Here is a 57,671-nt window from a genome sequence, read left to right on the forward strand (position 1 = left end):
CACCTTCGCCCTCCGCACCGTCTTTTCACTCTTCAAGAAGGAGGCAGCACGATGAGCACCCTCACTCCTGCCGAACCCCGCAAGCCGGGACTCGCCCGTTCAACACCGCCCACCGTCCCGAACACCGGGTCCGGCCGCCGCGGATTCGGAAGATCCGGCCGGGGCAAGTCCCGGATGGATCCCACGCGCAACAACACCGCCGCCGGCATCGCCGCTTGGCTGCTGGCCCTGCTGTTCGTGGCCCCGGTCCTCTGGATGATCCTGACCTCCTTCCACTCCGAAACGGATGCCGCCACCAACCCGCCGTCCATCGGCGCACCCCTGACCCTCGATGCCTACGCGGAATTCTTCGGCGCCAGCTCCGGGGTCAGCCCCTGGCCGCCGCTGATCAACTCGGCCACCGCTTCCGTCCTGTCCACCGTCCTGGTGCTGGTCCTGGCCATCCCGGCCGCCTACGCCCTCTCGATCAGGCCGATCAAGAAGTGGACGGACGTAATGTTCTTCTTCCTTTCCACCAAGATGCTGCCCATCGTCGCCGCGGTCCTGCCGCTGTTCCTGTTCGCCAAAACCATCGGCGGGCTGGACAACATCTGGTTCCTGGTCCTGATGTACACCTCCATGAACCTGCCCATCGCTGTCTGGATGATGCGGTCCTTCCTCGCCGAAGTCCCGGTGGAAATGCTCGAAGCCTCCCAGATCGACGGAGCCGGCCTGCTCCTGACCCTCCGCGCCGTCGTCGCCCCGGTCGCGATGCCGGGGATCGCCGCCACCGCCCTGATCTGCTTCATCTTCAGCTGGAACGAACTGCTCCTCGCCCGGGTCCTCACCGGCGTCATGGCCGGAACAGCCCCGGTCTTCCTCACCGGCTTCGTCTCCAGCCAGGGCCTCTTCCTCGCCAAGGTGTGCGCGGCCGCCGTCGTCATCTCCCTGCCCGTGCTTTTTGCGGGGTTCGCCGCCCAGGACAAGCTCGTCCAGGGACTCTCCCTCGGCGCCGTGAAATAACAGGCCGTGAGATAAACCAGCCCGCCCAACACTCAGAAGGATCACTCCGATGACCACAACAACCACCCAGTCCCCGGCCACCGGCTCCGGCCTGCCGGCCACCATGCGCGCGTCCATCCTCAAGCGCCAGGGCGAGATGGCCATGGAAACCCTGCCCCTCCCGCAGCTCGACGCCGACCAGGTCCTGGTCCAGGTCGCCGCCGTCGGCGTCTGCGGCAGCGACGTCCACTACTACGAGCACGGCCGGATCGGCCCCTACGTGGTGGACCACCCGCTCATCCTCGGCCACGAACTCTCCGGCCGGATCGCCGCCGTCGGATCCGCCGTTGACCCCGCCCGCATCGGCAAGCGCGTCGCCGTCGAGCCCCAGCGCCCCTGCCGCACGTGCAAGCAGTGCAAGGCCGGCCGCTACAACCTCTGCCCGGACATCGAGTTCTACGCCACCCCGCCCGTTGACGGCGCCTTCGCCGAATACGTCACCATCCAGTCCGACTTCGCCTACGACATCCCGGACAGCGTCAGCGACGAGGCTGCCGCCCTCATCGAGCCGCTCTCCGTAGGGCTCTGGGCCTGCGAACGCGCACAAATCAAGCCCGGCAGCCGGGTCCTGATCGCCGGCGCCGGGCCCATCGGCATCATCGCCGCCCAGGCCGCCCGCGCGTACGGCGCCACCGAGATCTACATCTCCGACATCGCCGAGGACCGGCTCGCCTTCGCCCTCGAACACGGCGCCACCCACGCGCTCAACGCAAAGACGGACAGCGTGGAAGGGCTCGACGTCGACGCGTTCATTGACGCGTCCGGCGCACCGCAGGCGGTCCGCGCCGGGATCAAGGCCGTGGCCCCTGCAGGCAGAGTCATCCTGGTCGGCCTGGGCGCGGACGACGTCGAACTCCCCGTCTCCTACATCCAGAACCGCGAGATCTGGCTCTCCGGCGTGTTCCGCTACACCAACACCTGGCCGCTGGCCATCCAGCTGATCGCGGACGGCAAGGTGGACCTGGACATCCTGGTCACCGGCAGGTTTCCACTCGCGGACTCCGAGAACGCGCTCAAGGCGGGCAAGCAGCCCGGCCAGCTCAAAGCCGTTGTCTACCCGGGCCGCTGACCATGATCACCGTCATCGGCGAGTCGCTCGTTGACATCATTGAGGCCCCCGGCCGGGGCTCCGCGCAGCAGGTGCACCCGGGCGGGAGCCCGCTCAACGTCGCGGTAGGGTGCGCGCGGCTGGGCCTGGGGACCAGGCTGGTCACGCACTATGGCGACGACGCGCACGGGAAGCTGATCGCTGACCACCTGCGCACCAACAATGTTGAACCGATCGTGGGAGGTTCCCTGCCGACGTCGTCCGCGCTGGCGTCCCTGGACGCTACCGGCGCAGCCGAGTACACGTTCAACATCAGCTGGGACGTCAACGGGGCCTCCATCCCGGCCCTTGCCGCGGTGCAGGGTTCGCTGCATGTCCACACCGGATCCATCGCCACGGTCCTGCCACCCGGCAACAAGGCCGTCCGGGGCCTGGCCGAAGCGGCACGCCCGCACGCGACGGTGAGTTTCGATCCCAACTGCCGGCCGGCCATCAGCGGGAATGTTGAAGCCACACGCCGTGAAGCCGAGGACTTTGTGGCCGCCAGTGACATCGTCAAAGCCAGCGACGAGGACCTGCGCTGGCTCTACCCCGGCAGGACCTTGGACGAGTCCCTTGCCGCGTGGCTGGCGCTGGGACCGGCACTGGTTGCGCTGACGCGCGGCGCGGACGGACCGGTGGTCCTGACCCGGCAGGGGCGCGTGGAGATGCCCGGCGAAACGGTCGCCGTGGCGGACACCGTGGGGGCGGGCGACTCCTTCATGGCCGCCCTGATCGCCGGCCTGGCGCAACGGGACGCGCTCGGTGCCGCCAACAGGCCGCGCCTGCGGAGCCTCTCCCCCGAAGACCTGGATGCCCTGGCGGCCTACGCGAACAGGGCCGCCGCCATCACGTGTTCCCGGCCGGGGGCCAACCCGCCCACGTCAGCCGAGCTGGGTTCCCTGTCCGGAAAGCCGGCCGGAACACCGCCCGGCCTGCCCGCCCCTGCGGAAGGTTAGCCCCATGACTGCACTTCAAACCCGGGCCCTTACCGGACTGCCTGCATCCTTGGCCGTCCCCGCCTACGACCGGGCCTCTCTGACGGCGGGAATCGTCCACTTCGGCGTGGGCGGCTTCCACCGCGCCCACCAGGCCATGTACCTGGACCGGCTGATGAACGACGGCAAGTCCCTCGACTGGGCCATCTGCGGCGTGGGGGTCCTGCCCGGTGATGCCCGCATGAAACAGGTCATGGACAGCCAGGACTGCCTCTACACCCTGGTGGTCAAGAACCCGGACGGGACCCGGGAAGGGCGGGTCATCGGCTCGATCATCGAGTACCTGTTCGCCCCTGACGATCCCGAGGCCGTCATCGAGAAGATGGCGTCCGGCGCCGTCCGGATCGTTTCGCTCACCGTCACCGAGGGCGGGTACAACTTCCACCACGTCACCGGCGAGTTCGACGCCGGCAACCCCGACGTGGTCCATGACCTCCAGCCGGGGGCAGCACCCCGGACGACCTTCGGCCTCATCACCGAAGCCCTGGCCCGCCGTCGTGCCCGCGGCCTGGTCCCCTTCACGGTGATGTCCTGCGACAACATCCAGGGCAACGGCGACGTGGCGCGGAAGATGTTCACTGCCTTCGCCGTGCTCAAGGACCCGGACCTCGGCGCCTGGATCACCGCGAACGTTCCCTTCCCCAACAGCATGGTGGACCGGATCACGCCCGTCACCGCCGACGCTGACCGCGCCGCCGTTTCGGCGGAGTTCGGCATCGAGGATGCGTGGCCCGTGGTGTGCGAGCCGTTTGAGCAGTGGGTCCTCGAGGACACGTTCAGCCTTGGACGTCCCCCGTTTGAGGACGCCGGGGTCCAGCTCGTGGCGGATGTTGAACCGTACGAACTGATGAAACTCCGCCTCCTCAACGCCAGCCACCAGGGCATGTGCTACTTCGGCCACCTGGCCGGCTACCGCTACGCCCACGAAGCTGCCCAGGACCCGCTGTTCGCAAAGTTCCTGCTCGACTACATGGACAAGGAGGCCACCCCCACCCTGGAGCCGGTGCCCGGCGTGGACCTCGCCCACTACAAAGACACCCTCATCGAACGCTTCACCAACGAACACGTCCGGGACACCCTTGCCCGCCTCTGTGCGGAAAGCTCGGACCGGATCCCCAAATGGCTGCTGCCGGTCATCCGCATCAACCTTGATCGGGGCGGGGAAATCCGCCGGTCCGCCGCCATCGTTGCCAGCTGGGCCCGCTATGCCGAAGGCGCCGACGAGCAGGGCAACCCGATTGACGTCGTCGACCGCCTCAGGGACAAGCTGATGGCCTCAGCCGCCCGGCAGCGGCAGGAACCGCTGGCCTTCATCTCGGACCGGGAGGTCTTTGGCGACCTGGCCGGCAACCAGGAATTCATCGCCGCGTATACCCGGGCGCTGACAAGCCTCCACAACGCCGGTTCACGGGCCACGCTTGAAGCATTGGCAGGCCAGTAGGGCAGGGGGCAAGCCTCGGTGGACCTGTTATGCCGTCATCGAACTTCCTGAACGCGGCGGCCGGGGACGGTCAGCCCGCAGCGTCCACCGGCTCCTGAACGTCCTGTACAACCTCATTCCGCCGCAGGAACCACGGCTTGAACGGCGGATCGAAGCGGGCAAACCGCGGCGGCCCCACCGGCGTCAGGCCGGCAAGGGTCAGTGCCGCCTGCAGGCCGCTGTTGCGCCGTTCGAACGCGGCGGCTGACCCGCTGCCGGAGAAGCGCAGCACTGCGGCAAGGGAACCGGGCACGGCCCGCACCGTCACGGCGGGGTCGGCGGGAACGGGCGCGGTTTCAGCTGTCACGCCGGCAGGAAGCACAAAAGCCACCACATACTCGGCAGGTCCGCCCCTTCCCGCCAGGGAACCGGACTGAAGCACCGGGGCGGTCATAGCCAGCTTCTGCGGCGATCCGGGCTCTCGGATAACCGGGGCGGTCATGGCCAGCTTCCCGCGGGTTGAATTGCTCCCGCTGATGTAGTTGAACAAGCGCCGGAAGGCCATGTTTCCGGCACGGTCAAAGGTGGCGGCCACCTTGGTTTCGGCCACGACGTACCCGGGATAGCGGCGCAGTTCGAAGTGCGGATAGCGCCGGACCAGCTCGTAGGGTTGCCGTTCTGTCATGGTCCACCAGAGCCTACGCCAGCCCTGGCGGAAGCCGCCATACCCGGCGACGGCTTGCCGCCTCTTCCAAATGGGAGCATACTTATTAGCAGGACTAATTAGCATTGCTAAGCATTTTTGGGAGGCTCACGGACGTGACCACAGCCAAGAACGAGAGCATTACCGGGGAGACCGGCCCGGACACCCTGGCCATTGACCTCCGGACCGCCGTGATGCGCACCTCGCGGCGGCTCCGCGTCGAGGCAACCGGCGACGTCATCACGCCGGGCCAGTACACGGTGCTGGCATTACTCAACGGCAGCGGACCCAGCACCCTCCGCGAACTGGCCACCAGCGAGCACGTGCAGGCCCCGTCCATGACCCGGATCGTCAACGCCCTCGCCGAACTGGGCTTCGTCTCCAGGGCGGCAAACCCCGACGACGGCCGCCAGGTTCACATCGACATCACCGACGCCGGCCGGGCCGTCCTTGAAGAGGCCCGGAACCAGCGGACCGCGTGGCTCGCGCAACGCGTGGCCGGGCTCAGCGAGGAAGACCGGCTGGTCCTGAGCCGGGCCGCACGCATCATGCAGGAGATGAGCGGCAAATGAGCGCCATGTTCCGTGCACTGGAAAACCGCAACTACCGGATCTGGGCGAGCGGCGCGCTGGTGTCCAACATCGGGACCTGGATGCAGCGGGTGGCGCAGGACTGGCTGGTCCTGACCGTCCTCACCGACTACTCCGGCGCCGCCGTCGGCATCACCACCGGCCTGCAGTTCCTCCCCATGCTGCTGCTCGGCCCGTACGGCGGAGTGCTGGCGGACCGCTACCGAAAGAGGGCGATCCTGCTGTGGACGCAGGTGGCCATGGGCCTGACCGGGCTGGTGCTCGGGCTCCTGGTGGTGACCGGCGCCGCGGAGCTGTGGCACGCCTATCTGGCCGCCCTGTGCCTGGGAATAGCCAGCGCCATCGATGCGCCGTCACGCCAGTCCTTCGTGTCAGAACTCGTGGGGCGGGACAACATTTCCAACGCCGTTGCACTGAACTCCGCGTCCTTCAACACAGCCCGGCTGACCGGCCCTGCCATTGCCGGGGTACTCATTGCCTGGATGGGCACGGGACCGGTCTTCCTCCTGAACGCAGCCAGCTTCGCCGCCGTCATTGTTTCCCTCTTCCGGATCCGGACCGCAGAACTCGTGCCCGCCGCCCCGGCAACACGGAGCAGGCACCAGGTGGCGGAAGGCGTCCGCTACGTGCGCAACCGCCCGGACCTGGTGCTGATCATGGTCCTGGTGGGCATCCTGGGGGCGTTCGGAATGAACTTTCCCATCATCAACGCGCTGATGGCCACAACTGAGTTCGGCGCCGGCCCGGGCGAATTCGGGCTTCTTGGTTCGATCATGGCGGTGGGTACGCTGGGCGGCGCGCTGCTTGCGGCACGCCGGGCCGGGCCGCGGCTGCGGTTCCTGCTGGGCGGTGCGCTGGGGCTCGGCGCGTTTACCCTCCTGGGGAGTGTGTCGCCGTCGTTCTGGCTGTATGCGGCCGTCCTGGTTCCGATCGGGCTGGCGTCCATCACGTTCCTGAACAGCTGCAACACCAGCATCCAGCTCTCCGTGGAGCCCCGCTTCCGTGGGCGCGTGCTGGCGCTCTACCTGGCGGTCCTGCAGGGCGGCACCGCCGTGGGCGCGCCCCTGATGGGCTGGATCGGCACGGAGTTCGGCGCGCGCTGGTCCGTGGCCGCCGGCGGTGTCATCGTGCTGCTGGCCGCGGCCTCCGGCGTGATCGTGGCCAGCCGGAGGAGCAGCCTGGGCGTGCGCGACCACCTGCGGATGGTGTTCCGGAGGAAGCGCCAGCACGCTGCATAGAGCACGCTGTATGGAAACCGCACAGGTCACGCAGTAACGGCACAGTAACGCCTGGAGCGTTTAATGCCGGTGTACGCAACTACCCTGCGAGGTTGGGCCTCCCCGCCGGAGATCCCGGCACCCAACCCAAGGCTGGAAGTTCGGCATACAGAGACAGTGATGGTGCGAGATGCACTCCTACAGCCGCCGCCACCCTATCGCCTTTGTCTGGGCGCTGGTCCTGTCGCTGCTTCTGTCCGCCTGCATGTCGACAGAGGACAGGAGTGGCCCGGCAGCCAGCAGCCCTGCCGCCTCGTCCAGCGAAAGCAGTCAGGATGCATCGCCGTCGGATCGCCCCGCCGAAGAAACGGCCGGCGGCGGCGCCAGCCGGGGACCGGACGGATCCGGCGGTTCAGGCTCTGATAATTCAAGCCCTGATGCTTCAGGCTCCGGTCCTGACAGCGGGCAAAGCCTTCCGCAAGGCCAGGATCCGGCACCGGCCCCGCAGCCGCCGCCCGTGCCACGACAGCCGCAGGGGCCCGGTCCGGCGCAGCCACCCGGTCCACCCGCCCCTGCCCAGCCCCCGGCACCGGCACCCGCTCCGCAGGCTCCCGGCCAACCGCCCGCGCCGCCGCCCGGTCCGCCCGCCGCTGCCCAGCCGCCAGCCCCCGAGACCGTGGTGCTCGACTGGCTGCCGATAGGCCCGGTCGGCAGGGGGGATCCAATTTGGTATGTGCGTTTGAAGGACTTGAATTGTGAGTCGGTTCCTGGCTTCTCCGAACCCTTCAATACCGTGGAAGAGGCAGCACGGACGCTTTGCTTCGGCCTGAAGGGTGACCAGGCTGCCTGGGATGCGGGCGTTCCTGCCCTGTCGACGTCCCCGCCTGACTGCTGGTCTGAAGCCGCGCAGCAGATCCTCAGCAATATCGCTGCCGTCCGGACACAAAAGCCGGATGCCGTCATTGAGCTTGCCCCCCGCCCCGGAACCGCCTGCGTTCCGGAACTCAAAGCCGTGCAGGATGATGCGGGCGACAGCCAGCCCTTCCAGGTCTGTGCAGGGGACGTGCTCATCCTGGACGGAAGCGTCACCGGCCTCCCCGCCGGCACCGTCCGTTCGGTCAACGTTGGCACCACCACGGCACTGGTCAGCCAGCGCCAGAGCTTCACGGACACCAACTTCCCGTTGGATTTCTACTTCCTGGCACCGCCACTGGCTGAAGGGCAACCCACCACGGCCGAAGTGAGTATTGCCGACGCCGACTGGCAGGTCCAGGGATCCGCTTCCTTCGAGTACGCCGCGGACCAGAGTACGTGCCCGGCGCCGGGCTCCGCACCGTGACGGAGGGCGACGGAGAGGGGCGTTCCTCATGGTCCCGCGCCGTCGGAGTTATCTCTGCCATCGGCCCGCCGGTCACGGTTGCCACGGCGCTGCTGTTCTACTTCGGCTGGGCACGCGCCGACGCGCAGGCGGCCTACATGGGCCTCAACGTCAGCCTCTTCGGATACACAGTGCAGGACTACCTGCTCATCAGCATCAACGCGCTCTTCCTGCCGCTGGTCTGCATCCTTGCCGCCAGCGTTGCCTGGCTGGCGCTTGACCGCTTGCTTCGCCGGCGGATCGAGGAGGACCGCGGACGCGCCGTCATCCTGCGGGCCGCAGGCATCGGCGCCCTGATCAGTGGGCTTGTGGTCGGAGTCAGCCTGGTGCTGGCGGTGGTTGATCGCACCCGGACGGCGCTCTTCTCGCCGTATTTGATGGCCCTGGGCGTACTGGTAGCCACCTGGTGCGTCCACCTCCGCCGCCTGGGCCGGAACACCCAGGTGCCGGCCCTGAGCGCCGAGCAGCGGGCGGTGGAAACCACGCTGATCCTGAGCATCGTGACGCTGCTGCTTTTCTGGGGCACGGCCGACTATGCGCAGGCGCTGGGCCGGCGGCTGGCCGTGGACTACGAGCAGGGCGTCCAGTTCATGCCCCGGGCGGAGGTGTATTCGCCCAAGCCGCTGGGCATCGGCTCCGGCGCGGTCACCGAAGTGAAGGTGGGCAACGGCGAAGCTCCGCTCTACCGGTACGACGGGCTGCGCCTGCTGGTGCTGAGCGGCGGACGTTTCTTTTTCCTGCACGACGGCTGGGCGCCGCGGGACGGAACGGTCATCGTCCTGCCGGACGACAACTCGGTCCGCATCGAATTCCGGAGATAGCCCCACCAACAAGCCCGCGGCCGCCCCTCAACAGGCAACACGGGGTCGCTTTTGGCCTAATAACGGTCAATTATTCGGCTGGGAGTGACCCCGCGTTGCAGTAAACCGCAAAACCTAGCTCCGGGACGGGCCGCCCAGCACCACATTGACCGGCTCCTTGCCCTCCAGCATCAGCCCGATCTGCTGCTTGATCAGCCGGACCATCCGCGGGAACATCGCCGAGCTGGCCCCGCCGACATGCGGGGTAATCAGCACGCCGGGCGAGGTCCAGAGGGGATGGTCAGCGGGCAGCGGCTCGGGGTCCGTCACGTCCAGCGCAGCACGCAAACGGCCCGAGGACGTCTCCGCCAGCAGCGCGTCCGTGTCCGCCACCGGCCCGCGGGCCACGTTCACCAGCAGCGCCCCGTCAGGCATTGCTGCCAGGAACTTTGCGTCCACCAGCTGCTTTGTCTGCTCGCTGAGGGGCACACTGACCACCACGATGTCGTGCAGGGGCAGCTGCTCATACAGTGAGTCGATCCCGAAGATCTTTCCGCCGGCGTCCTCGCGTTCACGGCTCGCCATCCGGGTCACCTGCGTTTCGAAGGGCAGGAGCCGGGCCTCGATGGCCTTGCCCACTCCCCCGTAGCCCACCAGCAGCACCCGGCGGTCAGCCAGGCTGGGCCGCTGCCTGTTGTCCCAGGTCCCGGTGGCCTGGTTCCGTGCAAAGTCGGCCATGCCGCGCTGGCTGGCAATCATCATGCCCAGGGCAAGTTCCGCCGTCGACGTTTCATGCACGCCTGCCGCGTTGGCGAAAAGGCAACCCGCGGGCAGGACGTCCGCCACGCCGTCGTAACCGATGGACTGGCTCTGGACCAGGCCGATCTCCACGGACTCCAGCGCAGCCAGCACCTCCGGCCCGCGCATGTACGGCGGCACCACGATGTCCAAACGCCCGGCGGGGGCAGGGCCGGAAAAGTCCCATACGAAGAATTCGACGCCGGCAGCCGGCCCCAGTGCGTCCACCAGTTTCTGGTCGGGCAGGGCAATCCGCAGCGGCGCGGTCATGCCGCCACCACGAGCTTGACGTTCGCCGCACGCAGCGCCGATTCGATTTCCCGCGGCGGGGGCGCGTCCGTCACCAGGACATCCGCGGCGTCGAAGGCCGCCAGCCGGGCCAGCGCGTACCGCAGCATCTTCTGGTGTGTTGCCACCACTACCACCTGTTCCGCAGAGTTCATGAGTGCGATCTTAGTGGCGCGTTCCACGTCACGCTCAATGTAAAACGCCTCGTCGTGGATTCCGCTGACGCCAATGAACGCGGTCCTGGCGCGCAGCCCGGCCGCAGCGCTGACGGTCATGGGGCCGTTGAATGCCTGGCTGTCCAGCAGCAGTTCCCCGCCGAGGCAGATGGTCCGTGCCGAGGTCAGCTGCAGGCACCGCTGGATGGCCGGGGCCGAGTGGGTAATGATTGTCCCCTTGAACGCGGCGGGCAGCTCCTGCGCAATCTGGTACGTGGTGGTGCCGGCGTCCAGGATGATCGCGTCCCGCTCCCCGATCATGGATACGCAGGCGCGGGCCACGCGAAGCTTGGCTTCGGCATCCTCACGGACCCGGGCAGCGAAGTCCGCGTTCTGGCCCTGCCCATGGATGGCGCTCACACCGCCGTGCACCACCCGGACCAGGCCCAGTTTGGACAACACCCGCGTGTCCCGGCGCACCGTCATGTCCGAGACCGCGAAGGTCTCGGCCAGATCGGTGGTGGAAATGAACCCCCGCCGGCCCAGCTCGTCCAGGATGGTGCGCTGGCGGGGCGTCAGCGGCGCATCCCCACGTGCAATGCTCATAACCCCTTCTTTCTGACCATGCGCCGGACACCAGGCTCGGCGGAGTGTTGCAATTCCAACACCAACTTACCTAGTGTCGTACCCCGGCACCGGCATTCGTAAGCTCCACGGGGCGTCCTTCCGCGATTGAACGTTCGGCCGCAAGGCCCATCCGGACCGACTGCAGCCCGTCTGCAACCGTTACTTCCACCGGCCCCTCGCCGAGGATCGCCTTCCGGTACCCAAGGTGCTCGTAGTACGTGGAGCCGTGGTGGGCGCCCGCGGCCAGTACTGCCTCATCCACCGGGACCTCGTGCTTTTCAGGGCCCAGCGGCGAGCGCGGGCTGAACTCCACGGTGGCCTCCGCCTCGTCACCGGGGATCCAGTGGTTGGCTGCCACCGGGATGAGCGTCTCGATCTTGGCGGCATCCCCCACGATGGAGATCCGTTCCTGGAACTTGGACCCCTCGGCGAACATGGACAGCTCCAGCATGGCGCGGCGGCCGCCCTTGAAGTCCACGATCACGTAGGCATTGTCGATCATGTCCGACACGCGGCCGTCGTAGACCTCGTCCATGTGGTTCACGTCGTGGCCGCCGCTGGCGTAGACCCTGACCGGCTCATCCTGCAGGATCAGCCGCATCAAATCGAAGAAGTGGCAGCACTTCTCCACCAGGGTTCCGCCGGTCCGCTCCGCGAAGCGGTTCCAGGCATCCACCTTGTGCAGGAACGGGAAGCGGTGCTCCACGATGGAGAGCATGTAGATGTTGCCGAGCTTGCCGGTGTGCGCAGCCTGGATGACTTCCTGTACCGGCGGCATGTAGCGGTATTCCATCGCGACCCACACGGGCGCCGGGTAGCCGGCGGCCAGCGCCTCGAGTTCATCGGCCTGCTCGGCGGTGGTGCACACAGGCTTCTCCACGAGCACGGGCAGGTTGGTTCCGCTGGCGAAGATGTCTTTCAGGATGCCCAGGTGCGTGTCGTTGGGGCTGGCGATCACGAGTGCATCCACCAGGCCGGAGGCCAGCAGTTCCTGGTGGGAGGAAAACGTCTCCACCCCGTACCCGATCTCCGCAACAGTCTCCTCCAGGGAGGACTGCTGGGGATCGGACACTGCGGTGATCCGGCTTCCGGGGATCAGGGCGAGGTTCCGGACGTGTTCGCGGGCCATGTGGCCTGCGCCGATGAGGCCGTATCGGATGGTCCGGACCGGTTCCGCAGAAGGCAATGACATGAGCTGCTCCGTTTCTCTACGTTGAGTTTTTGGGGGGACCGCGGCGTTGCATCCCAAACAGAACTATACAGAAAGTGTTGTTATTCCAACATAGCGTGTGTATATTTCTTCAGTACCAGCCGGAACTACAACGAGGTGGAACGTGCCCCAACCGTCAACTGGAACCCTGCTCTTCGTAGGGTGCGCCACACTTGACTCCATCGCTTTGGTGGAGGACTACCCTGCTGCGGACAGCCGCACCGTTGCCGCGGATTTCGCGACCGCGGGCGGCGGTCCGGCCGCCACCGCAGCCGTGGCAGCAGCCCGCGCCGGAGCTGCAACAGCCTTCGCCGGTGTCCTCGGCACCGACGAGGAAGGCGACCGCATCATCGCCGGCCTGCAGGCAGAAGGCGTTGACACCTCCGCCGTCATCCGCGACCCGGACGTCAAAACAGGGGCCAGCGTGATCGTGGTCAGCAAGGCTTCCGAAAGCCGGGCCATCGTCACCCGTCCGGTGCCGCCGGTCAGCTTTCCGGCCGGCAGCCGCTTCCATGAACTGCTGCAGTCGGCAGCCTGGGTCCACGTGGACCACCTGGGCTGGAACGCCGTCGCCTCCGCCACACGCGGGGACCTTGGCACCCTAAGGATCAGTGTGGATGCCGGCAACCCCATCCCGTCCTTCAATCCCAAGGGCGTCGCACTGTACGTCCCCACCATCGAACGGCTCCGCGCAGAGTACGGCGAGCAGCTTTCCGCCCCGGCGCTCCTTCAAAAAGCGGTCGACGACGGCGCCTCCGCCGTCGTGGCCACCGCCGGCTCGGAGGGGGCCTGGGTCAAGGACGGCAACGGCGACCCGGTCCATGTGCCCGCCACCCCGGCCAACATCGTCTCCACCCTGGGCGCCGGCGACGTCTACCACGGCGCCCTCCTGGCCGCCGTCGCCGCAGGGCTGCCGCTGGTGGAGGCTGCAGCCTTTGCCGGCCGCACCGCCTCCGCGTCCTGCCAGGGACTGGACGGCCGCTCCGCCATCCCCCACCAGACCATCACTCCTGTCCTAGCCACCAACCTGCCCGCCTAACCCAACGCCCAGCTGAAAGAAGCAGCCCATGAGCCCCACAGACCTCTCACCCCTCCAGCGCCCGTCAGGCGCCTTCGCGATGCTCGCCGTGGACCAGCGCGAGGCCATGCGCAACATGTTCGCCGAGCACACGGACCAGCCCGTCACGGACCAGGACCTCCAGGACTTCAAGCTCCAGGCCGCCAAAATCCTTACCCCCTACGCCTCGGGCGTCCTGATCGACCGGCAGTTCGCCCTCGACCAGGCCATCGAGGACAACGTGGTGGACCCCGGCTGCGGGCTGATCGCCTCGGCGGACCACTTCGAATCCGCACACGGCGAACTGGTGGGCGAGGTAACCATTGACCGCCTGGTGGACCCGCACAAGTACAAGGCCCTGGGCGTGAAGGCCCTCAAGCTCCTGGTCCTCTACCGCCCGGACGAGCCCGCCGAAGGCCGGGTGGAAATGGTCCGCGAATTCGTGGAACGGTGCCAGTCCGCCGGACTCATCAGCATTATCGAGCCCGTCTCCCGCAAGCCGCTGGCCGGCGGAGACTTTGACTGGAACGCCGGCATCCTCGCCGCCGCCAAGGAGCTTGGCAGCCTGGGCGCTGACCTGTACAAGGCCGAAGTCCCGTTCCACGGCCAGGCGTCCGAAGCAGAGGTCCGGGCCGCCTGCGCCGAGCTGACCAATGCCATCGACGGCCCCTGGGTGGTGCTCTCCTCCGGTGTCCCCGAGGACGTCTTCCCGGATGCGGTCCGGTGGGCCTGCCTGGAAGGTGCCAGCGGCTTCCTCTCCGGACGCGCTGTCTGGGCGTCCTGCATCGGCGCGCCCGACGTCGTCGAATCCCTGTCCACTGACGCCGTCCGGCGGCTGCAGCGCCTCTGCGCCGTGGTGGACGACGTGGTCACCGCCCAAAGGACCAACGCCTAAGCACCCGGGGAGCCAAAGCGTCGTGACCGTGGCAACCCTTTCCGCAGTCAAGTAAACAAGGCACAGCAAACACTCAACGAGGAGATTATTGTGAGTCAGATTTCACGCAGGCAGGCCATCGCTGTTCTCGGAGCCCTGGGCTTCGGCGCCACGGCGGCAGCATGTGCCGGGCCCGGCGGTTCCACCGCGCCCGGCGGTGCCACCGGCCCGGCCGCGCCCTCCACCGGAGCCGTCACCGGCAAGGTGTCCTTCGCCCACTGGCGCGGCGAGGACAAGGCGGTGTTCGACGAACTGATCAAGCGCTTCGCTGCCATGCACGAGGGCGTAGAGGTTGCCCAGGACATTTCCACGTCCAACGACTACAACGCCCAGGCCCTGCAGAAACTCCGCGGCGGCTCCATCGGTGACGCCTTTGCCACCTTCCGCGGCGCCCAGTTCAAGAACTTCACCGACGCCGGCATCTACACGGACCTGAAGGGCAGCAAGGCTGTCTCCAACTACCAGGAAGGCCTGCTCTCCGCCGGCAAGTCCGGGGAGAGCCAGCTGGGCCTGCCCTACCAGGTGGTTTTCCCCATGCCCATGGCCAACGTTGACCTGTTCGACAAGGCCGGCGCCGAGCTTGCCCCGAAGGACTGGGATTCCTTCCTGGCCATGTGCGACAAACTGGCCGCGGCCGGCGTCATTCCCATCTCCTGGCCGGGCGGCGATGTTGGAAACGGCGGCCAGCTGTTCAACAACATGATCGCCAACAACGCCCCCGTGGACGACATGTGCGCCCAGATCGAGCAGGGCAAGCTGAAGGTCACTGACGACTGGTTCATCAAGATGCTCAACCAGTACAAGGACCTGGTCCCCTACCTACAGCCCAACGCCACGGGCACCGCCGTGGAGCCGGCCCAGAACCTGTTCTCGCAGGGGAAGGCCGCCATGCTGGCCACCGGCTCCTACCACATCGCCGCCGTCCGCGGCCTGGGCGCCCAGTTCCCCATCGAACTGGTGTTCCCCAACACCTCGGACGGCAACAGCAAGTACGAGGGCGTCTACAACGCCACGTTCATCCTGGGCGTGAACTCTGCGAGCAAGAACCAGGCCGCGGCGGCCGCCTGGATCGACTTCCTCTCCGAGCCGGAGAACGCCGGCTACTACGCCAACAAGACGGCCCAGCACGTGTCCGTGAACAATGTGGACTACACCAACCCGGACCTCAAGCGGCTGAGCCCGTGGCTGGAAAAGAAGACGGCGCTGGCGGCGCGGTTCCAGTTCCAGAACCTCGATGTCCGCAACGCCGTGGAAGCCAGCGCCACCGCCGTCATCTCCGGCACCAGCCCGGAGCAGGCAGCGGAGGCCGCCCAGAAGATTGTTGATGAACGGCTATGAGCATCCATCCCGGGACGGCGCCCACACGGAAGGCGCCGGACAACCACACGGAAACTGACGACGCGAAGAAGCGGCGCCGCTCGCCCACGCGGGTGAATCCGGCACTATACCTGTTCCCGCTTCCCGCGGTGGCCGTCATCGCCTTCTTCCTGGTGATGCCCACCCTGCAGGCCTTCCAGTACGCCATCACGGACTGGAACGGCTTCTCGGCGGCGTTCAACTACGTGGGCCTGGACAACTTCATCCGGGCTTTCACCAAGGACTCGCTGTTCACCAACGCGCTGACGAACAACCTCAAGTTCGTGCTGCTGGTGGTGATCGCGCAGACGCTGTTCTCGCTGATCCTGGCGCTGCTCCTGACGAAGAACTCCCGGGGAAGCGTCCTGCTCCGCGCGCTGTTCTTCTTCCCCACCATCCTGTCCTCGGTCTCGGTGGCCTTCATCTGGAAGTTCATCTACGACCCCAACTTCGGCCTGGCCAACTCGGTCCTGGGCGGCGTGGGCCTGGAGTCACTCCAGAGCTCCTACCTCGGCAACGACGCCCAGGCCCTGTACTGGGTGGCCGTGACGCAGGTGTGGTTCCACGCCGGGCAGATGATGGTGGTCTACATCGCCGGCCTGCAGGCCATTCCGCGGGAACTCTACGAGGCCGCGGAAATGGACGGCGCCAACAAGTGGCAGCAGTTCAAGTCCATCACCTGGCCGTTCGTGGCCCCGGCAACATCGATTGTGGTGGCCTACACCACGGTGCAGTCGTTCAAGGCCTTCGACCTGATCCTCGGCATCGCGGGCAATCCGCCCAAGCAGTCCCTGGACATCCTCTCCACGCGCATCTACAGCACCTTTGCCAACTCGGAGTTCGGCTACGCCGCTGCCCAGTCGATCATCTTCATGGCGATGATCGCCCTGGTCACCTGGCTGCAGCGCCGCCTGCTCCGCCTCACCCCGAAGGGGGAATGACAGCATGCTCGCGTCAATAACCCGCCGCGGAATCCTCGCGATCTACGCGGTCATCATCATCGTTCCGCTGACCGTGGTGGGGTTCGGCAGCTTCAAGTCCACCCAGGAACTGTTCGCCGGGCCGTTCAGCCTGCCGCAGTCCCTCTCCCCCGCCAACTACGCGGAAGTGATCGGCGGCCAGGATCTCGGGTCTTCGTTCTGGAACAGCGTGATTGTCACCGCCATCTCCGTTCCGCTCACCCTGTTCCTTGCCAGTCTGGCCGGCTACGCCGTCTCCCGGCTCCGCGGCTTCATGTCCTGGGCCATCTTCGGCTTCCTTGTCCTGGGCATGGCCATCCCCGCCCAGGCGAACATGGTGCCGCTGTACGTGCTGTTCGGGCGGCTGGGTCTCCTGGACAGCCTGGCCGGCCTGGTGGTGGCGAACCTGGTGTCCACCCTGCCCATTGCCGTCTTCATCCTGGGCGGGTTCATGCGGACCCTGCCCAAGGAACTCTACGAGGCTTCCTCGATCGACGGCACGGGCCCCTGGCGGACCTACGTCTCGATCGCCCTGCCGCTGTCCGCCCCGTCCATCGCCGCGGCCGCCATCTTCCTGTTCGTGATCCACTGGAACGAACTGCTGTACCCGCTGCTGTTCATCCAGTCCCCCGGCAACCGCACCCTGCCGCTGGCACTGCTCAGCTTCCAGGGCGAGTTCCAGACCAACTACCCGCTGCTGTTCGCCGGCGTCATCATGGCCTCCCTTCCCGTGGTGGTGGCCTACGTCTTCCTGCAGCGCTACTTCGTGGCCGGCATCACCGCAGGCGCCAGCAAGGGATGAGCGTCACGACGACGACGGCGGCCAGCCGCGCCCGCCCCGCCGCAATGGACCCCTTCCAGCCCAATGAAAGGCATCATTCGTGAACCTCAAGTCAGCCCAACACCTCGTCAACGGCACCTGGAACACCGCCGGAACCGCCAAGGACGTGACTGACCCCGGCAACGGCAGCACCGTGGGCGAGGTGGCCTGGGGCACCGGCAAGGATGCCACCAAGGCCGCCGACGCCGCGGCGGAGGCCTTCAGTTCCTGGTCGCGCACCACCGTCCGGAACCGGGCGGACCTGCTCCGCAACGCCGCCGACCTCCTGGCCGAACGCCGCGACGAACTTGCCCACACCCTGGCGCTTGAAGCGGGCAAACGGCTCCCTGAAGCGCAAGGCGAAGTGGACTTCTCCGTGGAGTACTTCCGCTGGTTCGCCGAGGAAGCGCGCCGCGCCACCGGCACCGTCAGCCCGCCCGAACTGCAGGGCCGCCGCCACCTGAGCCTCCGCAAACCCATCGGCGTGGCCCTCAGCCTCACGCCCTGGAACTTCCCGGTCTCCATCCAGGCCCGGAAGCTCGCCGCGATGCTGGCCGCCGGCTGCACCGTGGTGGGCAGGGTGTCCGAAAAGGCCCCGCTGGCTGCCACCGGGCTGTTCGAAGTCCTGCACGACGCCGGGTTCCCCGCCGGCGTGGTCAACCTGGTCCACGGCCCCTCCCGCGAGGTCACCGCCGCCCTCATGTCCCACCCCGCGGTCAGGGCCGTCAGCTTCACCGGCTCCACGGGCGTGGGCCGGCAGATCATGGCCTCCGCCTCCGAACGGGTGGTCCGGCCGCTGCTGGAGCTGGGCGGCAACGCGCCCTTCATAGTCTTCGAGGACGCCGACCTGGATGCCGCCGTCGAGGGTGCCGTCCTGGGCCGGCTCCGCAACACCGGACAGTCCTGCGTGGCCGCCAACCGGTTCCTGGTCCAGGACAGCATCGCCGAGGAGTTCGCCGCCAGGCTGGCCGCGCGCTTTGACGCGATGAGCATCGGCCACGGCGTTCCCGACGGCGGCGGCCAGGTTCCCGACCTCGGTCCCATGATCGACGCCGACCGGGTCACCGCGGTCCAGGCCCTGATCGACGATGCCCTGGAGCGCGGCGCCCGACGCGTCACCCAACGCACCGATGTTCCCGGCCAGGGCTCCTTCCTGGCACCCACCCTGCTGGCGAACGTCCCGGACGACGCACCCCTGGTGACGGAGGAAGTGTTCGGCCCGGCAGCCGGCGTCGTAACCTTCTCCTCGGACGAGGAAGCCATCCGCAAAGCCAACGCCACGGAAATGGGCCTGGCCGCCTACGTCTGGAGCAGCAACCCCAGGCGCGGCTGGGACATTCCGGAGCAGCTCGAAGCGGGCATCGTGGGCGTGAACGATCCACTCCCGTCCGTGGCCTTCGCGCCCATGGGCGGCGCCAAGCAGTCAGGGCTGGGCCGGGAAGGATCAAGCCTGGGCCTGGAGGAATTCGAGGAGGTCCAGTACGTGGCCTGGAGGCCCTAGGTGCTGACCACCGGGCTGGTGCTGGGCGCCGTGGTGATGGGAGCCGGAATGCAGCGCATCACCGGAATGGGCTTCGCCCTGGTGGCTGCACCCTTCCTGGTCCTGCTCCTGGGCCCGGTGGAAGGCGTGGTGCTCGTGAACATGTGCGGTGCCGTGACCGCGGGGGCCATCATCTTCCGCGTGGTGCGGGACATTGACTGGAAACGGTACCTTCTGCTCACGGCCTCGGCCCTGCTCGGGATCATCCCCGCGGCCTTCCTGATCCGCCTCGTTCCACCGGCGGTGCTGGAGATCGGCATCGGGGTGATCCTCGCCGTCGGACTGACTGTCCTGCTGGCCCTCAAGTCCGTCACCCTTCCGGCACGGCGGCGCTACCTCTTCACGGCCGGCGGCCTGAGCGGGTTCATGAACACAGCCGCCGGCGTGGGTGGACCGGCAGTCAGCATGTACTCCATCGCCACCCGGTGGCAGCACAAGTCCTTCGCAGCCACCATGCAGCCGTACTTCTTCACCATTGGGACGTTCTCGCTGATCTCCAAGGCACTGACCGCGCCGGCCACATTTCCCGCGCTTCCGTGGGGCATGTGGGTGGCCGTGGGCGTGGCCTGCCTGGGTGGGCTGGTGCTGGGCGACATCGCTTCGAAGTATGTCCCCGCCCGCGCCGCGCAGATACTCCTGATCATCCTGGCCTACCTGGGGGCGGCCGCCACCATCATCCGGGGCGTCCTCGACGCCGTCGGGTAACCCCAACAACTTCGCTTGCACCCGTAACAGAGAGAGGAAACAACATGACGTGGCTGAACAGTGCCGCCCACGCACGCTGGCTCGAGGCGGAAACCGACCGGCTGATCAATTTCGCCGCGGCCTCAAAGGTCCCGACAGGATTCGGCTGGCTCGACAACTACGGCAAGGTGTTCGCCGACAAGCCGACCCATCTCTGGATTACCGCCCGGATGGTCCACAGTTTTTCCGTCGCCGCCCTCATGGGACGGCCGGGTGCCGCAACACTCGTGGACCACGGGATCGCGGCACTCAACGGGGCCCTGCACGATGATGAGTTCGGCGGCTGGTACGCCGAGGTCAACGAAAACGGACCGGTAAACGATACGAAGTCCGGCTACCAGCATTCGTTCGTGCTCCTCGCCGCTGCCAGTGCCGTCGCCGCAGGGCGGCCCGGTGCGCGCGAACTGCTCGACGAGGCGCTCCGGATCGCCGACACGAAATTCTGGGACCACCAGGCCAACATGTGCTTCGACTCGTGGAACCGGGAATTCACCGAAACCGAGGCATACCGGGGCGGAAACGCCAGCATGCATTCGGTCGAGGCCTATCTGATCGTCGCTGACGTGACCGGGGAGAACCGCTGGCTTGAGCGGGCCCTGCACATCGCCGAGGTGCTCATCCACAAATTCGCGCGCAACAACAATTACCGGGTGTTCGAACACTTCGACCCGGAGTGGAACCCCATGCCGGAGTACAACACCGATGACCGGGCCAGCCAGTTCCGCGCCTACGGCGGAACGCCGGGCCACTGGGTCGAGTGGGCGCGCCTGCTCCTCCACCTCCGCGCCGGACTCGAAGCCCGCGGCCTGGACGTTCCGACCTGGCTCCTGGAAGACGCCAGGGGCCTGTTCGACGCAGCCATCCGTGACGCATGGGAGCCGGACGGCCACCCGGGATTTGTCTACACCGTGGACTGGGAGGGCAAGCCCGTTGTCACCACCCGCATCCGGTGGGTGCCGGCAGAGGCCATCGGGGGCGCGGCCGCCCTCTACATCGCCACGGGCGAGAAGAAGTATGCGGACTGGTACGAGCGGATCTGGGACCACGCCCGCGACTGGTTCATCGACTACGAGCACGGGTCCTGGAAGCAGGAGCTCGACGAGAACGGCAATGTCACCTCCACCGTCTGGTCCGGCAAGGCGGACATCTATCACCTGTGGCACTGCCTGGTGGTCCCGCGCCTTCCGCTGGCACCCGGTCTGGCTCCGGCAGTTGCGGCGGGCCTGCTGGACGCACGCATCACCGGGACCAGCCAGGACAAGGACCCTGCAGGCCGCTGATTCCTGCGGGTGCAGGTGCAGGCCCCCTGCACCTGCCAGGGCAGCAGGTCCGTCCGGCCGGGGTCCCGCACGGACACTGACCTGGGCACCCGGTAGCCGGCTCCGGCGGAAAGCGGATTGCGTCCGGGGACACGCTCCGACGCGCCGGAAACGGCATGGAGCAGGGGCCGCGATCCTGTAAATTTAAGGGAGGAACTGCCCGGCCAGCGAGCCGCGTTCCAACCCTCCCCCTTGAATGGATCCTTCCCTCATGTCCTCCGCCATTCCCGCGCCGGAACCTGCCCGTTTCCCGTACGCCGCGATGGTGGTTTTGGCCACCATCGCCTTCACCGCCATCACCACCGAGCTCCTGCCGTCCGGGCTGCTGCCGCAGATCAGCAGCGGCCTGAACGTGTCCGAGCCGGTTGCGGGCTACCTGGCCGCGGCCTATGCCGCTGTCATTGTGGTCACGGTGGTCCCGGCTGCCCGGCTGCTGGGGAAGATTCCCCGCCATGCGCTGCTGGTGGGGCTCGTCCTGACGTTCGCGCTCAGCAATGCGATGGTGGGACTCGCGCCGGACTTCACCGCCGCCATGATCGCCCGGCTGGTGGGGGGCCTGGCGCACGGCCTGCTCTGGACCACCATGGCCCCGTTCGTCACCAGGGTGGTTCCGGCAGACAAGGTGGGCAAGGCCCTGGCCATTGTCTTCAGCGGCAACAGCCTGGGCCTGGCTATCGGCGCGCCCGTGGGCACGGCGCTGGGCGGGTTCCTCGGCTGGCGCTCGGCGTTCCTGGTGCTGGCAGGGTTCGGGCTGGTCCTGACGGTGCTGGCGTTCTTCCTGCTGCCGCGGGTCCAGCGTATTTCCGACGCCGTCCGTCCCTCACTGCGCAAGGCCATCGCCCAGCCCGGAGTCAAGTCGGTGGCCATCGCCTGGCCGCTGCTGGTCCTGGCCCATTTCGCGCTGTTCACCTACATCGCGCCGTACATCCGCGAGGCAGGCTTCCCCGACTACGCCATCAGCCTCTCGCTCACCGTCCTGGGCGGCTCCGGGCTGCTGGGCATCTGGATCGCGGGCCTCACCGTGGATTCCCGGCCCCGGCGTTCCCTGCTCATGACGACGGCGGTGATCGCCCTTTCCATGTTCTTCCTCCCTCTCGCGGTGGGCAACTTCCCCGTCGCCCTGGTCCTCATGACGGTCTGGGGTGCGGGACTCGGCGCGATCGGCATCTACAACCAGTCCGCCATCCTGCGGGCCGGAGGCGAGTTCCAGGAAGCCGCGAACGGCCTCACTGTGCTGACCATCCAGCTGGGCATCACGGTGGGCGCCCTGTACGGCTCGGCGGCACTGGTGGTGGGCGGACCGCTGCTGGTTCCCGTCGCCGCGGCGCTGCCGGTGGTGGCGGCCTGGATCATCACCCTTGCAGGGAAGACGCACGCGTATCCGCCCGGACCGCGGGAGCGGGTGTGGCTGGAGCCCCGCCCCGTCCGTTCGGAGGAGGTTCCCGTGGCGGAAACCAGTGCACCGCCGTCGCGCCCCCGTCCCTAACCCCCATCGATTGCTCCGTACCGGCCGTTTTCACCGCTCATAACGACATTTGCGGAGCAATCGATGGCGGGTGGACCCAGCGCGCCGGCCCGGCGTCCCGCGTTAACCTCCCCTCCAACTCCCCGCACCCGAACCGCAACCTGCCCCTCCTAGCGTTGACGGGTCACCGGTGGAAACGCCGGATCCGTCATCCAGGAGGAACCACCACATGCGCAAAGTCCTGACGTCCGCGGCAGCCGCCGCCCTCATCGCCGCCGCGTTCGCTTCGGCAGGTCCCGCCGCCGCCGCCCCGGACACCGACGCCGGCACGCCGTCGTCGAACGCTGCCGGAGCGGCGGCGCAGGCAACAACGGCCCCGAAGGTAAACGAACGCAACGGCTCCTTCGACCTGCAGTCCCACCGCGGCGGCCGCGGCGAATGGACCGAGGAGTCCCTGGCCGCGTTCACGAATTCCCTGGCGCTGGGCGTGACCACCCTCGAGCTGGACACGCACCTCACCGAGGACGGCAACGTGATCGTCTGGCACGACGACACCATCCAGGCCACCAAATGCATCGACACCGCGCCGGCCACCGCCGGCGATCCCGAATTCCCCTACGTGGGCGACCGCGTGGCCGAACTGTCCCTGGCCCAGGTCAAGACGCTGAACTGCGGCTACGCGCAGCTGGCCGGCTACCCGGAGCAGGATGTGGTCGAGGGCAACCGGATCGCCGAGCTCAAGGACGTCTACCAGCTGGTGCGTGACGCGGGCGCCGAGAAGGTCCGCTTGAACGTGGAGACCAAGGTGGAGGGCAGCCAGATCGGCGGCGCCGGCATGGAATCCCTCACCCGCGCCGTGGTGGCCGAAATCCAGGCCTCCGGCATGGCGGACCGCACCACCCTGCAGTCCTTTGACTGGTCCTCCCTCAACCTCACCCGGGAAATCGCGCCCGAGCTCACGCTGGTGGCGCTCTCCAGCGGAGACGCCTGGATGGGTGTGGGCCAGCCCGGCGCCAGCCCCAACCTGGGCGGCATCGACATCGACGACTACGACGGCTCCCTTGCCAAGGCGGCAGCCGCCCAGGGGTATGACGTCATCTCCCCCGCGTTCCGCTCCGTCACCCCTGAGATGATCGCCGAAGCCCACGGGCTGGGCCTCCCCGTGATCCCCTGGACCGTGAACACCACCGCGGACATGGAACGCCTGATGGACCTGGGTGTGGACGGCATCATCACCGACTACCCCACCCGCCTGCGCACCCTCATGGAAGAGCGCGGCCTGAAGCTGCCCAAGGCCTACTCGCTGCAGGGCTGATTTCCGGACAATGCCCGACGGCGGCTGCCGGACATCCGCACAGGAGTCCGTCAGCCGCCGTCGTGCCTTTGCACCACGCCGGGGCGGAGGCGGATTTCGGCCCCGGGCGCGACGTTGGTAGAGGTTAAAGGATGCAAGACCTACTCAATCCCGCCATGCCCTTCATTGCCGTCACCCTGGCAGTGGCCGCAGGCCTGGTCCTGTCCTGGCTGCTGCGCAAGCTTGTCCTGCGCCTCAACCGCAAGCGTCCGGAACTGCAGGCCACGTCCCGGGTTGCCCGCCAGCCGCTGCGCCTGGCACTGTGCCTGATCGGCGTCCGCACCGCGCTGGGACTCACGGCAGCCGGCGAAAGCTGGCACGGCGCCGTCGACCACCTGCTGCTGATATCGCTCATCGGCTCCCTCGCCTGGCTGGCCGTGGCCGTACTGCTGATCATCGAGGCGGTGGTCCTGGGCCGGTACAGCGTGGACGTTGCGGACAACCGGCGCGCGCGGCGGCTCCGGACGCAGATGATCCTGGCCCGGCGGATCGGTGTTGCGCTGGTGGTGGTGCTTGCCGCCGGTTCGGTGATGCTCACGTTCCCGGCCATCCAGGCCCTCGGCGCCGGGTTGCTGGCCTCCGCCGGGGTCATCTCGATCGTCGCCGGCCTCGCAGCGCAGACTTCCCTGGTGAACGTCTTCGCCGGCATGCAGCTGGCCTTCACGGACGCCATCCGTGTGGACGACGTTGTGGTGGTGCAGAAGGAGTGGGGCCGGATCGAGGAAATCACCCTCACCTACGTGGTGGTCCACATCTGGGACGACCGCCGCCTGATCCTCCCGTCCACCTACTTCACCACCACGCCGTTCGAGAACTGGACCCGGCGCCAGTCCGAGGTGATGGGCACCGTGGAGTTCGACCTCGACTGGCGCGCCCCCGTGGAGGACATGCGCGCCGAGCTGCGGTCCGTCCTCGCCGGCACGGACCTGTGGGACGAGCGCGTGGGCATCCTGCAGATCACCGACGCCACCGGCGGGTTCGTCCGGGTGCGCATCCTGGTCAGCGCCGCGGACAGCGCCGCGCTCTTCGACCTGCGCTGCCTCATCCGCGAGGCCATGGTCGCCTTCCTGCAGCAGGGCCATCCGGAAGCGCTCCCCCAGCAGCGCTGGACCGAGGCAGCGTCCGACGGCGGCACCTCCGCCCGCCGCCGGCAGCCATTGCGGGGGCTGGGTAGGTCCAGCCGGGACGGCGCCCGGACGGCCGCGGATCCGCACGAATCACAGCTGTTCACCGGTTCGATCGAGGCCGTGCAGCGCTCGCGTGCCTTCACCGGCCCTGGCGAGGATGTCTTCCAGGACCGGGACCAGACCCTGGCCGCACGGAACTAGGAAAGCCCTTGATATGTGACCAAATGGTCACATATCATTGTTCCCATGGATGCCGTGTTCAAGGCACTCGCAGACCCCACCCGGCGGGAGCTCCTTGACGAGCTGTTCCGCGAGGACGGGCAGACCCTCGGCGCCCTCGAAAGACGCTTCGACATGAGCCGGTTCGGGGTCGCCAAGCACCTCAGGATCCTGGAGGAAGCCGGACTGGTGGTGGCCCGCCGTCGGGGGCGTGAAAAGCTGCATTTCCTGAACCCGGTGCCCATCCGGCTCGTCCACGACCGCTGGGTGAGCAAATACGCAGAACCATGGGCCGCTGGCCTCAGCGACCTCAAATCCAGATTGGAAAGTCCCATGGAAAAGATCTTCGAAATCTACATCAAGACCACGCCGGAACGGCTCTGGGAAGCCATCACCAACAGCGAGATCCGCAGCAAGTACCAGTTCGGGAACACCATCGAAACGGACTGGACCCCTGGCAGCAGCTTCACGATGAACAACGTCAAGGCGGGTGCTCCGCTGGGTGAGGGCGAGAACCTGGAGGTGGACCCGCCCCGCCGGCTGGTCCAGACCATGCGTGCCCTCTGGGGTGAGGACGTGAAGGCCGAGGGAACCTCGAAGATCACGTGGGACATCGAGCAGGTGGGCGATTCCTGCCGCCTGACCGTCACCCACAGCGACCTCCGCGAAGGCGCCAACGAGCAGCTCTACGGCGGCTGGCCGATGATCCTTTCCGGCCTGAAGACCTGGCTGGAGACCGGCGAGAAGCTGACCACGCCGGGCTCGCTGATGTACACCTAGGGCGGCCGCCCCAACTAGGTGCGGGGTGCGGGGCGCTGCCGCCACAGCAGGCTCACGCCGAACGTCACCGCGCACAGGACCAGCATCGCGAGGACCATCCGGGCCCAGCTTTCCTGGTCCACGCCGCCGCCCGCGAAGACGCCGATCATCACCGTGGCGGTGATGGCGCCCACATACCGGCAGGTCTGGTAGATGCCCGCCGCAACGCCGCGCTCCTGCGGCCCGATGGAAACGAACATGCCCTGGTTGGTGGCGATGCCCACCGTTCCGTACGGGACGCCCATCAGGGCAGTCAGCACCACCACCAGCGGAATCACCAGCGTGCCGGTCAGCAGCCACATCAGCGCGGCCGCCACGGTGAGGATGACGACGCCGGCAATCAGCACCCGCCGCACGCCGAACCTTCCCATCGCCCGGACCGCCCAGGGCGTGGCCAGGACGGACAGGCCCGCCAGCGGCAGCATCAGGAGGCCCACAACGCCGGGATCGTAGCCGCCGGCTTCCTGCAGGAGCTGGGGAAGCCCGAAAAAGACAAAGTAGTACACGCTGCTGAACACCGCGAAGGCCAGGTAGATGAGCATCAGGGGTTTGTTGCGTCCCAGCAGCCTCAGGTCAAGGAAGGGGCGGTCGAAGCGCAGCTCGCGCCAGGCGAACAGTGCGGCGATGAGCGTTCCGGCGGCCAGCATCCACCAGCGGTAGGCAGGAAAGACGTTCAGTGCGGCCATCATCACCAGCAGCAGCGCGGCCACGAATCCCAGGATCCCGGGGATGTCCGAGTCGCGCAGCAGCTGCGCGACGCTGCCGCGCTCCCGGGCCTCGTCCCTGGGTGCTGCCTGGCGGACGATCAACAGTGCAGCCAGCGCCAGCGGGACGTTGAGCAGGAACAGGGCTTCCCAGCCAACGAGGCTGACCAGCAGTCCACCAACGACTGGGCCCACCGCAGCGGCCGAGGTGTTCACCATCTGAAGCCGGCCAAGAGGACGCGCCGGCTCCACATTGGCCCGGTGCGCAATGGCCCCCACCATCACCACAGCGCTGGGGTACGCGGTGGCCGTACCGAGCGCCATCACCGCACGGGCCACGCAGAGCAGGGCGAAGTTCGGGGCAAACGGCGCCAGCGCACACGTCACCGCGACCAAGGCCATGCCGAGCATGAACATGCGCCGCGGGCCGAACCGGTCCGCCAGCCTGCCCATCACGGGCTGGCCTGCCGCGGACGCGAGGTAGAAGGACGTGACCACCCAGGTGACGGCGGCAACGTCGAGCCCGAAGTCCGAGCGGAGCACCACCAGGGCAACGGCGATCATGGAGGAGTTGAGGGGGTTCAGTGCCGTGCCCAGGCTGAGGCCGGCGACGGCCAGGGCAGTCCGGGGTTTGTTGCTCACGGAAACAGTCTGGCGCACACGGTGCCGGCGGCGCGAGTTGATGGACTATCCGCCCTGGTTCCCGGCCTGCACCGGGGGGAACAAAGCTTCCTCAACCAGTCCGGTCAGTTCGCGGATGGTGTCGGCCTGTCCGGCAGCTTCCCCTCCTTCCGCATTCTCGGTGTAGATCACCAGCGCAAAGGATGAGCCGCGGTAATCCAGGACCGCGGCATCGTGCAGGTGCCGGTCGAACTCCCCGTACTTGTGGAACACCTCGATTCCGGCCTGGGAGCCGGCGGGGATCAGGTCCTCGTTGTTCGTGTCCTGCATATAGCCGAGCAGTTCCGCCGTATTTTCCGCGTTCAGCAGGTCCCCGGCGTAAAGCTGTTTGAGGACACTGGCCATCGCGGCAGGAGTCAGGAGGTTTTCCTCGGGATCGTAAGTAACCCCGATCGAGGCGGCGTAGGCGATCAGCTCCGGGTAGCCCACGGCATTCATCAGGAGCAGCCAGGAATCGTTGTTGCTTTGGTTCACCATCGCTTCAAGCTGGAACGCCGCGTCGTAGTCCCCCAGGGGGTCTTCGAGGCGCGCCTCGCCCTTTTCCACCAAGCGGTAGTAGGCCGCTGCCGTGATGATCTTTGCCGTGCTCGCCGCGTTGAAGGCCTCCTGATCCCCGAAGGTCAGGGCTGCACCACCGGAAACGTCCGCCAGGGCCACCCCGATCCGGTAGCTGGCCTTTTCCGTCAGGAGTGAGTCGATGCGGTCCTGCAGGGAATCCGGGGCGGCGGCAACAGGCTCCGCGGGCGCGGCCGCCGGGACCGATCCCTCCAACCCGTCAAGCGGCACCGAACGCTGGACGGCCAGGACAAAGGTGGCGGCAATCACGAGCGCCACGGCACAAAACAACACCGCAAGCCTTCGCCTTCCCGCCCCGCGGCGGCTCGGGCGGGAGTCCGGCCCGGACGAAAACTTCTTCTGGTCCACCGACATAGGGGCTCCTGTCTCCTTCAACAACCCGGTCTGCATCACGCGGCCCCAGCGCACGCGATGCGATGTTGATTAGACCATTGAAGGTTGGGAGCGGCCTGATAAGCCGCAGGCGCGCCATGTCCCGCACCCCTTTGTGGACATCGCACCCGCGTCCGCGCGGGTGCGGTGTCCGTCAGCGGGTGCGGGCAGCCAATGCGGCGTCCAGGAACTCCAGGTGCGCGGGAGCAACACGCACTGTGTGATCCGCGTAGTCAGGATGCTTGGCGAGGAATTTCTTGATGTAGGGGCACACCGGGACGATGCCCATTCCGGCGCTGACCGTGGCACCCAGCGCGGCGGTGGCGAGCTGGCCCGCCAGTCCCTGGCCGCCGTACTCCTCGTTGATCACCGTGTGATAGAAAATCCGCTGCGGCGCGGCGCCGCCGTCGTAATCCTTGTATGCGGCTTTGCCGATCACGTTGCCGGCGTCGAGGATTTCGAAGCGCCCGCGGCCGGGGTTGTGGCGGACTGTGATGTCGCTCAAGGGGAATCTCCTTCGGTGCAAATTCGCCGCGGCTTGTGCAGTCGCGGCCTGTGCAAAGGATAAACCCCGCAGGGCGCTGGACTATTTCTGCTCGCGGACCAGGCCGTGGGGGATGGAAGGGTGGGCGCGCACGACGTAGCAGCCCTCACCGACGTTCGTAATCATGATGCCGGTCCCGTAGAGGTCCGCCGCCTCGCGAACCACCCGGACCGCGGCGGCCAGCGCCTTGTCGATGTCGGCACCGTCCCGCGCCTGCACTTCCACCATGCCCGGACACCGCGGTTCAGTCCGGAGCTCCTGGGGGCTAGCCACGGCTGGCCGCCTGTGGATCGGCTGCGGCAGCCCCGTCCAGGGCCAGGCGGTCGGCCGCCAATCCAGCAGCGGCAGCCCACGCCTGCGGGGACCCCGCATGGTGGTACTTGACCGGCACGGGAAAGTCAGTGCGGGAGAAGCCTCCGAACAGCTCCGGGAGAGTGTTCCCGAAGTGGCCTGCCGCGTCCCGAAGGCCCCGCGCGATGGCGGCAGCTTCATCCCTGAGTCCGTAGGCCGCCATACCCTCCGCCGCCAGCATTGTGTCATGCGGCCAGACGGAGCCGTTGTGGTAGGACATCGGGTGGTAGTAGTACTGTCCCTCGGCCAGGGTCCGGAGTCCCCAGCCAGTGAAGAAGTCCTCCTGGAGAAGCCGCGTGGCTACCGACCGCGCATCATCAGTGTCCAAAATTCCTGCCCACAGCAGGTGGCCGGCGTTGGAGGACAAGGCGTCAACCTGCCGGCCCTCCCCGTCCACCGCGAGCGCGGGAAAGTCCTGCGCCGGCATCCAGAAGGCTTTGCGGAAACGGGTTTTCAACGCGTCCGCCAATTCGCGAAGGCTCGCGGCCCACTCCGGATCGCCCCAATAATCGTTTGCAAGGCGCGCACACTCGCGCAGGCCCCGCCATGCGTACCCCTGGACTTCGGCCAGGGCGATGGCCCCCGCGGGCTCGCGTCCGTCCGCTCCGGCTACGGCATCGAAGGAGTCCTTCCAGCCCTGGTGCAGCAGCCCGTTGGGATCGGGCGTATAGCGGAGGAATCCGGTCTCCCTTAGGCCGCCGTCCCCCAGCATCCATTCCACGGCAGCCCGTGCGGGCTGTTCCAGCTCCCTCAACAGGACGGGATCCTCCACCCGGCCGAGCGCCATGAGGAACAGCGGAGTGGAATCCACCGTGCCGTAGTAGCGGCCGTAGGGAACAGCTCCCAGCTGGGCCAGTTCGCTGACCCGGACCTCATGCACCATCTTTCCGGGCTGCTCCACTCGCAGCGGATCATGCACGGTGCCCTGGGTTGCGGCCATGGCCCGCAGGACATCGCCGAGCATGTCCGGGCGCTCCTGCATGGTCAGCATCGAGGTGAGCAGGGAATCGCGGCCGAACAGCGTGAGGAACCACGGCAGTCCCGCGGCTGGAATGGTCAGGTCCGGTTTCACCGGGCAGGGCATCAGCAGGGAGTCGAGGTCCATCAGGCTTTGGCGCCGGAGCGCGCCGCCATCCTCTTTGGAATGTACGACGGCGGCCGGCGGCTTTGTGTGCACGGCCTCGGCAGTGGAGAGTGCAGTGATGCGCAGGTGCTGCGTCTCCCCTTCGGCAAGCGTCAGGTCCCAGGACAGTACGGCGCCCACGAAGCGCCCGGCCACCGGCTCGCGGCGGACGATAGGCGGGATGCTGGCGCTTACCCTTACGCCGGCATTGAAGGTGCGGTCCCTGACCGTGTGGGTGTAATCAAAGGCGAGGGAGCCGTCCCCGGGCATGGTGAGGCTGCTGGCCGCAGCATGAAGGTCGAACGTCCTTCCGTCGGTCCGGACGGTGAACTGGTCTGCGAAATCGGTACCTGCCCGCAACACCAGCCGCACGTTGGTGGTTTCCCTGCCGAGGTTCCGCATGGACAGCGTTTCGGTCAGGCCGTCCGCTTCCAGCTCCTGGGTGCGGAAGACGAACAGGTCGTGGGTCTGGTTCCGTCGGGCTGCCGGGCTAAGAGCTATCTCACGGCGCCCCGGTTCGCGGACATTGCCCACGTCCCAAAACGTGGAGTCGTTGATTTCCAGGATCCACTGCGAAAGCAGGCGTGTGTCCGCAACGTACAGTCCTTCAGTTCCCACGGCCGGCGCGTCCGCCCGGCCCACGCTTCCGTCGGAAGCTCCCCGCACCATGGCTCCATGGGCTACGAGGACAGAAACTGCAGAAGGGGGTGTGGCAGCGGTCATGGGGTGCTCCGGTGGTAGGTCGTCTCGAGTGCAAAGGCGGCAGTCCAACTGAAGCTCCGGGTCCCGTGTGCCGCACCGGTCCAGGGGTCAACGTATTCAGGAAAATCGTGTTCGACGGCCAGCCTGCCGATATTGCCGCGGAGGACAGCCGCCTGCTCGGCGTGGCCGAGGCGCTCCAGCGCCTCGGATACCATCCAGGACATGTTGAACCAGGCTGGGCCGCGCCAGTAGAGGGCGGGATTGTGGTCCTCGGCCGTGGCATCGTAGCTGGGCACCATGAGGGCCCGGCCGTCCATGAAGCGCGGACCGTTAAGCGTCTCCAGCAACTCTCCGGCGTGAAGCTGTTCCGGCAGCAGCAAAGGGATCAGGCCGTTGATGGTCGCCTTCCGGACCAGGGTTCCATCGGTCACGTCGCGGGCGGAATAGCAGCCCAGTTCCGGGACATACAGCGACTCCAGGGCCGCGGTGATCTGCTCTGCCCGCGCCACGTGCGCCTCACCTGGCAGTTCCAGTTCCGCTGCTATGTCGGCGAGGGCCAGTTCGGAAACCGCCAGCAGGGTATTGAAGAGCGGATCCTCCATCAGGAACGGGTAGTCCGGATCGGTGTCGTCGCAGTTGTGGTCACGGTAGCGCTCCGCCATCCAGAAGTACTTGCCGTACTCCTTCTGGCTTGGCCGCTCGCCGGCGTCGGCGTGCTGCAGGTCGGGCCGGTTCAGGACGGTTTTGCAGTCGGCCGGGACCCGTTTCATGACGGTGTCCCAAAGCGGCGAATTGTCGGTGCCGGACTCCCATGGGTGGACGATGCAGGCGAGCCCGGACCCGCTGCGGTCGCGGCGGCTCAAGAGGTATTCATGCCAGTGCACCAGCTTGGGATAGTTCCGTTCCAGGAAGGAGCGGCGACGCGACTCTGCGGGATCGGCTTGGTGGATCTTCCAGACCGCCCACGCGTGATTGGGCGGCTGCACCAGGCCGGCGGTCTCGACGTGTTGCGGCGCCCCGGGAATCCTGCCGGACTGCCAGAACGATGCTCCGGGAGCGTAGTCCTGGTCCCGGTGCGGATCGAAGATGATCTGCGGCAGCCGGCCGTCCTCCCATTGCCCTGCAAAAAGTGCATCCAACTCCTGGCCGGCGCGGCGCGGCGAGATCCTGCTCAGTCCCATGGCAATAAAGGCCGAATCCCAGCTCCACTGGTGCGGGTAGAGGCCCGCTGCCGGGACGGTGTGGGTCTTGCGCCAGTTGGCCTCCAGCACGGCGGTGGACCGTGCGGCAATGTCCGCGGCACTGGGCGCAGGCGCGGCACTCATGGAAGTTCCGCCGTCGGCCGCAGCTGTTCCCGCGCTCACAGGTAGCGCCCCAGCAGGGACGGCACCCGGGGAAGGACGTCCTCCGCCTGCCCGGACAAACGGGATTCCAAGGCCACCGTGCCCTGGTAGCCGATGGATTTCAGTGTCGCTCCGAACAGGGCCCAGTCGATGTTCCCGGCACCCGGTTCCAGGCGGTTGGAGTCGCTGGCCTGGATGTGGCCGATGTAGCCGGCGGCGGCCTGGAGGGCGGCGGCCGGATCGCTTTCCTCGATGTTCATGTGATAGGTGTCAGGGGCCAGCTTCACCGCGTCAAGGCCCACCAGCTTCAGCAGCCGCACGCCGTCCGCGAGCGAGTTGACCATGTGGTCCTCGTACCGGTTGAGCGGTTCCAGGTAGATCTCCACCCCAGCGGAAGCAGCGTGCTCGCCAAGTTCCGTGAAGGCCTCCACCAGCACCGCAGTGTCCTCTTCATCGGAGCGCGGCGGGATGAACGGGGGAAGCCGCTTGGAGAACATGCCGTAGGAGGCTGGTGTCATAACGCCGCGGCCGCCGATTTCCGCCATGACGCTCAGCTGCGACTTGAGCTGCACGACGGCGTCCTTCCGGAGCTCGTCGTCGAAGGCCCCCACAAAGTGGGACATCTCTACACATGCCGTGGGCATCACCACGCCGGCGTTGCGGGCGCGCCGCAGCTCAGGCAGCCTTTCCTGGAACCGCAGCTCCCCTGCTGACCGCAGCTCAATGCCGCCGAAGCCCCAGGCCAAGGCGTGGTGGAACTTTTCTTCGAGGCTGCTGCCCGGCAGATGCTGCTCTTGGACGGTGATCAGGGTCATGAGAACTCCAATACAACCTGGAGCGCGGACGAGGGGTCCGTGTCCAGCAGTTCGTAGGCCTTGGCGGAATCCGCCAGGGGAAATGTGTGGGTGACCAGGGACGGGGCGTCCACCAGTCCGGCGGCGACATGGTCCACCACCGTGTGCTGCAGCCGGGGCACGGTCCAGCGCGACCGGAGACGGTTGGGCACGGACCCGATCTGTGACGCCAGGAGCTGGACCCGGTTGTGATGGAACTCTTCGCCAAAACGTACGCCGGCCGCCTCGCCCTGGTAGAAACCTGCGGCAATAACGGTTCCATCCGCCCCCACGGCACGGGTGGCCTCATGCAGTGCCCGGTAATTGCCGCTGAGCTCTATAGCCACGTCCACCCCGGCGCCCAGGGTGATCCGGCGGATGTCCGAGGCCAACTGGGGGGACGGGCTGAGGGCATGGGCGGCACCCCATTCCGTCGCCTTTCCCCGCCGGGCTTCGATACCATCGACTGCAATCACCGTGGCGCCGTTCAGCACGGCGAAGCGGGTAGCGAGCAGGCCGATAACGCCCTGGCCGAAGATCGCCACAGTGGAACCCGGCCCGAGGTCCGCAGCGAGCACGGCGTTGAGCGCGATGGCTCCGACGCGCACGAAGGCCCCGCCTAGCGGGTCCATGCCCGAGGGCAGTACGTGGCCGCGCAGGGACTCCGCAGCCAGGACGCCTTCATCGCGGTGGCCCCAAATTCCCCAGACGATGTCCCCCAACTCCACAGGAGGACCACCCTCGGGCGAGCCAGTCGGTTCCGCGATTTCCACCACTTCGCCCACTTCCGAATATCCCCAGCCGTCAAGCGGATAACCGAGGGCCTCCTTGCCTGGCTGGAAGAGCCTGGAGGTGGGATCCCAAACGGAAGTCAGGTACGGGTTGGTGCCCCGGTAAGCCGTGAGCTCCGTACCGGCCGAGATGCCTGAGTAGATGGTCTTGACGCGGACCTGCCCGGGCTCCAGCGAGGGGGAAGGCTGATCAATGATGGCGACACTGCGGGGAGCGGCGATGCGAAGGAAACGGGACACTTTCGTAGCGGTCCTTAAGTGGGAAGGTGGCTGCAGCATGTGACGCAATCGACATTAGCATAATCGTTAGCCAACTTGTGTATAAAACTTATACAGAATTTGCAGTATGTTCGTCACATGACCTTGCCCCTGGGATCGGTGCCGCTGATAACGTTACCGAGCCCTAGGGAAGCCAGCGCCCGCCCGGGGGCGTCAGCTGCTGCGGCCACCCGCACACTGATCCTCTTCAGGCCATCACATGATTCAAAGGAGCATCCAGCCATGACCGCCAATGAGTCCGGAACAGTCACCCAACTGACGGCCAGGGTCCGCGGCCTTCTCGAGCAGCATTGGGATGACAGCCGCGGATTCTGCGTCCCGAACCCGTCCACGTATCCGCATCTCTGGTTCTGGGACTCCTGCTTCCATGCGATCGTCAACATGATGGAACTTGCCTCGCTGCTCCAGGACGACGGACTGGCCGAACGTGCCCGCATCATCTGTTCCGCAATGGATGAGCATCTGTGGGATGAAGAAGAACACTTCTGGGCCGACCTGGCAGTGGTGGGCGGGGGCCTTCGGTCCGGATCCATATCAGCGACGGTGTCATGGGCGCACTGGTCACGCATGACGCCGACAAGACGGAAGCGGCCCTTGCCGAGCTTGAGGACCCTGCCCGGTTCGGCGGACCCTTCGGACCGGCCAACGTGGTCCACACCCACCCGTCCTACGATCCCGGCACCTATTGGCGCGGACCTGCGTGGCCCTTGCCCTTGTCCAGGACCAGCCCGGCCGCTGAACGCCAGGGCCGGTCAGCTCGCAGGTATCAGTTGCCGTCGGTCCAGAACCGGTGAATCTCGACGCCGACCTGGACCTCGCGCGGGCCGCCTAGCTGGGATCCGGCAAGTCGATCGAAAAGCAGCCGGGCGGCCTGCTTGCCGAGTTCCTTCGGGTCGTGGGACATCATGATCAGCGGAACCTGGAGCAGATCGGCAAGTTCGACGTCGTCGAAGCATGCCATTGCGGGCACGGGTCGGGAGGAACCACCGTTCCGGTATTCGCAAATCGCCCGCAGAGCTCCGACCGTGGTGCGGTTGTTCGTGGAAAAGAACGCCGTCGGCGAATTGGAGACGCCCAGCAGGCGCCTCACTTCGCCTTCTGCCTCCCGGGCGCTCCGGCAGGGTGCTAGCAGCCTTTTGTCTTCGCCGATGCCGGCGCCGGCGAGGGCGGAACGGAAACCTTCATAACGGCGCCGCGTAGTGGAGATACCGGCGGGATCGCCCAGGAAGGCGATCCGTCGGTGACCATCGTCGAGCAGGCCCTGCGTACCTGCGCGCGCTCCCCCGACGTCATCAACGAGCACGGTATCGGCATCGAGCCCGTCGATGGTCCGGGACGCAAGGACCAGTGGAATGCCGGACAGCTTCCTGGCGTCCGGAAGTTCGAGCCCGTTGCCCGCGGGCACCAGGATGAGGCCCTCGATCTGCCGCCCGGCGAAGTCGGCTATAAGTTCCCGCTCCCGGTTCGGGTCCTCGCCGGTGTTGCCGACCAAGATCTGCCGGCCGTAGCCGCCGGCGATCTCCTCTACACCGAGGGCGACCTGGCTGTAGTACGGGTTTCCGATGTTCGTCACCGCGATACCCACCAGCCCGGTGGGCCGGCCCAGCCGCGTGTTTCGGGCACTGTTGTTCCTTCGGTAGCCCAGGGCCTCCACGGCCGCCTGGACACGCTCCTGAACCTCGGGCCGCACGTTGACGCCCCCGGACATAGTTCGCGAGACCGTCATCGGGCTCACACCGGCCAGGGCGGCGACGTCCCTTACAGTCGGGGCGGAAGAACGAGGGGAGCTTTGCATTGTCATTCCCGGATATGTGTTTGCGGGAATACGGCTATGACCGCACCGCGAATATTCTGTATCAACCGTACCAATCCAGTGAGGATCCATTACCCATGAGTGCCCCCTCGCCCTTTCCCGCCGGCACAGTCTTTCCCGTCTTGGAAGTCGGCGGGACACACGTCACCGCAGCTCTGGTCGCTGGAGACGGACCGGACGGCGGAGGCAGCTGGAATGTCCTCCGCTCCACCGTGATGCGCGCCGCGCTGGACGCCCACGGGACGGCGGAGTCCATCCTCGCCACGCTTGCGGAAGCCGCCGCAAGCCTTGGGAGCGGGCATAACAACAATTGGGGTGTCGCAGTGCCGGGACCGTTCGACTACGACGCCGGAATTGCCCGCTACCGGGATGTCGGAAAATTTGACCAGCTTCGCGACCACAACCTCGGCACATTGTTGGCCGGGCGCATGGACCCGGCACCCCACACCCTTGCTTTCCTGAACGATGCTGACGCTTTCGCAATCGGAGAATACGCAATTGGAACAGCAGGAAACCATGAGCGCGCCGTCTGCATCACTCTCGGCACGGGAATCGGCTCGAGCTTCCTGGATCGGGGCGTGCCCGTCAAGACCGGCCCCTCCGTACCCGCGGACGGCTCGGCCTACCTGATGGAACATAATGGGCTCGCGCTGGAAGAAACCGTGTCCAGGCGCGCCATCCGCTCCGCCTACGCTGCTGCCGCCGGGATCTTCGGCGCTGCAGGTCCGGACGGGATTCCGGACGTCCGGGATATCGCCGAAGCGGCGCGCCAAGGCGACGTAGCTGCCGCACAGGTTCTTCATGGCGCCTTTTCCGCCCTAGGCCAGGCTCTGGCCCCTTATCTTGGCTCGTTCAAGGCCGAAACACTCATTGTTGGCGGCTCGATGGCGAAGTCATGGGACTTGGTTGAACCTGCCATTCGCGATGGAATCGCGAATGCAACGCCGGCACTCGCCGCGCTCCCGGTGGTGCAGGCTGAACGTGCGGAGGATGCGGGCCTTATCGGCACTGCCTGCTGGGCTGCCCGCAGCAGCCTCCGGGCCTGGCCAGCCACAAGGAATTAACGCCAAGGGTGGCGTGCAGGCCCCGGCCTGCACGCCACCCTTGGCCCTGCGCCGGGAACACCCCGCCTGGCCTACCCCGCCGTCAGTGCGGGGAGCTCCGTCTCCGTACCCCGCACCGAAGCCTTCACGGTGCCCAGTTTCTGCCCCGCTCCTGCGCCATGCGGACTGATCGTGTAGCGGCCCACGGCGGCGGGGATAATAAACGTTTCGGCGTAGCTGACCACATACGGGGGGAAATTGCCGTCAGGACTTTCCACCACCGCCTGCGCACCCTCCACGAGGTTCAGCACGTTCACGGTTCCGTTCGTGTTGTGCTCCACGGTGTCCTTGAACCAGTGGCGCCGGACCTCGATGAATTCCAGCTCGTGCAGCCCGGTCCGCTCCTCGGTCCAGCCGGGTCCGGAGCCCAAATGCTCCACCTGGTCCAAGAGCTGGTCGCGCGCCCATTCGGTGTCGCGGTCCCACTGGATGTTCCGGCTGGCGTGCTCCACGTGGATGGGCCGCGGGCGTCCGTCCAGTCCCACCCGGTCCCAGTCCCACATCTTGAACGTGAAGATGTACGGCGTGGCGGAGATCTCCAGCACCATGGAGTTGGCACCGGAACAGTGGACCGTCCCCGCCGGAATGGAGAAGTGGTCATGCTTCTTGGCCGGGAAGGCGTTGACGTAATCTTCCGCGGGGAAGGAGGTGCCGCCGTCGGACGCGTCCCGCAAGGCCTTCAACATGGCATCCGGATCCGTGCCGGACTTCAGCCCCAGGTACACCACGGCGTCATCATCGCAGTCCAGGATGTAGTAGCTCTCATCCTGGGTGTAGTGCATGCCGAAACGGTCCTGGATGTAGTCGGTCAGGGGGTGGACCTGCAGGGAAAGGTTGCCGCCGCCCATGGTGTCCAGGAAGTCGAAGCGGATGGGGAACTCGGCGCCGAACCGGGCGTACGTCTGCTGCCCGAGGAGCGCCTTGGGCTGGGTGAAGACAACGTCCACGGAAGGCAGCTCAACAATCTCCCCCGCGACGTCGAGCAGGATGCTGTTTTCCTCCGGGACGCAGTCGAAGCACCACGCGTAGTTGTCCGCCTCCGCGTCCAGGCCGATGACCTTCTTCATCCACTGCCCGCCCCAAACCCCGGGGTCGAAGAACGGCACCACGCGGAACGGCGCGGCGGCAGCGGCCGCCATCCCCCGGTGGAACGTGTCCCCGGTGATCAGCTTGGCCTCGCCGACGCTGCGGTTGGTGTCGAGCACGTAGTCGACGGCGGCAAAGAGCTGCCGCTTGTGCCGGTCCGCAACGCGCCACTCAACGAAGAAGCTCCGCTTGTACTTTCGCAAGTTGTCCTCGTTGGTGTTGTGGCAGCGCCAGTTCGGGGCCCCGGCACGCTGGCGCTGCTGCAACTCCCACCGGGCCATGTCCGCCAGAACGAGGGTCCGCTCCCCCACCGGGACCAGGGCAGCGCCCCAGCCGGCCAGGACCACTGGAACGTCCGACGCCGCCACCTGGCGCCCGAGGTCCGCCAGCTTTTGGGCGTCGTAGAAGTCCGCGAGCGTGTGATGGCTCATGACGCCGAAGACGCGGTCATCCGTGAGGTTCGAGGCAATCAGGGCATCAATCTCGCTGACGGGCCGGGCCGCGAGTTCCTCGACGTTAAGGACCTGGTGGTCCGGCAATGATTCAGCGATAAAAGCCAGGATCCTCTCGAGGTCGGCTCCCGGATAGGTGTCGACGACGATGACGGGTGCGGCTCCGTTCCGTTCGGCCGCGTGCCGGGCCACTTCGCGCCACGCCTCTTTGCCGGCCCATACAGACGGAGCTCCCGGAACGGTGATGCTGGGAAATTTGTCATAGCTGCTAGGCATGGGGGAGTTCATGGTCTTCCGATCGAAGGGATTCTTGATAACGTTACCATCACGGTCATTGTTCGCAACAGTAAGGTGGAAAGAGACGTGGGAAGAGTTTCCGGAGGGCAACGACTGCTGGCCTATGGCCACTCTTGGGTGGACGGTGACGGGGCTACGTCCCGCTCGGCGTGCCTTGCCGCCAGGGTGGCTCGCGAGCTGGGCCTGGAACTGGACAACCGGGGAGTGGGCGGCAGCAGCAGCACCGGGACGGCAGCGCTCGTCCGGCAGGATCCTCCCCGGCCAGCCCGCCTCTACCTCGTGATGACCGGGCTGAACGACCTTCGCCTCGGCGGGGACTCGGCATCGGTCCTTGCAGACTACGAAGCCTCGCTGCGGACCGTCTTCGACGCCTTCCGGCTGGCAGCCGCCGACGCGTTGGTGGTGGCCTTCGCCCAACCTCACCTGTTGGACTTCAGCCTCTACGCGCCGCACAACCTGGGCTCGAACGGTTTGGTGGACACCTACAACGGGGTGTTGCGGCAGGTTGCTGCCGACTACCCCCGGGTGGTGGTGGCCGAGGCGACGGACTGGGACGCACGCACCATGCTCGATCCGGACACAGTCCATGCGAATGACGCGGGCCACGAATGTCTGGCCCGCGCCGCAATCCGCGCCGCTACCGCCGCATGGCAATGACGAGGCCCGCCCACGTCTGGGGCACTGCGCCGAGGCCCCGCCCGTTTTCAGGGTTCCAGTATTCGGCCCAGCCGCTGGTGACGGCACCCCTGGCCGTGAGCCCGGCGAGCCATTCCGCTTCCGCTTCCATTTCCTGGATGGCGAACGCCTGCTGGAAAAGGTAGTTCAGCGGCGGCCAGGCCGGTCCGCGCCAGTAGGTGTCCGGATCGTAGGCGGGGTGTTCGCGCGCCACGTTGGCTGGCCCGAAAGCGGCGCCGAACCTTGCCGGGTCCGCCAGCTGCTTCAGGGCCGCCCGGGCCTTTGCGGGGTCCGCGGTGACCAGGGCGCCCATCACGCCGTCGCTGATGGGAATATGGACTGACGGTCCGCCGCCCACCACGGCGAGGTCGGACCAGAGCTGCTCCTCCGCGTTCCACAGGTGCTCATCCATGGCGGCCGCCAGCTCCGTGGCGCGCTCCCCGAGCGCCGCATCACCGGTGACGGCTGCGAGCTCGCGGAAGTTGAACGCCGTGTAGGCATTGAACGCGGCCGGGCAGGACACAAAGCTGGTGGACCAGTTGGCCGCGCCGTCGTCGGAGAAGGACATTTCCTTCATCCGCTCCTTGTTCCAGGCCGTCCGGGCGGGGCGGCTGTAGCCCTCCTTGGTCCGTCCGGGGGCGCCCCAGTCGTCCCAGCGTGGGGAGTGGTCGTTGCCGGCCTCCCAGGGGTGGACCACGTAGATGAGGCCCTCCGGAGTGCGCCGGTTCTCCCACAGCCAGTCCAGCCCGGCCTTTGCCTTGGCGAGGGTTTCCTGTGACAGCGGAATACCGGCGTCGGACAGCACGCGGATGGCGTGTCCGAACATGGGCGGCTGCGTCAGCGAGGAGGTCTTGGCCAGCGGTCCCAGCCAGGTGTCCGGACCTTCACCGCCGTAGCGCATGTGCGGGACCATGCCGTTGTCCAACTGGCCGGCCAGGACACCGTCGAGTTCCTGAACGGCACGGGGGTCGCCGAGTTTGGCCCAGATGATGGCATGGAAGCAGGAGTCCCACAGCCAAAGGTGCGGATACGTGCCCGGATTGGGAACGGAGTAGCCGTGATCCTGGCGCCAGTGCTCCTCCATCAGCCGGCTGACGCTGGCGGTGACGGCGGCAACCACCAGTGTGCCGCCGTCGTCCGTGGCAGCGATGCGGGCGCCGCCCGGGCCGCTTGCCATCAGCCTTTCTCCGCACCGGCAGTGAGGCCTTCGGTGAGCAGCCGCTCAGCGGCGAAGAAGATGATGATGATGGGCAGCGTCAGGATCACCGAACCCGCCATCAGCACGGTGGTGGGGACTTCGATGCTGCCGGCCAGCTGGGACAGGCCCAGGGAGACGGTCCAGCTCGGCCGCGTATTCACCAGGAACAGCAGGGCAAACAGGAACTCGTTCCACGCGATCATGAAGACGAAGAGGCCGTTGGAAATGATGGCAGGCATGGCCAGCGGCAGGCTGATCCGGCGGAGCACGCCGAGCCTGCTGCAGCCGTCGAGCGCCGCGGCTTCTTCGAGGCTCGTGGGGATGGTGTCGAAGTAGTTGCGCAGCATGTAGATGGTTACTGGAATAACCTGGGCCACATAGACGACAAGCAGTGCCACCAGCTGTCCCCGTAGGCCGAGCCTTGTGAAGAATGTGAACAGCGGGATGGCGAGCAGGATGCTGGGAAAAAGATAAACGGCCAGGAACAGCGCGCTGACCTGGCGGCGGCCGAAGAAGTTCAGCCTGCTGATGGCGTAGGAGCCCGGAATGGCAACAAGCAGCGAGATCAGCACCGTTCCCAGTGCCACCATGGCGCTGTTGCCCATGAACTTCAGGAATCCCTGGCCACCGGCTTCCTGCGGGGTGAGGATGTTCCGGTAGGAGCTCCAATCCAGCTCAGCGAAGGGAATAACCAGGGAGCCGGGATCGCGGAGCAGAGAATCCAGCGGCCGGATCGAGAGGATGAACATGTAGTAGAAGGGGAACAGGGTCACAAGCACCAGGCCGATGATCACCACCCACCGGAGGACGCCGAAGATCCGGGTCTCTACCACGTCACGCGTCCAGCGGGAACCCTCCGGGCGCCGGGACGGGGAGACCGGGCGTCTCGTTTCGACGGGAACAGCCATCAGGAGACTTCCTCTTTCTTGGCAAAGAATCGAATGTAGATGCCGACGAACAGGCCGAGGATGAGTGCCAGGACCAGCGCCTGGGCGGAAGCGGCACCGATGTCGCCGCGGGCGGTCAGGAAATTGAACACTGTCACGGCCACCACTTCAGTGCCGCCGCCTCCACCTGTAAGCAGGTAGATGTCGTCGAAGCTGTTGAACGTCCAGATGAAGCGCAGGACGGACAACATGGCGATGGTGGGGAGCAGCTGCGGCAGGATGATGTGGAAGAAGCGCTGGATGGGGGTGGCACCGTCAACCCGGGCCGCTTCCTCCAGGCTGTCCGGAATGGCGTTGATCCGTGCAGTGAGGAACAGGAAAGCGAACGGGAACGACCGCCACATTTCGAACAAGATGACGGCGATCAGCGCAGTGGGGATTTCGAAGTTCAAACCCAGGAACGACACTTCCCTGGCACGTTCACTAAGGAAAGGAATTGACTCCTCCCAGCCGAACAGCTTCTTCCCCCAGAAGTTGATGAGGCCGAACTGCGGGTCCAGCATGGTAGTCCAGGTGAACGTCACAGCCACGATCGGCGAGACGTAGGGAATCAGCATGGAGGCACGAATCAGGGTTCGGCCCTTAAAGGGCTTCCGGAGTGCCAGAGCAGCGATCAGCCCCAGGATGATCGCACCAGCGGTTCCGAAGATGGAATATGCCAACGTGGTCCCGAGGGAAGTGAAGAAGCTGCTCGAGAACACGTTGTCGAAGTTGGCCAGGGTGTAGGGGCCGAAGATCCCCGCGGTCCGGATGTTCAGGATCCGAATCCGCTGGAAGGCCAGCACCAGGGTCCACAAGATCGGCAGGACCACCATGACCAGGACCAGGACCAGGGTGGGGGAAAGCAGGGTCAGGCCAGCGCGCTGCTCTTCCCGGGCCATAGGTGAAAGCTTGCGGCGCCCCCGCGGACCGGCGGTAGCAACCGCCGGTCCGGCAGGAACGTTTTTGACGGAACTCACTTCAGCGAGCCCTGGATGGAGCGCAGGGATTCAGCAGCCTGCTTGGCTGCAGTTTGCGGGTCCACGCCGCCTGAGGTTACATCGCTGACAGCCTTCGCGACGGGCAGTTCACCCAAGGCCGCGCCCACCAGATCACCCTGTCCCTGGGTGATGCCCCAGCGCTTGAGGTCGTCCGGGCCCTTTTCGAGGGTTGAGAGGACGTCCTTGGAGTAGAAGTTGCCCAGCGGTTCCTTCCGGTCGACGCCGGCAGGCATGGTCTTCCACTTGTCCGCGTACTCCGTGGGTTTGTCCTTGGTGCCTGCCCGCACGGGGAGCCGGCCTTCGGGAGCGATGGACAGCCAATCAACGTAGCCCTCAGTCATGAAGTACTCAACGAACTTGCGGGCCGACTCCGAGGCGGAGTCCTTGGTGACAGTCCAGGAGACAACTTCACCGAACTGTGCCGGCTGGTCACCATCAGGGCCCTGGATGCCGGTAACGACTCCGGTGTTCTTAGCCAGGAATGCGGGGTCCGCCGCGCATTCAGGGCACGTGGGCTTCGCGTTATCGCGGAGGCCCGCCATCTCGTCCAGGAGGAAGGTGGACCAGATGGACATAGCTGCCTGGCCGGAGAAGTAGGACGCCCTGACCGTGTCTACATCCTGGGCACCAGGAACGGAGTAGTCCTTCAGCAGGTCGCGGTAGAACTCGAGGGCGCCCACGCATTCAGGGCTGTCGAAGGTGATGTCACCCTTTTCGTTGACCATCTCGCAGCCGTTGCCTTGGGCAATGTGCTCGAATGTCTGCTGCGTGAAAGCCTCACCGGGCTTGTTGGCCGCCGCGATACCAGCGAGTTGCGGGGTGTCCAGCTTCTGGGCCGCCGCTTTGATGTCATCGTAGGTCTTCGGCGGTGCTATGCCAGCCTTGTCGAAGAGATCCTTGCGGTAGTACAGCAACTGCTGCCAGGAGGAGTCAGGTACGGAAAGCTGCTGGTCGCCGTCGCGCGTCAGTTCCAATGCACGCTTTGTGAAGGTGCTTTCGTCCAGGCTTTCAATGATTGCCTTGTTGCTGTCCGCATCAACCAGGTCGTTGGCAGCGAGCGTCCTGACCTGGGCCAAGGAGATGGAGCCGATCACGTCGGGAAGGTCCCCGGCGGCGGCCGAGGAGGTGAGGACCTGGTTGAACTGGTCCTCGGGAACGCCCACCAGATCTACTTTGACGCCGGTTTTTGCCGTGAACTTCTCGATGATGGCTTCGGTCTTTGCCACCCGGTCCGGCAGCGTGTCGGCGGTCCACACAGTGATGGCTTGTGCGTCGCCGGTGCTGCCCGTGGGGCCGGTATTTGAACCGCCGTCTTGGGTACACCCTGCCAGCATTGCCACAGTCAAGGATGCTGCGGTAAGCACGGCCATCTGGGACCGGCCTCTGGTTCTCATCACTTTGATGCTCCTGTCTACGGCGGCACCGGTTCGGTGCCGCGGTTTGGCGCGCTTAGCTCCTGCTTCCCGAACCCGGACCACGTCGGCCGGATCAGCAGTACAGTCGCCGCAAATTTCCGGCAGTGAGCGCAGTCACAGCCAGCACTTGTGCCTAAAGGCTATCCAAATGTTGTCTAGCTGTCTAGCATTAGCTGCAGAATCATGTGACATGAAGAGCTGCGTCATTGTGCCCGATACGGCCCAAACCCTAAGCTTGCCGAAGTGATCGTTGATGTAGGAGCCGAATATGCACGTGGGACCAGGCGATGTCCTCCAACTGATCCGTTCCGGCCAGGCCCGGACACGCGGGGACATCCAGGAAAAGACCGGCATATCCCGCATGACGGTGGCCCAGCGCGTGGATGCCCTGCTCCGCGCCGACCTGATCCGCGAAGCCGGCAGCGTCAGGCCTTCGGGCGGGCGTCGGCCGACGGGCTTGGTTTTTAACCTTCAGAATTCGTGCATTCTGTCCGCTTCAGTCGAGACAACGTCCAGCAGGGTTGCCCTTACCGATTTGGGCGGGGAGATCCTCGCCGACGAGCACCTTACAATCGCCGTAGAGGATGGTCCAAAGAAGGTTCTGCACGCCATTACCCATGCGGGGCTGGAGCTACTCAAGCGCTCCAAGACACCCATGTCCAAGGTGTCCGGCGTGGGGATCTCCGTCCCGGGGCCGGTGGACCCCCTGACCATGCGTCCAAGCCAGCCGCCCATAATGCCGGGCTGGGACGCGTACCCCATCGTCGAGCTCATTCAGGAGGCCTTTCCCGTACCCGTTCTGGTAGAGAATGACGCCGACGCCATGGCTGTGGGCGAGTACAGCGCCGGCTTCACCGGGACCAGTTCGCTCTGCTTGGTCAAGGTGTCCACGGGCATCGGCACCGGGCTCGTTATCAACGGCCAGATCTACCAGGGAGTTGATGGCGGTGCCGGAGACATCGGGCATGTCCGCCACCATGCTTTCGCCGATTTGCAGTGCCAATGCGGTTCCTTCGGCTGCCTCGCGGCCGGTGCAAGCGGCGGAGCCGTCGCCCGCAAACTTACCGAACTGGGGATCCCATGTTCCTCGGGTCGCGACGTGCATGAGCAACTCGTCGCCGGCAACCTGGACAGCATGCGGCTTACACACGAGGCGGGGCGGCGGATCGGCGAGGTGATGGCCACAGTGGTGTGCCTGCTAAATCCTGCTGTCCTGCTCATCGCGGGAGACCTGGCGTCCTCATCCCTGATCGGCGGCATCAGGGAGACGCTTTATCCCATGTCACTCCCCCGGGCCACCCGCCACCTGGATGTTCGGCTGGCAGCATTGGGGCAGGACGCGGGCATCCGCGGGATGTCATCGCTTTTGGTCAACCAAGTTTTCTCAGCCGCCGCAGTCAACGCCCGGCTGGCCTGAGTTACCAATCCGGCACGCTGAAAGCGATGAAACGTGCTTTTGGGCACAAACTCTGAAGAGGGGGAAAGTGCAGCGACGGCGGTGCCGGGTGCGTCATCGGTCCACCCGGGCAGCCGCCGTCACCCAATCGCTTAACTCAGGTAGCCGTTCGGGTTGAGGACGTACTTGGTTGCTGCACCGGCGTCGAACTCCGCGTAGCCCTGCGGCGCCTCCTCAAGCGTGATCGCCTTGGCGTTCACGTTCTTGGCGATGTTCACCTTGTCGTTCAGGATGGCCATCATCAGCTGCCGGTTGTACTTCATCACCGGACACTGGCCCGTGGTGAAGCTCAGCGACTTGGCCCACCCGGTACCCAGGCTCAGGCTGAGCGAACCCCGCTTGGCTGCCTCATCAATGCCGCCCGGATCACCCGTCACGTACAGCCCCGGGATGCCCAGCGCACCGCCGGCAGCGGTGATGTCCATCAGCGAGTTCAGCACGGTGGCCGGCGCTTCTTCGGCATCCTTGCCGTGTCCGTGGCCCCTCGCCTCGAAGCCCACCGCGTCCACGCCGCAGTCCACTTCGGGCACCCCGAGGATCTGCTCGATCTGCTCCGCCGGGCCTCCCTTGGTGAGGTCCACCGTTTCGCAGCCGAAGCTGCGCGCCCGCGCCAGCCTGTCCTCGTTCAGGTCGCCAACGATCACGACGGCGGCGCCCAGCAGGTGCGCGCTGGTGGCCGCTGCCAGGCCCACGGGACCGGCCCCCGCAATGTACACCGTGGAACCAACCCCCACACCGGCGCTCACGGCACCGTGGAATCCCGTGGGGAAGATATCCGAAAGCATGGCGAGGTCCATGATTTTCTCCATGGCCCGGTCCTTGTCCGGGAACTTCAGCAGGTTCCAGTCGGCGTACGGCACCAGCACGTAGTTGGCCTGGCCGCCCACCCAGCCGCCCATGTCCACGTATCCGTAGGCGCTGCCCGGGCGGTCCGGGTTCACGTTCAGGCAAATGCCCGTCTTGCGCTCCTTACAGTTCCGGCACCGGCCGCAGGCAATGTTGAATGGCACCGAGCAGAGGTCCCCGACCTTGATGAATTCGACGTCACGGCCCACCTCCACCACTTCGCCCGTGATCTCATGCCCCAGCACCAGGTCCGGCGGTGCCGTGGTGCGGCCGCGCACCATGTGCTGGTCCGAACCACAGATATTGGTGGCCACGGTTTTGAGGATCACGCCATGGTTGACGGCGCGCCCGACGTTTGCCGGGTTGACGCCCGGCCCGTCCTTGAGTTCGAACGTTGGGTAGTCGATATCAATCAGTTCGACTTTTCCCGGCCCCTTGTAGGCAACGGCTTTGTTCCCTGTCATCTTTTTCTCCTGTTATCCCACGGATGGCCCGGTGGGGCGGCCGTGATTCATGAGTGGTGATGCGCACCCCGCCGGACAGGCACAGTCCAGCATCTGCTGGCAGCTCGTGAATCAGTTGCCGGAGAGCATCCTCGAGGTGGGGTGCGCCCAGTCTAAGCACGGGCGGCCGTCATATCTAGAGGTAGTAAGCCCGGCTGTCTACCCGTTTATGAATTGGGGGTTGCGCCGGCTGGAGCCAATGACTTCCGCGGCGAAGCCTTGTAGTCTCGGCACGGAGGACGATTCAACGATCGCAACCGACCGAAAAACCAAGGAGCGGACATGCCAGCCAACGAGCACGAAATGCAGATCCTGGACCAATGGAGCAACCGGCTGGCCCAGGCGCTGCAGATCCTGGACCTGGAAGTGGACCACGAACTGCTCCTGGACCTGGCCCGGAAATCGGCCGGGTCTGTCACCCACGCCGCAGCCCCGGTGACCACCTTCATGGTGGGCTACGCGGCGGGCCTGCAGGCCGGGACCGGCAGCGCAGGCAACCGCGGGAACGCGGCTGCCGCGGTGGCCAAAGCCGCGGACACGGCCTTCCAGCTGTGCGAGGACGGGCACGACGGCGGGCCCGCCCGCAAAGGCTGGGCGGACACCGCGCAGTAGTCGCGCCGCTTTTTCCGCGGCTTATCCCGCGGCCGTTGGCTCCTCACGGAAGGCGGCAACGGGCTCAAGACGGACGATCACGGCTTTGGAGACGGGCGTCTGGCTGCCCTCCGCGACGCTCTCCAGCGGCACCAGCACGTTGGCTTCCGGATAGTAGGCGGCAGCACACCCGCGGGCGGACGGGTAGGACACCAGCCGGTAGTTGCGGAGGACCCGCTCTGCGTTGTCCCCGTACACGCCGCGCACGTCCACGTGCTGCCCGTCTTCAAGCCCCAGTTCGGCAAGGTCCGCCGGGTTCACGAACACCACTTCGCGGCCCTTCTTGATGCCGCGGTAGCGGTCGTTGTGGCCGTAGATGGTGGTGTTGAACTGGTCGTGCGAGCGCATGCTCTGCAGGATCAGGGTGCCCGCCGGCCGCTCCACATGCTCGAGCTCGTTGACGGTCAGCATGGCCTTGCCGGTGGGGGTGTTGAACGTTCGGGAGTCGCGGGGACCGTTCGGCAGGACGAAGCCGCCGTCCTGCCTGACCTTCCGGTTGTAGTCCTCGCAGCCCACCACCACGTGGGAGATGTGCTCGCGGATCAGGTCGTAGTTCTTTTGGAAGCCCGCCCAGTCCGCCGCGATCCGGTCCCCCAGCACCCGCTGCGCCATCCGGCAGACGATGGCCACCTCCGAGAGCAGGCCGGGCGCCACGGGTTCAACCGTGCCGTGGGAGGCGTGGACGGCGCAGACGGTGTCCTCCACGGACACGAACTGCGGGCCGGACTCCTGCCGGTCAATCTCGGTCCGCCCGAGCGTGGGCAGGATCAAGGCCTCGGCGCCCGTGACCGCGTGGGAGCGGTTGAGCTTGGTGGAAACGTGGACGGACAGTTCGGTGCCTTCCATCGCCGCCTCGGCAGCCCGGGTGTCGGACATGGCGCCCACGAAGTTGCCGCCCATGGCGATGAAGACCTTGATCCCGCCGTCGCGCATCTGCCGGATGGTCTCCACCGCATCCGCGCCATGCGACCGCGGCGGTTCGAAGCTGAATTCCTTCCCCAAGGCGTCCAGGAATGCCGGCGGCATCTGTTCCCAGATCCCCATGGTCCGGTCGCCCTGGACGTTGCTGTGCCCCCGGATCGGGGAGGCGCCGGCGCCGGGCTTGCCGATGTTGCCGCGCAGCAGCAGCAGGTTGATGATTTCCTTGATGGTGGCCACGCCCTTCTTCTGCTGCGTGATGCCCATCGCCCAGGTGATGATCACCTTCTCCGCGGCCAGGTACCGGGCCGCGAGCTCGTCGATTTCCTCAGTCCGCAGGCCCGTGGCCTCAAGGACGGCGGCCTCGTCCAGTTCAGCAAGGTGCGCCCGGAGTTCCTCGAGGCCGTCGCAGTGCTCCTCCAGGAACTGGTGGTCAAGCACCGTCCCCGGATGAGCGGCCTCGGCATCGAGGACGCGTTTGGAAACGGCCTGCAGCAGCGCCATGTCGCCGCCGATCCGCACCTGCAGGAACTGGTCCGCCAGGTCGGTGCCGCGGCCGATGATCCCCTTCACCGTCTGCGGGTTCTTGTAGCGCATCAGCCCGGCCTCGGGCAGCGGGTTGACCGCCACGATCCGGGCACCGGCCTCCTTCGCTTCTTCGAGGGCGGTGAGCATCCGGGGGTGGTTGGTGCCCGGGTTCTGGCCCATGATGATGATCAGCTCGGCCTTGGCGAAGTCGTCATAGGAAACCGTGGCTTTGCCGATGCCGATGGTCTGGCCCATGGCCCAGCCCGAGGACTCGTGGCACATGTTGGAGCAGTCCGGCAGGTTGTTGGTGCCGTATCCGCGGATGAACAGCTGGTACAGGAAGGCTGCCTCGTTCGAGGTCCGGCCGCTGGTGTAGAAGGCTGCCTGGTCGGGGCTGGGCAGCGAATTCAGCTTGTCCGCAATGATCCCGAACGCTTCGTCCCAGCCCACGGGCCGGTAGTGGTCTTCGCCTGCAGGCTTGTAGACAGGCTCCGTCAGGCGCCCCTGCATGCCCAGCCAGTACTCGGACCGCTCCCGCAGCTCGCTGACCGGATGCTCCGCCCAGAATTCGGACCCGATCACCACCGGGGTGGCCTCCCAGGTCACTGCCTTGGCGCCGTTTTCGCAGAATTCGAACGTTTTGCGGTGGCCCGGGTCCGGCCAGGCGCAGCTCATGCAGTCGAACCCGTCCTTCTGGTTCAGCGCCAGCAGGGTCTTCCGCGACCGGTCCAGGCCCATGTGCTTGAGCGCCGGCTGCATGGAATGGTAGACGCCGGGCACGCCGGCAGCCCACGTTTTCGGGTGGCCGCTGACTTCAATCTCAGACTCGTCAGCCTCATCGACTTCGGGGTTTTTGCGCGTCACTGCTGGTTCTCCTCGCATTAAGCCGGTACCTGCCACCCTCCGGATGTTCGGGGGTCCGGGCTCTTTCCACACTTGTTCAGGGGAACCGGGAAGTCAAGGAAAACGGCTTCTTGTCCGGGACCACCCTCCGCGAAGGACGGACGACGGCGCTTCCCGGCCGCGATAGGCTGGTCACCTCGGCTGAAGCAAGCGGCCGCGGGAACCACTCTGCGGAGCGCCTTTCATGTCCGACGATCTTGCCCTGTCCGCCCTCGCGGCGTCCTCCTTTTCCCTGCCCCACCTGCGGGACGGCCAGCTGGCCGGCATGGCCGCGCTGGCCGGCGGCCGTGACGTCCTTGCGGTGATGCCCACCGGCTACGGAAAATCTGCGATCTACCAGGTCGCTGCCCTGTTCCTCCACGACAAGACCCGGCGGCCCGCCGTCGTGGTCTCCCCTCTCATCGCCCTGCAGGAGGACCAGCTCGACGGACTGGCCGCGGACCTGGGGGCGGGCGCCGCCGTCGCCGTCAATTCGTCCCGCAGCGATTCGGAGGTGGAGGCCGCGTGGCAGGCGGTGGAAACCGGCAAGGCCGCGTTCCTGTTCCTCGCCCCGGAGCAGCTGGCCAAGCAAAAGACGGTGGACCGCATCGCCGCCCTGGACATCACGCTGTTCGTCGTGGACGAGGCCCACTGCGTCTCCTCCTGGGGCCACGATTTCCGCCCCGACTACCTCAGCCTGGGCAGCGTCCGTGAACGGCTGGGCAATCCCCCCGTTGCGGCCCTCACCGCCACTGCCTCGCCCCCGGTCCGGGACGAGATCGTGGAGCGGCTGCGCATGAAGGACCCGCTGGTCCTGGTGCACGGCTTCGACCGGCCCAACATCAGCCTGGACGTCGTCCGGCACCATGAGGACAAGGGCAAGCGCCAGTCCGTGATGCAACAGGTGGCGGCGATGGCACGGGACGGGCAGGGCCTCCTCTACGCCGCCACCCGCAAAGACACCGAAAAGTACGCAGCCAAGCTGGGGAAGGAGGGGCTGCGCGCGGAGGCGTACCACGCCGGCCGCTCCGCCGCGGACCGCGAGCGCATCCACGAACAGTTCCTGGACGACCAACTGGACGTCGTGGTGGCCACCACAGCGTTCGGCATGGGAATCGACAAACCCAATGTGCGCTTCGTGGTCCACGCGGACATTCCCGAGTCGCTGGATTCCTACTACCAGGAGATAGGCCGGGCCGGGCGTGACGGTGAGCCCGCTGCGGCCGTGCTGCACTACCGCTCAGAGGATCTGGGCCTGCGGAAGTTCTTCGCAACCCACTCCGCCGATCCCGGGGCGCTCCTGGCCCTGCTGAAGGTCCTCAAGTCAGCGGGCGCGCCTGCCCCCAGGTCTTCCCTTGCCGAACTCACGGGTTTGCCGGCCCGCCGCATCACCTCGCTGGTGAACCAGCTGGAGGAAACCGGCGCTGTCACGTCCGGCAGGCGCGGCGTCCGGCTCGCCTCCACGGCGAAGCTGCCCGCCCTGGTGGGCGGCGTCGTCGAACTCGCCGAAGCCCGGCAGCGCGTGGACCAGTCCCGGCTCACCATGATGCGCGGCTACGCCGAGACGGACAGCTGCCGGCGGCAGTTCCTGCTGGCCTACTTTGGCGAGGACCTGCCGGAGCCGTGCGGCAACTGCGACGCGTGCGCCGATGCTGCCGCGAAGAAGCCGGCCCTTCATTCAGCGGACGACGGCGGCAGTGCTTCGGGCGATCAGGCGGAGGAGCGGTTCCCGCTCCAGTCCGCCGTGGTCCATAAGGAGTGGGGTCCGGGGCTGGTGATGCGGCACGAGGATGACGTGATGACCGTCCTGTTTGAACAGGAGGGCTACAAAACCCTCTCGCGGACCGCCGTGATGGAACAGGAGGGCTACAAAACCCTCTCGCGGACCGCCGTGATGGAACACGAACTCCTGAAGCCCGCGTAGGTAGGTAGGCTGGGAAGAGACCCCAACGAAAGGCCCGCCGCGTGGAAGTACCTTCTTATGTCTGGACCCTGACCGTCATTGGGATCGTAGGCCTGCTGGCCTTCGACTTCTTCTTCCACGTCCGCAAGGCACACACTCCCTCGCTCAAGGAATCTGCCTTCTGGTCAGCCCTCTACGTGGGCATCGCGCTGCTTTTCGGGCTCGGCGTGCTGCTGTTCGGCGGACCCACCATGGGCACCGAATACTTTGCCGGGTACATCACGGAGAAGGCGCTGTCCGTGGACAACCTCTTCGTGTTCCTCATCATCATGGCCAGCTTCCGGGTGCCCCGCGCGGACCAGCAGAAGGTGCTGCTGTTCGGCATCGTCTTTTCCCTGATCGCCCGCACGGCATTCATTTTCCTCGGCGCGGCACTGATCAACAGCTTCGCCTGGGTGTTCTACATCTTCGGGCTGATCCTGCTCATCACCGCCGGGAACCTCCTCAAGCCGGACAGCCACGACGACGACTCCGAAGGCCTGGTGGTCCGGCTCGCCAAGAAGCTCCTGCCGGCGTCGGAACACTACGACGGCGACAAGCTCTTCACCGTGCAGGACGGCAAGCGCGTCCTCACCCCGATGCTCCTGGTGATGGTGGCGATCGGCGGCACGGACATCCTGTTTGCGCTGGACTCCATCCCGGCAATTTTCGGCCTGACGCAGAACGTGTTCATCGTGTTCACGGCCACGGCGTTCTCCCTGATGGGCCTGCGGCAGCTGTTCTTCCTGATCGACGGACTGCTGGACCGCCTGATCTTCCTTTCCTACGGCCTGGCCGTCATCCTGGGGTTCATCGGCGTGAAGCTCATCCTGCACGCCCTGCACGAGAACACCCTGCCGTTCATCAACGACGGCGAGCACGTGAACGTGGTGGAGGTCAGCACGGGCGTGTCCCTGAGCGTGATCCTGGGCGTCCTGGTGGTCACCGTCCTGGCATCCATTTTCAGCCCCAAGGGCAAGGCCAAGAACGCCGTTTCCGGTGCCAGGCGGCATGCCGTTGAATACCTGGACCTCAACTACGAGACGGACATGAACGAGCGGGACAAGATCTTCGCCGCAATGTGCCGCGAAGAGGACCAGATCCGCAAGCTCCCGGAGAAGTACAAGCGCCTCATCCGGAACGAAACCGAGTTCATGGACCTGCTGCGCTCCGCCCATGCCGAGCATGACAAAGCCCAGGTGCGGGCGGCCGCGGAGGGCTGACCGCCCACCCAACTAGGTAGCGCCAAGTGTCGTTTTGGGGGCTCAAAACGACACTTGGCGCTACCTAGTTCCGGGGCCCGGCTGTTTGTCGGTGCCTGTTGCTAGGTTTGATTCAGGGCCAGGGGAATCCTCCTCCGGCCCGCCGATGACGGCCCGGCTGTCGATGGGGAGGCTCCGTGTTCCTGCTTGAAGCTGCTGCGGCCGGCGCGCCGCCGGACCTGGTGTTTTCCGCCAGCGACCTTGTGGCCGCCAGCGAGTGTGAGTACCGCACGCTCCGGGTCCTGGACGAGAAACTGGGCCGCTCCCCCAAGGCGGTCTTTCCCGCAGACGAAATGCAGGTCCGCGCCGGCGAACTGGGCGACCGGCACGAGCAAACCGTCCTGGCCAGCCTGCTTGCCAAGTACGGCGAATGGGATGCCGGCCGGGGTGCGGGCGTGTACTCCCTTGATCGTGGCCGGAACGGCCGCGGGGAGCTGCAGGCCAAGCATGCCGAAACAGAGCTCGCCCTGCGGTCCGGGGCGGACGTGGTCTTCCAGGCCACGTTCTTTGACGGCGAGTTCCTGGGCTACGCGGACTTCCTGGTCAACGAAGCCGCGGGCACCGGAAACCCCGGGCGCTATGAGGTCTGGGACACCAAACTCGCCCGGCACGCCAAGGTGGGCGCGCTGCTGCAGCTTGCGGCGTACGGGGACCAGCTGCTGGGGATGGGCATTGAGCCCTCACCGGTGGTCACGCTGGTGCTGGGCACGCGCATAGGTGAGGACTGGCTCCGCAGCAGCCATTCGCTTCCGGACCTGCTGCCTGTTTTCCGCGAACGGCGGCGCCGTTTCCGCGAACTGGTTGCGCACCACAGGGAGGCTGACGCCACGGTGCAGTGGCAGCAGCCGGGAATCGTCCACTGCGGCCGGTGCGATTACTGCGCCGAGCAGGTGCATCTGCACCGGGACCTGCTGATGGTGGCAGGGATGTCGGTGGTGCAGCGAAAGAAACTGCACGCCGCCGGCATCACCACTATCGACGAACTTGCGGCGATGCCTGCCGGGGACGCCCGGAATTCCTTGGCCCGGCTCCGGTCGCAGGCCCGAATGCAGCTGGGGCTGGACGCCGTCGCGGGCTCCCGGACGTTCACCAAGGACGGCAAGCCGCACACAGTCGCGTTCACTGTCCTGCCCGGGAACACCATCGGGTCACTGCCGCCTCCCAGCCCCGGGGACATCTTCTTCGACTTCGAGGGAGACCCCCTCTGGCAGGATCCCGCCACCGGAGCCTGGGGCATCGAATACCTGTTCGGAGTGGTCGAGGCACCGGCTCCAGGCCACCACGGCGACCCGGTGTTCCGCCCGTTCTGGGCGCACTCCAGGTCCGGGGAGCGCCGCGCCTTCCTGGATTTCCTTGGCTACGTGGAGGAACGCCGGGCACGGTATCCGGACATGCACGTCTACCACTACGCACCGTACGAAAAGACGGCACTCCGCAACCTCTCGCTGGCGCACCAGGCCGGAGAGGAGACAGTGGACAACTGGCTCCGGGAAGGGCTGCTGGTGGATCTTTACGCCACTGTCCGGCATTCGCTGCGCATTTCCGAGCCCTCCTACTCCATCAAGAAACTGGAGCCGCTCTATATGGGCAACAACCTGCGCTCGGGGGACGTGAAGGACGCGGGGGCCTCGGTGGTGGCCTACGCCGCCTATTGCGCGGCCCGCGATGCCGGGAACATGGCGGAAGCGGACAAGGTCCTGGCGTCCATCTCGGACTACAACCGTTACGACTGCCTGTCCACGCTCCGGCTCCGGGACTGGCTGCGCGAGGTGGGGGCGCAGGCCGCTGCGGCCCCAGCATCCCCGGAACGCCAGGGCGCAGCCGAAGGGCAGGGCGCAGCCGAAGGGCAGGGCGCAGCCGAACGACGGCCAGCGCCGGAACAGCGGCCTGTCCCCGAGGAAAGTCCGGCGGAGGCCCGGCTGCGCGAGTACTTGGCAGATCTTCCGGACAACCGCCCCTGGACCGACGACGAACGCGCCATCGCGATGGTGGCCGCCGCCACCGGCTACCACCGCCGCGAGCGCAAACAGTTCTGGTGGCAGCACTTCGACCGCGTGGAAGCACCGCTTGAGAACTGGGCGGACCAACGGAACGTGTTCGTGGTGTCCTCGGCCGAGGTCACCTCCGACTGGGCGCTGGCCAAGCCCCGGGAGCGCATGCGGACGCGGGTACTCCGGCTCCGGGGCACCATGACCGAGGGGTCCGATTTCCGCGCAGACTCCACCTGGTGCCGGCTCTACGACGCACCGCCGCCGGAGGGCATGGCCGCCCCGGACGCTGCTCCCGGAGCACGCGCCTACGCCTTCGGGACGAGGATCAGCGAGCTTGCTCCGGCGCCTGACGACCCGGAGCACACCATCGTCACCATCGCCGAGCGCGAGTCGGGGAAGGTTGCCGCCTACCCGCACCTGCCCGTGGCCCTCACCGAGGACCAGCCGCTGGCCACCGCGAGCATCGAAGCTGCGATCGCGGAGATCGCCGCCACCGTCGGAGCGTCCGTTCCTTCGCTCCCGGCGCAACCCGGGCTGGACATCCTGCGCAAGCAGCCCCCGCGGTTCAGCACCCTGGCCGGGCCCGTGGACGTGCCCCACAACACCGATGGCACCGCGGACTATGCTGCGGCCATCACGGCGTCCCTCCGGGACCTTGACCGTTCCTACCTTGCCGTGCAGGGGCCGCCGGGCACGGGAAAGACGTACGTCGGGGCCCACGTCATCGGCCGGCTGGTAAAAGAAGGCTGGAAGATCGGCGTAGTGGGCCAGTCGCACAACGTGGTGGAGAACCTGCTCTGCTGCGCCATTGCCGCCGGCGGCGTTGACCCGGCGGCGGTAGCCAAGAAGCTGGCGTCCCCGCACGATGTTCCCTGGAAGTCCGGCAGGGACGGCGACGTCGCCCGACTGCTCGCGTCCTCCGGCGGCTGCCTGGTGGGCGGAACCGCGTGGACCATGACCGGCAAGGAAGTCCCCGCCGGTTCCCTGGATCTGCTGGTGATCGATGAAGCCGGGCAGTTCTCGCTGGCCAACACCCTTGCCGTTTCCCGGGCCGCCAAGCGGCTGCTCCTGCTCGGCGATCCGCAGCAGCTGCCACAGGTCACCCAGGGCGCGCACCCGGAGCCCGTGGACGAGTCCGCCCTGGGCTGGCTGGCCGCGGGACACGCCACCCTGCCTGCCAGCCTTGGCTACTTCCTGGCCGACAGCTGGCGGATGCACCCGGAACTGTGCCGCGCAGTTTCCGGGCTCAGCTACGAAGGAAGGCTGCAGTCCGCCCCGGCAGCATCGCAGCGGAAACTCGAGGAGCTGCCACCCGGCGTCGAAACCGTGTTCGTGGAGCATACCGGCAACGCCACAGCGTCCAGGGAAGAGGCGGCGGAGGTGGTCCGCCAGGCACGGCGGCACCTTGGGCTGAAATGGACGCCGGGGGCGCAGGGCGAGGCACGGCCCCTCGACCAGCAGGACCTGCTGGTGGTGGCCGCCTACAACGCCCAGGTCCACCTGGTCCGGAAAACCCTGGAGGAAGCCGGGCTGCCGGATGTCCGGGTGGGGACCGTGGACAAGTTCCAGGGCCAGGAAGCGCCCGTTGTACTCGTATCCATGGCCTGCTCCGCCGTGGCCGAGGCGCCGCGGGGAGCTGAGTTCCTGCTTAACAGGAACCGGATCAATGTGGCCGTGTCACGCGGGCAATGGCGGGCCGTGATCATCCGCTCCCCCGAGCTCACCAGCTACATGCCGCACAAGCCCGCAGCGCTGGAAGAGCTGGGCGCCTTCATCGGCCTCAGCCCGCGGGATTGAGCCGATTGAGCAAGGAATTGAGCACGGAGCTGGAGGGCTCAGCGCGCCCGGAAGCTGCGGAAGTTACCCTCAGCCGCGGAGATGGAGTCCTCCACGCGCTCCACACGCCCGGGGGTGCGTTCGGAATTCAGCCAGGTCCGGAGCTCGTTGATTTTCCACTGGGGTCCCTCGGCAACCAGGCCGACCGAGCCGTCGGCAAGGTTCTTCACCTCGCCGGTGAGGCCAAGCTCTTCCGCTTTGCCCATGGTCCGGTAGCGGAAGCCCACCCCCTGGACCACCCCAAAAACCCGGGCCGTCAGCCGCACCGAACCCGCCTCGGATGACGCGGCTCCGTCGAATGACGCGACTGTGTCGGATGAGGCGGCTCCCTCAGAAGGATCGGGCACCCCGGATGACGGACCTGCGTGCCGTGCCATGGTGCCTCCCCTCCGTCAGTGCCGTCCCCTCCCAACTAGGTAGCAGTAAGTGTCGTTTTGAGCGTCCAAAACGACACTTGGCGCTACCTAGTTGGGAGGGCGGCACGGGAGTTAGTTGATGGTGATGTCGCGCGTGCTGTGGTTGTAGCGGATGGTGACCGGACCGCCGGCGTGGTGCAGCTCGTGGTT

51 protein-coding genes (2 of these 51 running past the window's edge) are annotated in these 57,671 nt (G+C 66.5%); 29 read left to right on the top strand and 22 right to left on the bottom strand.

Annotation, left to right across the window (positions count from 1 at the left end):
• The 5 genes in view from PV768_RS02010 to PV768_RS02030 are tightly spaced (at most 49 nt apart) and all read left to right on the top strand, a layout consistent with a single transcriptional unit that may run on beyond the window.
• On the top strand, positions 1–55 hold the 3' portion of the coding sequence (locus PV768_RS02010) for a carbohydrate ABC transporter permease (protein WP_157238946.1). 914 nt of this gene lie to the left of the window's left edge; 55 of the gene's 969 nt are visible here — the last part of the coding sequence; its start codon lies beyond the left edge, outside the window; the stop codon is at positions 53–55.
• Positions 52–1,002 (top strand): carbohydrate ABC transporter permease, encoded by a 951-nt coding sequence (locus PV768_RS02015; RefSeq protein WP_421092127.1) that lies wholly within the window; start codon positions 52–54, stop codon positions 1,000–1,002. The genes PV768_RS02010 and PV768_RS02015 overlap by 4 nt, the downstream gene beginning before the upstream one ends.
• Before the next feature lie 49 nt (positions 1,003–1,051).
• A complete protein-coding gene (locus PV768_RS02020) occupies positions 1,052–2,110 on the top strand; it encodes an NAD(P)-dependent alcohol dehydrogenase (protein WP_421092128.1) in 1,059 nt (352 codons plus the stop codon).
• Positions 2,111–2,112: 2 nt separating this feature from the next.
• Positions 2,113–3,087: a carbohydrate kinase family protein gene (locus PV768_RS02025; RefSeq protein WP_421092129.1), complete on the top strand. Its 975-nt coding sequence runs from the start codon at positions 2,113–2,115 to the stop codon at positions 3,085–3,087.
• Between the two features lie 4 nt (positions 3,088–3,091).
• A complete protein-coding gene (locus PV768_RS02030) occupies positions 3,092–4,567 on the top strand; it encodes a mannitol dehydrogenase family protein (RefSeq protein ID WP_421092130.1) in 1,476 nt (491 codons plus the stop codon).
• 70 nt (positions 4,568–4,637) lie between these two features.
• On the opposite strand, the gene PV768_RS02035 is transcribed toward PV768_RS02030, so the two are convergent.
• Complete coding sequence (locus PV768_RS02035) at positions 4,638–5,231, bottom strand: SOUL family heme-binding protein (protein WP_421092131.1); 594 nt, start codon at positions 5,229–5,231, stop codon at positions 4,638–4,640.
• A gap of 212 nt (positions 5,232–5,443) precedes the next feature.
• On the opposite strand from PV768_RS02035, the gene PV768_RS02040 reads away from it, so the two are divergent.
• From PV768_RS02040 to PV768_RS02055, 4 genes are all read left to right on the top strand, one after another.
• Complete coding sequence (locus PV768_RS02040) at positions 5,444–5,821, top strand: MarR family winged helix-turn-helix transcriptional regulator (RefSeq protein WP_421092224.1); 378 nt, start codon at positions 5,444–5,446, stop codon at positions 5,819–5,821.
• The gene (locus PV768_RS02045) at positions 5,818–7,077 is read left to right on the top strand and encodes an MFS transporter (RefSeq protein ID WP_421092132.1); all 1,260 of its coding nucleotides are present in this window, start codon (positions 5,818–5,820) and stop codon (positions 7,075–7,077) included. Before PV768_RS02040 ends, PV768_RS02045 begins: the two co-directional genes overlap by 4 nt.
• A 772-nt stretch (positions 7,078–7,849) precedes the next feature.
• On the top strand, positions 7,850–8,395 hold the full coding sequence (locus PV768_RS02050) for a hypothetical protein (protein WP_421092133.1): 546 nt from the start codon (positions 7,850–7,852) through the stop codon (positions 8,393–8,395).
• Positions 8,392–9,255, top strand: a complete 864-nt coding sequence (locus tag PV768_RS02055; protein ID WP_421092134.1) for a hypothetical protein — start codon at positions 8,392–8,394, stop codon at positions 9,253–9,255. Before PV768_RS02050 ends, PV768_RS02055 begins: the two co-directional genes overlap by 4 nt.
• A 114-nt stretch (positions 9,256–9,369) precedes the next feature.
• Here the strand turns inward: PV768_RS02055 and PV768_RS02060 are convergent, their stop codons facing one another.
• From PV768_RS02060 to PV768_RS02070, 3 genes are all read right to left on the bottom strand, one after another.
• Complete coding sequence (locus tag PV768_RS02060) at positions 9,370–10,302, bottom strand: 2-hydroxyacid dehydrogenase (RefSeq protein WP_421092135.1); 933 nt, start codon at positions 10,300–10,302, stop codon at positions 9,370–9,372.
• A complete protein-coding gene (locus tag PV768_RS02065; RefSeq protein WP_157238954.1) occupies positions 10,299–11,081 on the bottom strand; it encodes a DeoR/GlpR family DNA-binding transcription regulator in 783 nt (260 codons plus the stop codon). Before PV768_RS02065 ends, PV768_RS02060 begins: the two co-directional genes overlap by 4 nt.
• Positions 11,082–11,151: 70 nt before the next feature.
• Positions 11,152–12,294, bottom strand: a complete 1,143-nt coding sequence (locus tag PV768_RS02070; protein ID WP_421092136.1) for a Gfo/Idh/MocA family protein — start codon at positions 12,292–12,294, stop codon at positions 11,152–11,154.
• 142 nt (positions 12,295–12,436) lie between these two features.
• Between PV768_RS02070 and PV768_RS02075 the strand changes: the two genes are divergently transcribed.
• The 12 genes from PV768_RS02075 to PV768_RS02130 all read left to right on the top strand — a co-directional run bounded on the left by PV768_RS02075 (position 12,437) and on the right by PV768_RS02130 (position 25,986).
• Positions 12,437–13,351 carry a PfkB family carbohydrate kinase gene (locus PV768_RS02075; RefSeq protein WP_421092137.1) on the top strand — a complete coding sequence of 305 codons (915 nt, stop codon included), beginning with the start codon at positions 12,437–12,439 and terminating at the stop codon, positions 13,349–13,351.
• A 28-nt stretch (positions 13,352–13,379) separates the two neighbouring features.
• The gene (locus tag PV768_RS02080; protein WP_421092138.1) at positions 13,380–14,264 is read left to right on the top strand and encodes an aldolase; all 885 of its coding nucleotides are present in this window, start codon (positions 13,380–13,382) and stop codon (positions 14,262–14,264) included.
• Between the two features lie 90 nt (positions 14,265–14,354).
• On the top strand, positions 14,355–15,641 hold the full coding sequence (locus PV768_RS02085) for an ABC transporter substrate-binding protein (RefSeq protein ID WP_421092139.1): 1,287 nt from the start codon (positions 14,355–14,357) through the stop codon (positions 15,639–15,641).
• Positions 15,638–16,600: a carbohydrate ABC transporter permease gene (locus PV768_RS02090; protein WP_421092140.1), complete on the top strand. Its 963-nt coding sequence runs from the start codon at positions 15,638–15,640 to the stop codon at positions 16,598–16,600. Before PV768_RS02085 ends, PV768_RS02090 begins: the two co-directional genes overlap by 4 nt.
• A gap of 4 nt (positions 16,601–16,604) precedes the next feature.
• Positions 16,605–17,420 carry a carbohydrate ABC transporter permease gene (locus PV768_RS02095; protein ID WP_157238958.1) on the top strand — a complete coding sequence of 272 codons (816 nt, stop codon included), beginning with the start codon at positions 16,605–16,607 and terminating at the stop codon, positions 17,418–17,420.
• Between the two features lie 79 nt (positions 17,421–17,499).
• A complete protein-coding gene (locus PV768_RS02100; RefSeq protein WP_421092141.1) occupies positions 17,500–18,939 on the top strand; it encodes an NAD-dependent succinate-semialdehyde dehydrogenase in 1,440 nt (479 codons plus the stop codon).
• On the top strand, positions 18,940–19,683 hold the full coding sequence (locus tag PV768_RS02105; RefSeq protein WP_421092142.1) for a sulfite exporter TauE/SafE family protein: 744 nt from the start codon (positions 18,940–18,942) through the stop codon (positions 19,681–19,683). It begins immediately after the preceding gene.
• 44 nt (positions 19,684–19,727) lie between these two features.
• A complete protein-coding gene (locus PV768_RS02110; RefSeq protein ID WP_421092143.1) occupies positions 19,728–21,002 on the top strand; it encodes an AGE family epimerase/isomerase in 1,275 nt (424 codons plus the stop codon).
• Positions 21,003–21,252: 250 nt separating this feature from the next.
• Positions 21,253–22,527, top strand: coding sequence for an MFS transporter (locus tag PV768_RS02115; protein WP_421092144.1), 1,275 nt, complete (start codon positions 21,253–21,255; stop codon positions 22,525–22,527).
• 208 nt (positions 22,528–22,735) lie between these two features.
• A complete protein-coding gene (locus PV768_RS02120; protein WP_421092145.1) occupies positions 22,736–23,821 on the top strand; it encodes a glycerophosphodiester phosphodiesterase family protein in 1,086 nt (361 codons plus the stop codon).
• A gap of 155 nt (positions 23,822–23,976) precedes the next feature.
• A complete protein-coding gene (locus PV768_RS02125; RefSeq protein ID WP_421092146.1) occupies positions 23,977–25,188 on the top strand; it encodes a mechanosensitive ion channel family protein in 1,212 nt (403 codons plus the stop codon).
• Positions 25,189–25,233: 45 nt separating this feature from the next.
• Entirely contained in the window at positions 25,234–25,986 is a 753-nt protein-coding gene (locus tag PV768_RS02130; protein WP_421092147.1) for an ArsR/SmtB family transcription factor, read from the top strand.
• 14 nt (positions 25,987–26,000) lie between these two features.
• Here PV768_RS02130 and PV768_RS02135 read toward each other — a convergent pair whose 3' ends face one another.
• From PV768_RS02135 to PV768_RS02170, 8 genes are all read right to left on the bottom strand, one after another.
• Positions 26,001–27,371, bottom strand: coding sequence for an MFS transporter (locus tag PV768_RS02135; protein WP_421092148.1), 1,371 nt, complete (start codon positions 27,369–27,371; stop codon positions 26,001–26,003).
• 45 nt (positions 27,372–27,416) lie between these two features.
• Complete coding sequence (locus PV768_RS02140) at positions 27,417–28,340, bottom strand: serine hydrolase (protein WP_421092149.1); 924 nt, start codon at positions 28,338–28,340, stop codon at positions 27,417–27,419.
• 172 nt (positions 28,341–28,512) lie between these two features.
• The gene (locus tag PV768_RS02145) at positions 28,513–28,863 is read right to left on the bottom strand and encodes a GNAT family N-acetyltransferase (RefSeq protein ID WP_157238964.1); all 351 of its coding nucleotides are present in this window, start codon (positions 28,861–28,863) and stop codon (positions 28,513–28,515) included.
• A gap of 81 nt (positions 28,864–28,944) precedes the next feature.
• Entirely contained in the window at positions 28,945–29,175 is a 231-nt protein-coding gene (locus PV768_RS02150) for a hypothetical protein (protein ID WP_421092150.1), read from the bottom strand.
• The gene (locus tag PV768_RS02155; RefSeq protein WP_421092151.1) at positions 29,168–31,099 is read right to left on the bottom strand and encodes a glycogen debranching N-terminal domain-containing protein; all 1,932 of its coding nucleotides are present in this window, start codon (positions 31,097–31,099) and stop codon (positions 29,168–29,170) included. The genes PV768_RS02150 and PV768_RS02155 overlap by 8 nt, the downstream gene beginning before the upstream one ends.
• Entirely contained in the window at positions 31,096–32,442 is a 1,347-nt protein-coding gene (locus tag PV768_RS02160; RefSeq protein ID WP_421092152.1) for an MGH1-like glycoside hydrolase domain-containing protein, read from the bottom strand. Before PV768_RS02160 ends, PV768_RS02155 begins: the two co-directional genes overlap by 4 nt.
• Entirely contained in the window at positions 32,439–33,236 is a 798-nt protein-coding gene (locus PV768_RS02165; protein WP_421092153.1) for a sugar phosphate isomerase/epimerase family protein, read from the bottom strand. Before PV768_RS02165 ends, PV768_RS02160 begins: the two co-directional genes overlap by 4 nt.
• Positions 33,233–34,285: a zinc-dependent alcohol dehydrogenase gene (locus PV768_RS02170; protein ID WP_421092154.1), complete on the bottom strand. Its 1,053-nt coding sequence runs from the start codon at positions 34,283–34,285 to the stop codon at positions 33,233–33,235. Before PV768_RS02170 ends, PV768_RS02165 begins: the two co-directional genes overlap by 4 nt.
• Positions 34,286–34,872: 587 nt before the next feature.
• On the opposite strand from PV768_RS02170, the gene PV768_RS02175 reads away from it, so the two are divergent.
• Entirely contained in the window at positions 34,873–35,118 is a 246-nt protein-coding gene (locus tag PV768_RS02175; RefSeq protein ID WP_421092155.1) for an MGH1-like glycoside hydrolase domain-containing protein, read from the top strand.
• On the opposite strand, the gene PV768_RS02180 is transcribed toward PV768_RS02175, so the two are convergent.
• Positions 35,091–36,125 carry a LacI family DNA-binding transcriptional regulator gene (locus PV768_RS02180; RefSeq protein ID WP_421092156.1) on the bottom strand — a complete coding sequence of 345 codons (1,035 nt, stop codon included), beginning with the start codon at positions 36,123–36,125 and terminating at the stop codon, positions 35,091–35,093. The genes PV768_RS02175 and PV768_RS02180 overlap by 28 nt on opposite strands.
• Positions 36,126–36,214: 89 nt before the next feature.
• On the opposite strand from PV768_RS02180, the gene PV768_RS02185 reads away from it, so the two are divergent.
• A complete protein-coding gene (locus PV768_RS02185; protein ID WP_421092157.1) occupies positions 36,215–37,201 on the top strand; it encodes an ROK family protein in 987 nt (328 codons plus the stop codon).
• A gap of 71 nt (positions 37,202–37,272) precedes the next feature.
• Here PV768_RS02185 and PV768_RS02190 read toward each other — a convergent pair whose 3' ends face one another.
• Positions 37,273–39,054 carry a class I mannose-6-phosphate isomerase gene (locus PV768_RS02190; RefSeq protein WP_421092158.1) on the bottom strand — a complete coding sequence of 594 codons (1,782 nt, stop codon included), beginning with the start codon at positions 39,052–39,054 and terminating at the stop codon, positions 37,273–37,275.
• 87 nt (positions 39,055–39,141) lie between these two features.
• Here PV768_RS02190 and PV768_RS02195 point away from each other — a divergent pair, with 87 nt between their 5' ends.
• A complete protein-coding gene (locus PV768_RS02195) occupies positions 39,142–39,732 on the top strand; it encodes an SGNH/GDSL hydrolase family protein (RefSeq protein ID WP_421092159.1) in 591 nt (196 codons plus the stop codon).
• Here the strand turns inward: PV768_RS02195 and PV768_RS02200 are convergent.
• The 4 genes from PV768_RS02200 to PV768_RS02215 form a co-directional block, all read right to left on the bottom strand.
• Positions 39,713–40,927, bottom strand: coding sequence for an MGH1-like glycoside hydrolase domain-containing protein (locus PV768_RS02200; RefSeq protein WP_421092160.1), 1,215 nt, complete (start codon positions 40,925–40,927; stop codon positions 39,713–39,715). The two genes, PV768_RS02195 and PV768_RS02200, sit on opposite strands and share 20 nt — an antisense overlap.
• The gene (locus tag PV768_RS02205) at positions 40,927–41,856 is read right to left on the bottom strand and encodes a carbohydrate ABC transporter permease (protein WP_421092161.1); all 930 of its coding nucleotides are present in this window, start codon (positions 41,854–41,856) and stop codon (positions 40,927–40,929) included. The genes PV768_RS02200 and PV768_RS02205 overlap by 1 nt, the downstream gene beginning before the upstream one ends.
• On the bottom strand, positions 41,856–42,776 hold the full coding sequence (locus PV768_RS02210; RefSeq protein WP_421092162.1) for a carbohydrate ABC transporter permease: 921 nt from the start codon (positions 42,774–42,776) through the stop codon (positions 41,856–41,858). Before PV768_RS02210 ends, PV768_RS02205 begins: the two co-directional genes overlap by 1 nt.
• A gap of 74 nt (positions 42,777–42,850) precedes the next feature.
• Positions 42,851–44,269: an ABC transporter substrate-binding protein gene (locus PV768_RS02215; RefSeq protein WP_421092225.1), complete on the bottom strand. Its 1,419-nt coding sequence runs from the start codon at positions 44,267–44,269 to the stop codon at positions 42,851–42,853.
• A gap of 289 nt (positions 44,270–44,558) precedes the next feature.
• Between PV768_RS02215 and PV768_RS02220 the strand changes: the two genes are divergently transcribed.
• On the top strand, positions 44,559–45,707 hold the full coding sequence (locus PV768_RS02220; protein ID WP_421092163.1) for an ROK family protein: 1,149 nt from the start codon (positions 44,559–44,561) through the stop codon (positions 45,705–45,707).
• A 131-nt stretch (positions 45,708–45,838) separates the two neighbouring features.
• Here PV768_RS02220 and fdhA read toward each other — a convergent pair whose 3' ends face one another.
• On the bottom strand, positions 45,839–47,056 hold the full coding sequence (fdhA, locus tag PV768_RS02225; protein WP_421092164.1) for a formaldehyde dehydrogenase, glutathione-independent: 1,218 nt from the start codon (positions 47,054–47,056) through the stop codon (positions 45,839–45,841).
• Positions 47,057–47,377: 321 nt separating this feature from the next.
• On the opposite strand from fdhA, the gene PV768_RS02230 reads away from it, so the two are divergent.
• Complete coding sequence (locus PV768_RS02230; RefSeq protein ID WP_421092165.1) at positions 47,378–47,707, top strand: DUF6457 domain-containing protein; 330 nt, start codon at positions 47,378–47,380, stop codon at positions 47,705–47,707.
• A gap of 21 nt (positions 47,708–47,728) precedes the next feature.
• Here the strand turns inward: PV768_RS02230 and PV768_RS02235 are convergent, their stop codons facing one another.
• Positions 47,729–50,056 (bottom strand): FdhF/YdeP family oxidoreductase, encoded by a 2,328-nt coding sequence (locus tag PV768_RS02235; protein WP_421092166.1) that lies wholly within the window; start codon positions 50,054–50,056, stop codon positions 47,729–47,731.
• 223 nt (positions 50,057–50,279) lie between these two features.
• On the opposite strand from PV768_RS02235, the gene PV768_RS02240 reads away from it, so the two are divergent.
• The 3 genes from PV768_RS02240 to PV768_RS02250 all read left to right on the top strand — a co-directional run bounded on the left by PV768_RS02240 (position 50,280) and on the right by PV768_RS02250 (position 57,066).
• Complete coding sequence (locus PV768_RS02240; RefSeq protein WP_421092167.1) at positions 50,280–51,998, top strand: RecQ family ATP-dependent DNA helicase; 1,719 nt, start codon at positions 50,280–50,282, stop codon at positions 51,996–51,998.
• A gap of 41 nt (positions 51,999–52,039) precedes the next feature.
• On the top strand, positions 52,040–53,239 hold the full coding sequence (locus tag PV768_RS02245; RefSeq protein ID WP_421092168.1) for a TerC family protein: 1,200 nt from the start codon (positions 52,040–52,042) through the stop codon (positions 53,237–53,239).
• 176 nt (positions 53,240–53,415) lie between these two features.
• A complete protein-coding gene (locus PV768_RS02250; RefSeq protein ID WP_421092169.1) occupies positions 53,416–57,066 on the top strand; it encodes a TM0106 family RecB-like putative nuclease in 3,651 nt (1,216 codons plus the stop codon).
• 38 nt (positions 57,067–57,104) lie between these two features.
• On the opposite strand, the gene PV768_RS02255 is transcribed toward PV768_RS02250, so the two are convergent.
• Together PV768_RS02255 and PV768_RS02260 are read right to left on the bottom strand one after the other, a co-directional pair.
• Positions 57,105–57,482: an acylphosphatase gene (locus PV768_RS02255; protein ID WP_421092170.1), complete on the bottom strand. Its 378-nt coding sequence runs from the start codon at positions 57,480–57,482 to the stop codon at positions 57,105–57,107.
• A 111-nt stretch (positions 57,483–57,593) separates the two neighbouring features.
• On the bottom strand, positions 57,594–57,671 hold the final stretch of the coding sequence (locus PV768_RS02260; protein ID WP_321215465.1) for a glycosidase. It continues 852 nt past the right edge of the window; the window shows 78 of its 930 coding nt (coding positions 853–930); its start codon lies off the right edge, out of view; it ends in the stop codon at positions 57,594–57,596.

Origin of the sequence: Pseudarthrobacter sp. CC4 (assembly GCF_048957775.1) — a bacterium.
Taxonomy (GTDB): domain Bacteria; phylum Actinomycetota; class Actinomycetes; order Actinomycetales; family Micrococcaceae; genus Arthrobacter.

Bases quoted from the DNA above. Each gene is read 5' to 3' on its own strand.
- PV768_RS02015 (WP_421092127.1), top strand. From the start codon at position 52: ATGAGCACCCTCACTCCTGCCGAACCCCGCAAGCCGGGACTCGCCCGT.
- PV768_RS02020 (WP_421092128.1), top strand. From the start codon at position 1,052: ATGACCACAACAACCACCCAGTCCCCGGCCACCGGCTCCGGCCTGCCG.
- PV768_RS02025 (WP_421092129.1), top strand. From the start codon at position 2,113: ATGATCACCGTCATCGGCGAGTCGCTCGTTGACATCATTGAGGCCCCC.
- PV768_RS02030 (WP_421092130.1), top strand. From the start codon at position 3,092: ATGACTGCACTTCAAACCCGGGCCCTTACCGGACTGCCTGCATCCTTG.
- PV768_RS02035 (WP_421092131.1), bottom strand. From the start codon at position 5,231: ATGACAGAACGGCAACCCTACGAGCTGGTCCGGCGCTATCCGCACTTC.
- PV768_RS02040 (WP_421092224.1), top strand. From the start codon at position 5,444: ATGCGCACCTCGCGGCGGCTCCGCGTCGAGGCAACCGGCGACGTCATC.
- PV768_RS02045 (WP_421092132.1), top strand. From the start codon at position 5,818: ATGAGCGCCATGTTCCGTGCACTGGAAAACCGCAACTACCGGATCTGG.
- PV768_RS02060 (WP_421092135.1), bottom strand. From the start codon at position 10,302: ATGACCGCGCCGCTGCGGATTGCCCTGCCCGACCAGAAACTGGTGGAC.
- PV768_RS02065 (WP_157238954.1), bottom strand. From the start codon at position 11,081: ATGAGCATTGCACGTGGGGATGCGCCGCTGACGCCCCGCCAGCGCACC.
- PV768_RS02070 (WP_421092136.1), bottom strand. From the start codon at position 12,294: ATGTCATTGCCTTCTGCGGAACCGGTCCGGACCATCCGATACGGCCTC.
- PV768_RS02080 (WP_421092138.1), top strand. From the start codon at position 13,380: ATGAGCCCCACAGACCTCTCACCCCTCCAGCGCCCGTCAGGCGCCTTC.
- PV768_RS02090 (WP_421092140.1), top strand. From the start codon at position 15,638: ATGAGCATCCATCCCGGGACGGCGCCCACACGGAAGGCGCCGGACAAC.
- PV768_RS02095 (WP_157238958.1), top strand. From the start codon at position 16,605: ATGCTCGCGTCAATAACCCGCCGCGGAATCCTCGCGATCTACGCGGTC.
- PV768_RS02110 (WP_421092143.1), top strand. From the start codon at position 19,728: ATGACGTGGCTGAACAGTGCCGCCCACGCACGCTGGCTCGAGGCGGAA.
- PV768_RS02115 (WP_421092144.1), top strand. From the start codon at position 21,253: ATGTCCTCCGCCATTCCCGCGCCGGAACCTGCCCGTTTCCCGTACGCC.
- PV768_RS02120 (WP_421092145.1), top strand. From the start codon at position 22,736: ATGCGCAAAGTCCTGACGTCCGCGGCAGCCGCCGCCCTCATCGCCGCC.
- PV768_RS02125 (WP_421092146.1), top strand. From the start codon at position 23,977: ATGCCCTTCATTGCCGTCACCCTGGCAGTGGCCGCAGGCCTGGTCCTG.
- PV768_RS02130 (WP_421092147.1), top strand. From the start codon at position 25,234: ATGGATGCCGTGTTCAAGGCACTCGCAGACCCCACCCGGCGGGAGCTC.
- PV768_RS02140 (WP_421092149.1), bottom strand. From the start codon at position 28,340: ATGTCGGTGGACCAGAAGAAGTTTTCGTCCGGGCCGGACTCCCGCCCG.
- PV768_RS02155 (WP_421092151.1), bottom strand. From the start codon at position 31,099: ATGACCGCTGCCACACCCCCTTCTGCAGTTTCTGTCCTCGTAGCCCAT.
- PV768_RS02165 (WP_421092153.1), bottom strand. From the start codon at position 33,236: ATGACCCTGATCACCGTCCAAGAGCAGCATCTGCCGGGCAGCAGCCTC.
- PV768_RS02175 (WP_421092155.1), top strand. From the start codon at position 34,873: ATGGGCGCACTGGTCACGCATGACGCCGACAAGACGGAAGCGGCCCTT.
- PV768_RS02180 (WP_421092156.1), bottom strand. From the start codon at position 36,125: ATGACAATGCAAAGCTCCCCTCGTTCTTCCGCCCCGACTGTAAGGGAC.
- PV768_RS02185 (WP_421092157.1), top strand. From the start codon at position 36,215: ATGAGTGCCCCCTCGCCCTTTCCCGCCGGCACAGTCTTTCCCGTCTTG.
- PV768_RS02190 (WP_421092158.1), bottom strand. From the start codon at position 39,054: ATGCCTAGCAGCTATGACAAATTTCCCAGCATCACCGTTCCGGGAGCT.
- PV768_RS02200 (WP_421092160.1), bottom strand. From the start codon at position 40,927: ATGGCAAGCGGCCCGGGCGGCGCCCGCATCGCTGCCACGGACGACGGC.
- PV768_RS02205 (WP_421092161.1), bottom strand. From the start codon at position 41,856: ATGGCTGTTCCCGTCGAAACGAGACGCCCGGTCTCCCCGTCCCGGCGC.
- PV768_RS02210 (WP_421092162.1), bottom strand. From the start codon at position 42,776: ATGGCCCGGGAAGAGCAGCGCGCTGGCCTGACCCTGCTTTCCCCCACC.
- PV768_RS02215 (WP_421092225.1), bottom strand. From the start codon at position 44,269: ATGAGAACCAGAGGCCGGTCCCAGATGGCCGTGCTTACCGCAGCATCC.
- PV768_RS02220 (WP_421092163.1), top strand. From the start codon at position 44,559: ATGCACGTGGGACCAGGCGATGTCCTCCAACTGATCCGTTCCGGCCAG.
- fdhA (WP_421092164.1), bottom strand. From the start codon at position 47,056: ATGACAGGGAACAAAGCCGTTGCCTACAAGGGGCCGGGAAAAGTCGAA.
- PV768_RS02230 (WP_421092165.1), top strand. From the start codon at position 47,378: ATGCCAGCCAACGAGCACGAAATGCAGATCCTGGACCAATGGAGCAAC.
- PV768_RS02240 (WP_421092167.1), top strand. From the start codon at position 50,280: ATGTCCGACGATCTTGCCCTGTCCGCCCTCGCGGCGTCCTCCTTTTCC.
- PV768_RS02255 (WP_421092170.1), bottom strand. From the start codon at position 57,482: ATGGCACGGCACGCAGGTCCGTCATCCGGGGTGCCCGATCCTTCTGAG.